This is a genomic window from Enterobacter sp. RCC_40 (assembly GCF_041360735.1).
Taxonomy (GTDB): Bacteria; Pseudomonadota; Gammaproteobacteria; order Enterobacterales; family Enterobacteriaceae; genus Enterobacter; species Enterobacter ludwigii.
This window is the reverse complement of the sequence record NZ_JBFUPR010000001.1, coordinates 172,701-230,371: the sequence shown is the minus strand read 5'-3', so window position 1 is coordinate 230,371 and position 57,671 is coordinate 172,701. Positions and strand designations below refer to the sequence as shown.

General features: G+C 55.2%; 50 protein-coding genes (2 of these 50 cut by a window edge). 18 read left to right on the top strand and 32 right to left on the bottom strand.

Going from position 1 to position 57,671, the window contains the following annotated elements; translation table 11 throughout:
• Positions 1–1,179, top strand: partial view of an aspartate aminotransferase family protein gene (locus AB6731_RS01025; RefSeq protein WP_371005768.1) — the 3' portion only. Its footprint begins 288 nt before the window's first position; the window shows 1,179 of its 1,467 coding nt (coding positions 289–1,467); the start codon falls outside the window, past its left edge; the stop codon is at positions 1,177–1,179.
• A 36-nt stretch (positions 1,180–1,215) separates the two neighbouring features.
• On the opposite strand, the gene AB6731_RS01020 is transcribed toward AB6731_RS01025, so the two are convergent.
• Together AB6731_RS01020 and AB6731_RS01015 are read right to left on the bottom strand one after the other, a co-directional pair.
• The gene (locus tag AB6731_RS01020; RefSeq protein ID WP_063215281.1) at positions 1,216–1,731 is read right to left on the bottom strand and encodes a protein disulfide oxidoreductase; all 516 of its coding nucleotides are present in this window, start codon (positions 1,729–1,731) and stop codon (positions 1,216–1,218) included.
• 70 nt (positions 1,732–1,801) lie between these two features.
• Entirely contained in the window at positions 1,802–2,722 is a 921-nt protein-coding gene (locus AB6731_RS01015) for a LysR family transcriptional regulator (protein ID WP_371006124.1), read from the bottom strand.
• 122 nt (positions 2,723–2,844) lie between these two features.
• Between AB6731_RS01015 and AB6731_RS01010 the strand changes: the two genes are divergently transcribed.
• The gene (locus AB6731_RS01010) at positions 2,845–4,623 is read left to right on the top strand and encodes an adenine deaminase (protein ID WP_371005767.1); all 1,779 of its coding nucleotides are present in this window, start codon (positions 2,845–2,847) and stop codon (positions 4,621–4,623) included.
• Between the two features lie 20 nt (positions 4,624–4,643).
• Complete coding sequence (locus AB6731_RS01005; protein WP_333178175.1) at positions 4,644–5,987, top strand: NCS2 family permease; 1,344 nt, start codon at positions 4,644–4,646, stop codon at positions 5,985–5,987.
• On the opposite strand, the gene AB6731_RS01000 is transcribed toward AB6731_RS01005, so the two are convergent.
• From AB6731_RS01000 to AB6731_RS00990, 3 genes are read right to left on the bottom strand one after another with little or no spacing between them, the layout of a single operon-like run.
• On the bottom strand, positions 5,984–8,182 hold the full coding sequence (locus AB6731_RS01000) for a polysaccharide biosynthesis tyrosine autokinase (protein ID WP_371005766.1): 2,199 nt from the start codon (positions 8,180–8,182) through the stop codon (positions 5,984–5,986). The two genes, AB6731_RS01005 and AB6731_RS01000, sit on opposite strands and share 4 nt — an antisense overlap.
• Positions 8,182–8,631, bottom strand: a complete 450-nt coding sequence (locus tag AB6731_RS00995) for a protein-tyrosine-phosphatase (protein WP_020883220.1) — start codon at positions 8,629–8,631, stop codon at positions 8,182–8,184. The genes AB6731_RS01000 and AB6731_RS00995 overlap by 1 nt, the downstream gene beginning before the upstream one ends.
• Positions 8,631–9,770, bottom strand: coding sequence for a polysaccharide export protein (locus tag AB6731_RS00990; protein WP_371005765.1), 1,140 nt, complete (start codon positions 9,768–9,770; stop codon positions 8,631–8,633). The genes AB6731_RS00995 and AB6731_RS00990 overlap by 1 nt, the downstream gene beginning before the upstream one ends.
• A gap of 488 nt (positions 9,771–10,258) precedes the next feature.
• Here AB6731_RS00990 and AB6731_RS00985 point away from each other — a divergent pair, with 488 nt between their 5' ends.
• A complete protein-coding gene (locus tag AB6731_RS00985; RefSeq protein ID WP_008500887.1) occupies positions 10,259–10,591 on the top strand; it encodes an RcnB family protein in 333 nt (110 codons plus the stop codon).
• A complete protein-coding gene (locus tag AB6731_RS00980; RefSeq protein ID WP_371005764.1) occupies positions 10,566–11,021 on the top strand; it encodes a GNAT family N-acetyltransferase in 456 nt (151 codons plus the stop codon). The genes AB6731_RS00985 and AB6731_RS00980 overlap by 26 nt, the downstream gene beginning before the upstream one ends.
• Positions 11,022–11,115: 94 nt before the next feature.
• Here AB6731_RS00980 and apbC read toward each other — a convergent pair whose 3' ends face one another.
• Positions 11,116–12,225 (bottom strand): iron-sulfur cluster carrier protein ApbC, encoded by a 1,110-nt coding sequence (apbC, locus tag AB6731_RS00975; protein ID WP_371005763.1) that lies wholly within the window; start codon positions 12,223–12,225, stop codon positions 11,116–11,118.
• A gap of 137 nt (positions 12,226–12,362) precedes the next feature.
• On the opposite strand from apbC, the gene metG reads away from it, so the two are divergent.
• A complete protein-coding gene (gene metG / locus AB6731_RS00970) occupies positions 12,363–14,396 on the top strand; it encodes a methionine--tRNA ligase (protein WP_020883217.1) in 2,034 nt (677 codons plus the stop codon).
• Positions 14,397–14,459: 63 nt separating this feature from the next.
• On the opposite strand, the gene AB6731_RS00965 is transcribed toward metG, so the two are convergent.
• Genes AB6731_RS00965 through AB6731_RS00955 form a run of 3 tightly spaced genes read right to left on the bottom strand, consistent with a single transcriptional unit; the run spans position 14,460 to position 17,381 of the window.
• A complete protein-coding gene (locus tag AB6731_RS00965; protein WP_014170878.1) occupies positions 14,460–14,930 on the bottom strand; it encodes a DUF1456 family protein in 471 nt (156 codons plus the stop codon).
• Between the two features lie 52 nt (positions 14,931–14,982).
• Positions 14,983–15,702 carry a two-component system response regulator BtsR gene (gene btsR, locus AB6731_RS00960; RefSeq protein WP_020883216.1) on the bottom strand — a complete coding sequence of 240 codons (720 nt, stop codon included), beginning with the start codon at positions 15,700–15,702 and terminating at the stop codon, positions 14,983–14,985.
• Positions 15,696–17,381: a sensor histidine kinase gene (locus tag AB6731_RS00955; RefSeq protein ID WP_047355766.1), complete on the bottom strand. Its 1,686-nt coding sequence runs from the start codon at positions 17,379–17,381 to the stop codon at positions 15,696–15,698. Before AB6731_RS00955 ends, btsR begins: the two co-directional genes overlap by 7 nt.
• Before the next feature lie 217 nt (positions 17,382–17,598).
• Here AB6731_RS00955 and mlrA point away from each other — a divergent pair, with 217 nt between their 5' ends.
• Together mlrA and AB6731_RS00945 are read left to right on the top strand one after the other, a co-directional pair.
• Positions 17,599–18,339, top strand: a complete 741-nt coding sequence (mlrA, locus tag AB6731_RS00950) for an HTH-type transcriptional regulator MlrA (protein ID WP_020883214.1) — start codon at positions 17,599–17,601, stop codon at positions 18,337–18,339.
• 69 nt (positions 18,340–18,408) lie between these two features.
• On the top strand, positions 18,409–18,522 hold the full coding sequence (locus AB6731_RS00945; protein WP_010433613.1) for a protein YohO: 114 nt from the start codon (positions 18,409–18,411) through the stop codon (positions 18,520–18,522).
• Here the strand turns inward: AB6731_RS00945 and AB6731_RS00940 are convergent.
• The 5 genes from AB6731_RS00940 to bglX all read right to left on the bottom strand — a co-directional run bounded on the left by AB6731_RS00940 (position 18,497) and on the right by bglX (position 24,692).
• Positions 18,497–19,234, bottom strand: a complete 738-nt coding sequence (locus AB6731_RS00940) for an ABC transporter permease (RefSeq protein WP_371005762.1) — start codon at positions 19,232–19,234, stop codon at positions 18,497–18,499. The two genes, AB6731_RS00945 and AB6731_RS00940, sit on opposite strands and share 26 nt — an antisense overlap.
• Positions 19,218–20,168 (bottom strand): ABC transporter ATP-binding protein, encoded by a 951-nt coding sequence (locus AB6731_RS00935; RefSeq protein WP_371005761.1) that lies wholly within the window; start codon positions 20,166–20,168, stop codon positions 19,218–19,220. Before AB6731_RS00935 ends, AB6731_RS00940 begins: the two co-directional genes overlap by 17 nt.
• A complete protein-coding gene (locus AB6731_RS00930) occupies positions 20,161–21,318 on the bottom strand; it encodes an ABC transporter permease (protein ID WP_063156638.1) in 1,158 nt (385 codons plus the stop codon). The genes AB6731_RS00935 and AB6731_RS00930 overlap by 8 nt, the downstream gene beginning before the upstream one ends.
• 12 nt (positions 21,319–21,330) lie before the next feature.
• Positions 21,331–22,248 carry an ABC transporter substrate-binding protein gene (locus tag AB6731_RS00925; protein ID WP_014170886.1) on the bottom strand — a complete coding sequence of 306 codons (918 nt, stop codon included), beginning with the start codon at positions 22,246–22,248 and terminating at the stop codon, positions 21,331–21,333.
• 146 nt (positions 22,249–22,394) lie between these two features.
• Positions 22,395–24,692 (bottom strand): beta-glucosidase BglX, encoded by a 2,298-nt coding sequence (gene bglX, locus AB6731_RS00920; protein WP_059306313.1) that lies wholly within the window; start codon positions 24,690–24,692, stop codon positions 22,395–22,397.
• A 189-nt stretch (positions 24,693–24,881) separates the two neighbouring features.
• Here bglX and dld point away from each other — a divergent pair, with 189 nt between their 5' ends.
• Positions 24,882–26,630 carry a D-lactate dehydrogenase gene (dld, locus tag AB6731_RS00915; RefSeq protein ID WP_020883209.1) on the top strand — a complete coding sequence of 583 codons (1,749 nt, stop codon included), beginning with the start codon at positions 24,882–24,884 and terminating at the stop codon, positions 26,628–26,630.
• A gap of 111 nt (positions 26,631–26,741) precedes the next feature.
• A complete protein-coding gene (locus tag AB6731_RS00910) occupies positions 26,742–27,296 on the top strand; it encodes a GNAT family N-acetyltransferase (protein WP_014170889.1) in 555 nt (184 codons plus the stop codon).
• A 66-nt stretch (positions 27,297–27,362) separates the two neighbouring features.
• Here the strand turns inward: AB6731_RS00910 and pbpG are convergent, their stop codons facing one another.
• Entirely contained in the window at positions 27,363–28,286 is a 924-nt protein-coding gene (pbpG, locus tag AB6731_RS00905) for a D-alanyl-D-alanine endopeptidase (protein ID WP_014170890.1), read from the bottom strand.
• Positions 28,287–28,453: 167 nt separating this feature from the next.
• A complete protein-coding gene (locus AB6731_RS00900; RefSeq protein WP_014170891.1) occupies positions 28,454–29,041 on the bottom strand; it encodes a Yip1 family protein in 588 nt (195 codons plus the stop codon).
• A gap of 157 nt (positions 29,042–29,198) precedes the next feature.
• Between AB6731_RS00900 and AB6731_RS00895 the strand changes: the two genes are divergently transcribed.
• Positions 29,199–29,771: a DedA family protein gene (locus tag AB6731_RS00895; protein ID WP_371005760.1), complete on the top strand. Its 573-nt coding sequence runs from the start codon at positions 29,199–29,201 to the stop codon at positions 29,769–29,771.
• A 42-nt stretch (positions 29,772–29,813) separates the two neighbouring features.
• Here the strand turns inward: AB6731_RS00895 and AB6731_RS00890 are convergent, their stop codons facing one another.
• The 7 genes from AB6731_RS00890 to dusC all read right to left on the bottom strand — a co-directional run bounded on the left by AB6731_RS00890 (position 29,814) and on the right by dusC (position 39,362).
• Positions 29,814–30,578 (bottom strand): SDR family oxidoreductase, encoded by a 765-nt coding sequence (locus tag AB6731_RS00890; RefSeq protein WP_020883205.1) that lies wholly within the window; start codon positions 30,576–30,578, stop codon positions 29,814–29,816.
• Between the two features lie 50 nt (positions 30,579–30,628).
• Positions 30,629–32,038, bottom strand: coding sequence for a multidrug resistance outer membrane protein MdtQ (gene mdtQ / locus AB6731_RS00885; protein ID WP_079231860.1), 1,410 nt, complete (start codon positions 32,036–32,038; stop codon positions 30,629–30,631).
• A 325-nt stretch (positions 32,039–32,363) separates the two neighbouring features.
• A complete protein-coding gene (locus AB6731_RS00880) occupies positions 32,364–33,758 on the bottom strand; it encodes a glycoside hydrolase family 1 protein (RefSeq protein ID WP_371005759.1) in 1,395 nt (464 codons plus the stop codon).
• A 12-nt stretch (positions 33,759–33,770) separates the two neighbouring features.
• Positions 33,771–35,624 (bottom strand): PTS beta-glucoside transporter subunit IIABC, encoded by a 1,854-nt coding sequence (gene bglF / locus AB6731_RS00875; protein WP_040017986.1) that lies wholly within the window; start codon positions 35,622–35,624, stop codon positions 33,771–33,773.
• 136 nt (positions 35,625–35,760) lie between these two features.
• On the bottom strand, positions 35,761–36,594 hold the full coding sequence (gene licT, locus AB6731_RS00870) for a BglG family transcription antiterminator LicT (RefSeq protein ID WP_014170897.1): 834 nt from the start codon (positions 36,592–36,594) through the stop codon (positions 35,761–35,763).
• A 166-nt stretch (positions 36,595–36,760) separates the two neighbouring features.
• The gene (locus tag AB6731_RS00865) at positions 36,761–38,116 is read right to left on the bottom strand and encodes a carbohydrate porin (protein WP_047366482.1); all 1,356 of its coding nucleotides are present in this window, start codon (positions 38,114–38,116) and stop codon (positions 36,761–36,763) included.
• Between the two features lie 313 nt (positions 38,117–38,429).
• On the bottom strand, positions 38,430–39,362 hold the full coding sequence (gene dusC / locus AB6731_RS00860; protein WP_371005758.1) for a tRNA dihydrouridine(16) synthase DusC: 933 nt from the start codon (positions 39,360–39,362) through the stop codon (positions 38,430–38,432).
• 194 nt (positions 39,363–39,556) lie between these two features.
• Here dusC and AB6731_RS00855 point away from each other — a divergent pair, with 194 nt between their 5' ends.
• The 5 genes from AB6731_RS00855 (at position 39,557) to AB6731_RS00835 (ending at position 44,018) form a co-directional block, all read left to right on the top strand.
• On the top strand, positions 39,557–39,955 hold the full coding sequence (locus tag AB6731_RS00855; protein ID WP_020883202.1) for a CidA/LrgA family protein: 399 nt from the start codon (positions 39,557–39,559) through the stop codon (positions 39,953–39,955).
• Positions 39,952–40,647: a CidB/LrgB family autolysis modulator gene (locus AB6731_RS00850; protein ID WP_014170901.1), complete on the top strand. Its 696-nt coding sequence runs from the start codon at positions 39,952–39,954 to the stop codon at positions 40,645–40,647. Before AB6731_RS00855 ends, AB6731_RS00850 begins: the two co-directional genes overlap by 4 nt.
• Positions 40,648–40,776: 129 nt before the next feature.
• Positions 40,777–41,661 (top strand): cytidine deaminase, encoded by an 885-nt coding sequence (cdd, locus tag AB6731_RS00845; RefSeq protein ID WP_371005757.1) that lies wholly within the window; start codon positions 40,777–40,779, stop codon positions 41,659–41,661.
• A gap of 127 nt (positions 41,662–41,788) precedes the next feature.
• Entirely contained in the window at positions 41,789–42,508 is a 720-nt protein-coding gene (gene sanA, locus AB6731_RS00840) for an outer membrane permeability protein SanA (protein WP_014170903.1), read from the top strand.
• 121 nt (positions 42,509–42,629) lie between these two features.
• Complete coding sequence (locus AB6731_RS00835) at positions 42,630–44,018, top strand: glutamine synthetase family protein (protein WP_371006123.1); 1,389 nt, start codon at positions 42,630–42,632, stop codon at positions 44,016–44,018.
• Positions 44,019–44,067: 49 nt separating this feature from the next.
• Here the strand turns inward: AB6731_RS00835 and mglC are convergent, their stop codons facing one another.
• From mglC to AB6731_RS00800, 7 genes are all read right to left on the bottom strand, one after another.
• Complete coding sequence (gene mglC / locus AB6731_RS00830; RefSeq protein ID WP_014170905.1) at positions 44,068–45,078, bottom strand: galactose/methyl galactoside ABC transporter permease MglC; 1,011 nt, start codon at positions 45,076–45,078, stop codon at positions 44,068–44,070.
• Between the two features lie 15 nt (positions 45,079–45,093).
• Entirely contained in the window at positions 45,094–46,614 is a 1,521-nt protein-coding gene (mglA, locus tag AB6731_RS00825) for a galactose/methyl galactoside ABC transporter ATP-binding protein MglA (RefSeq protein ID WP_020883197.1), read from the bottom strand.
• Positions 46,615–46,693: 79 nt separating this feature from the next.
• Positions 46,694–47,692 (bottom strand): galactose/glucose ABC transporter substrate-binding protein MglB, encoded by a 999-nt coding sequence (gene mglB, locus AB6731_RS00820; RefSeq protein WP_014170907.1) that lies wholly within the window; start codon positions 47,690–47,692, stop codon positions 46,694–46,696.
• Between the two features lie 295 nt (positions 47,693–47,987).
• Complete coding sequence (galS, locus tag AB6731_RS00815; protein ID WP_020883196.1) at positions 47,988–49,010, bottom strand: HTH-type transcriptional regulator GalS; 1,023 nt, start codon at positions 49,008–49,010, stop codon at positions 47,988–47,990.
• Between the two features lie 155 nt (positions 49,011–49,165).
• Positions 49,166–50,323: a DUF418 domain-containing protein YeiB gene (gene yeiB, locus AB6731_RS00810; protein WP_371005756.1), complete on the bottom strand. Its 1,158-nt coding sequence runs from the start codon at positions 50,321–50,323 to the stop codon at positions 49,166–49,168.
• An 18-nt stretch (positions 50,324–50,341) separates the two neighbouring features.
• Positions 50,342–51,010 carry a GTP cyclohydrolase I FolE gene (gene folE / locus AB6731_RS00805; protein WP_020883194.1) on the bottom strand — a complete coding sequence of 223 codons (669 nt, stop codon included), beginning with the start codon at positions 51,008–51,010 and terminating at the stop codon, positions 50,342–50,344.
• 102 nt (positions 51,011–51,112) lie between these two features.
• Complete coding sequence (locus AB6731_RS00800; protein WP_020883193.1) at positions 51,113–52,261, bottom strand: YbfB/YjiJ family MFS transporter; 1,149 nt, start codon at positions 52,259–52,261, stop codon at positions 51,113–51,115.
• Positions 52,262–52,399: 138 nt separating this feature from the next.
• On the opposite strand from AB6731_RS00800, the gene fghA reads away from it, so the two are divergent.
• Together fghA and AB6731_RS00790 are read left to right on the top strand one after the other, a co-directional pair.
• The gene (gene fghA / locus AB6731_RS00795; RefSeq protein ID WP_371005755.1) at positions 52,400–53,236 is read left to right on the top strand and encodes an S-formylglutathione hydrolase; all 837 of its coding nucleotides are present in this window, start codon (positions 52,400–52,402) and stop codon (positions 53,234–53,236) included.
• A 249-nt stretch (positions 53,237–53,485) separates the two neighbouring features.
• Positions 53,486–55,471 carry a ligand-gated channel protein gene (locus tag AB6731_RS00790; RefSeq protein WP_371005754.1) on the top strand — a complete coding sequence of 662 codons (1,986 nt, stop codon included), beginning with the start codon at positions 53,486–53,488 and terminating at the stop codon, positions 55,469–55,471.
• A gap of 53 nt (positions 55,472–55,524) precedes the next feature.
• Here the strand turns inward: AB6731_RS00790 and AB6731_RS00785 are convergent, their stop codons facing one another.
• Both AB6731_RS00785 and yieE read right to left on the bottom strand, forming a co-directional pair.
• The gene (locus AB6731_RS00785; RefSeq protein WP_020883191.1) at positions 55,525–56,994 is read right to left on the bottom strand and encodes an amino acid permease; all 1,470 of its coding nucleotides are present in this window, start codon (positions 56,992–56,994) and stop codon (positions 55,525–55,527) included.
• 171 nt (positions 56,995–57,165) lie between these two features.
• Positions 57,166–57,671 carry the 3' portion of a DNA-binding transcriptional regulator YeiE gene (gene yieE / locus AB6731_RS00780; RefSeq protein WP_014170915.1) on the bottom strand. It continues 361 nt past the right edge of the window, so only the last 506 of its 867 coding nucleotides appear in the window; its start codon lies beyond the right edge, outside the window; it ends in the stop codon at positions 57,166–57,168.

The window sequence follows — 57,671 nt, the reverse complement described above, 5'->3', positions numbered from 1 at the left end:
AGCCAGGCGGCGGAAGTGCTGATTAACGCCACTAACCAGAGCATGGACTCCTGGGATCAAAGCCCGTCCGCAACCATCATTGAGATCAAGCTGATCGAATGGCTGCGTACCCGCGTGGGTTATCAGGCTGGCGACGCCGGTGTGTTCACCAGCGGCGGCACGCAGAGCAACCTGATGGGTCTGATGCTGGCCCGTGATGCGTTCTTCGCGCGTCAGGGTCATTCCGTTCAGCAGGACGGCCTGGTTGGCGATCTGCGTAAAATCCGCGTGCTGTGCTCTGAAAACGCACACTTCTCCGTGCAGAAGAACATGGCGCTGATGGGTCTGGGCTACCAGTCCGTCGTGCAGGTGAAAACGGATGAATTCTCGCGCATGGATCTCAACGATCTGGCAGCGAAAATTGAGCAGTGCAATGCTAACGGCGAGCAGATCCTGGCGATTGTTGCCACTGCCGGTACTACCGATGCAGGTGCAATCGATCCGCTGCGTGCCATTGCTGAACTGGCGGCGAAACAGAATATCTGGGTACACGTTGATGCGGCCTGGGGCGGCGCGCTGCTGATGTCTGAGCAGTATCGTCACTACCTGGACGGTATCGAGCTGGTGGATTCCGTTACTCTGGACTTCCACAAGCAGTTCTTCCAGACCATCAGCTGCGGTGCGTTCCTGCTCAAAGAAGCGCGCCACTATGAGCTGATGCGCTATCAGGCGGCCTATCTGAACTCTGAGTTCGATGAAGAAGCTGGCGTGCCTAACCTGGTGTCCAAATCTCTGCAGACGACCCGTCGTTTCGACGCGCTGAAGCTGTGGATGAGCCTGGAAGCGCTGGGTCAGGAACAATACGCGGCGATCATCGATCACGGTGTTACGCTGGCACAGCAGGTTGCGGCTTACGTGAAAGAGCAGCCTGCTCTGGAACTGGTTATGCAGCCGCAGCTGGCAAGCGTACTGTTCCGCTTCCGTGAACAGGTACAGATGGACGACGCGGGTATCGCCCTGTTGAACCAGAAAATTGGTGATGCGCTGCTGGAATCCGGCCGTGCTAACGTCGGCGTGACCGAGCATAACGGCGTCACCTGCCTGAAGCTGACTCTGCTGAACCCAACCGTGACCCTGGAGGACATTAAAGTCCTGCTGTCGCTGGTTGAGCGTACCGCACAGGAAGTTCTGGCGAAGTAATATCCAGCCCCTCTTCCGCCGGAAGAGGGGCTCTCTTTACAGCCCTGCCCACCACAGTCTGAGCTTCATTCCCCAGTAACTTGTCCACCCCGTAGTGGTACTGACCACTTTCCCCTTCGACACGATCACTAGCGTCGGTGTTACGCTCACCTGCCACGCCTGTGACAGCGCACCGTTGGCATCGTTGACCACCGGCATGACCAGCTGTTTCTTGTCGACCCAGCGCGCCAGCTTTGCATCGTCGCCGGAACGCATGGCGATACTCACGACGTTGCCACCCTGTTCTGCCAGCGTATTGACCGAGGGCGTCGTAAACCGGCAGATGCTGCACCAGGTTGCCCATACGTATATCAGCAGCGGGTGTTCCTGGCTGAGTGCCGTTATATCGTGGCTCTTTCCGTCGATGCTGTGCATCGGTGCAGCGCTAAAGCTGGCGGGGAGTGTGGGCTTGCGGTATTGATCCACGCCCCACATGACGGCCAGCGCGAGCAGAAAGAAGATGATCCCTTCCCGCGCCCAGCGGCGCAGTCGACTGAATTTGCGGTTTTCCATTGTGACCTCTTGATGAATCGACGGTCATCTTAGCGAGCAATGCGCCATCACGCTGTAAAGAAGTGTCGGGTCATTTCGTTCGCAACGTGTCGGCCATCAGCGTAAAGCAGGATTCGATAAGCGGAGGAAGCGGCTGCGGGGCGCGCATTAACGCCACCGTGCGGGCCAGGGCCGGTTGTTGAAGATGTACCACCCTGAGCTGCGGGTCCTGGAGGTGCGTGGTATAGAGCTGCGGTAAAATCGCCACGGCGAGTTTCGAGCGCACCAGACCATACAACGTTTCGATGTAGTCCACCTGATAGCGTGTCGGCAACGACAAACGGTGGCTTTCCGCGAGCGCCGCAACCAGACGCTGAATATTACCTTTTGAGAACACGGCGATATCCCGCCCTGCCAGTTGCTTCCAGGGCAGGTGCGCCGACGCGGCCAGCGGATCGTCGCTGTGAATAACCGCGACAAACGGGTCATCCTGTAAGGGAAACACGTTCAGCTTGTCGGGAACAGAGTTATCGAGCGCACCAATGCCGAAATCAATCTGCCCTTTCAGCAGCTGGGCCACCAGCGCATCGTTGGTTTGATCGTGAAATTCCACCCTGAGGCGGGGAAAAGCCTGCGCGAGCGTCCGGGGCAACAAGGGGAACAGCAGCGAACTCACGGAAGGGATCAGCCCGATACGCACCGTTCCTTCGCCGCCCGCCTGAACAATTTGCTGCATGTCGTCAAACGCAAGCTGCGCCACGCTGAGCACCCGCTGCGCGTGCGGCAGGATGGCATTGCCAAGCTCCGTCAACGTCACGGCCGAGGCGGTCCGGTTAACCAGTTTACCCCCAAGCACCGTCTCGATTTGCCGCAACGCACTGCTGAGGGCCGGCTGGCTGATAGCCAGTTTGCTGGCGGTATCAGTAAAATGACGCAGTTGCGCCAGAGTGACAAAATACTGTAGCTGTCGAAGAGAGAGCGCGGGCAAGCGCTGCCAGGGTTCCGTCATGATTATCCATTACACGCGTCACAGAATAACCCGGGGTTATCGGGCGATAAATTTTATCAGCTGGGCAAACGTTTGCCGTGTGCATAGAGTAGCGTCATTATTTTGATGCTGGAACTGTTAATTGCATGACTGCTGAAACCCGACGCCGCGCCGTTCAGGCTGCACGAGGCGAAATGCCCTTTGACCTGCTGCTCACCGATACCCGTATTGTGGATATGGTCACCGGTGAGATCCGCGAAGCGGATGTTGGTATCGTGGGATCACTGATTGCCAGTGTACATCCGCGCGGCAGCCGCAACGACGCGCATGAGACCCACGCGCTGAACAACCAGTTTCTGTCGCCAGGGCTGATGGATACCCACGTCCACCTTGAAAGCTCCCATCTTATGCCCGCCCGCTACGCGGAGATTGTGCTTGCACAGGGCACCACGGCGGTCTTCTGGGATCCGCATGAACTGGCCAACGTGCTGGGCATTGACGGTGTCCGTTTTGCCATTGAGGCCAGCCGCAATCTGCCGCTGCAGGTGATGGTCGCCGCGCCTTCAAGCGTGCCCTCAACGCCCGGCCTGGAAATGTCCGGGGCGGATTTTGCCGGAGACGAGATGAACACCCTGCTCGGCTGGCCGGAAGTGCGCGGTGTGGCTGAAGTGATGGACATGCACGGGGTGCTTAATGGCAGCCAGCGTATGCTTGAAATTATGCAGGCCGGGCTCGACAGCGGAAAGCTGATTGAAGGCCATGCCCGCGGTCTCAGCGGTGCGGATTTACAGGCTTATCTGGCAGCAGGCGTGACTTCTGACCATGAGTTAACGTCAGCTGACGATGCGCTGGAAAAACTGCGTGCCGGGCTGACGCTGGAGATCCGCGGTTCGCACCCTTATCTGCTGCCCGATATTGTCAGCGCCCTGAAAACGCTCCCCCATCTTTCGTCTCACATCACGGTTTGCACCGATGATGTTCCGCCAGACATCCTCATGGAAAAAGGCGGGATCATCGCGCTGCTGAACCTGCTGATTGAACATGGATTAGCGGCCACCGACGCACTGCGTTTTGCAACGCTCAATGCGGCCATTCGCCTGCAGCGTAACGACCTTGGGCTGATTGCCGCCGGGCGTCGCGCGGATCTGGTGGTGTTTGACTCGCTGGATAAACTGACGGCGCGCCAGGTCTACGTCGCCGGAAAGCTGATTGCCCAGGACGGAGCAACGCTCGAACCTGTTGCTGATACGCCTCTTACATTGCCGCGTGATACCGTACGGTTGTCTGCCCTGACCGCTGATGATTTTTACATGCGCATTGGCAACGCGAACCATGGCGTGGCTCGCTTGCGCCACATCTGCGGCGCGCGCTTTACCCGCTGGGGTGAAACAGATGTGCAGGTGCGCAACGGGTGCGTGCAGATCCCGGACGGTTTTAGCCTGATCTGGGTTCAGCATCGCCATGCCCGTCATGCAGCAAAACCGCAAATTGCCCTGCTTGAAGGCTGGGGGGAACTGCGCGGGGCGATTGCCACCAGCTACTCGCACGACTCTCACAACCTGGTGGTTTTGGGCCGCGATCCGAACGATATGGCGCTGGCTGCCAATACGCTTATCAACAGCGGTGGTGGCATGGCGCTGGCGCAACAGGGTGACGTGATTGCCCACGTTGCCATGCCGATTGCGGGCATGCTGTCGGAACTGCCACCTGCCGAGCTGGCGCTGCAGTTCAGGACGCTGCGCGATCGCAGCAGTCTGATTGCCGACTGGGAACCGCCTTATCGGGTCTTTAAGGCCATCGAAGGAACCTGCCTTGCCTGTAATGCCGGGCCACATTTGACCGATCTTGGACTGACCGATGGCAGCACGCGCCAGATTGTCGATCCGCTGATTTCTTACCGGGAAACCCCGGACAACACACAATAATACCGAAGGAGAGCCGGATAATGGCCGACAATACCGTGAATTCGCCAGCACCAGGGCGCTGGCTTGAACGTCGTTTTGCACTCCATGCACGCGGGAGCACCGTGCGCACCGAGTGCCTGGCGGGTATCACCGGTTTTCTCGCCGCCGCCTATTTGCTGGTGGTGATCCCGGGGCTGCTGGCCGTGGGAGGAATGGACAAAGGCGCCGCGACCACGGGCACCATTCTGGTCTTCGTTGCCGGGACGCTGCTGATGGCGTTTTACGCCAACCTGCCGTTTATCGTCGGGCCAGGAATTGGTGGCTCGGTGCTGGTCGGGGTGACGCTTGCGGGCAGTGAAGGCATTGGCTGGCAAATTGGTCTGGGTATCGCCTGCTGGTCGGGGATTTTATTCTTCCTGCTGACCCGGTTTGGCCTGCGTGAAGTGGTGACCCGCTCGGTGCCGCAGTCCATCAAGCTGGGGCTGACGGCCTCCATCGGGCTGTTTGTCGCCGTACTCGGTTTCCGCAACGCCGGGCTGGTGCTGGCGAATGCCAAAACGAACGCACTGATGCTGGGAGATTTTTTATCACCCGGTGCGCTGGTGGCGTTGCTCGGCCTGTTCCTGGCTATCGGCCTGCAGGCTCGTCGTATTCCGGGTGCGATCCTGTGGGCTATCCTGCTCGCGACCCTCGTGGGTATTCCGATGGGCGTCACGAAATTACCCGCCAGTTTTATCGATGTGCCCCACGCCATCGCTCCCGTCCTCGGGCATGTCGATATGCTGGGCGCGCTGAATATTGCCTTTCTGCCGTTCCTGTTTGTCTTCTTCGCCTCCGAGTTTTTCTCCACCATGGGAACAACGCTGGCGGTGGGCGGGGAAGCAGGGCTGCTGGATGAAGAAGGCAATATGCCGAACATTAACCGCCCGTTTATGGTGGACTCCATTGCCGCCGCGATTGGCCCGTGGGTAGGCATTCCTGCCGCCACGGCGTTGATTGAATCGTCCGCAGCCGCGGAAGCCGGCGGCAAAACCGGCATGACCGCGCTGGCCGCGGCGGTAATGTTCCTGCTGATGCTGCTGTTTACCCCTGTGGCGCTGATGATCCCGAAAGAAGCCACGGCGCCCGCCCTGATCCTCATCGGGCTGAATATGTTTAGCGGTTTACGTAAGGTTGATCTGGCGAACTTCACCGACGGCTTGCCGGTGTTGATGATGGTGATGATTACGCTGATTGCCAACAGTTTCGGGACCGGTATTGCGGGCGGGCTGCTGTTTTATATCGTTATCAAAGCGATAGCCGGGAAATGGCGCGATATCCCCGTCGGTCTTTGGATCCTCGCCATTCCCCTGGTGTATTACTTCGCCACGCTGGTGAAGCACTAACCCTCACGCCTCTTTTCCTTCGGGGTATAGCCGTAGTCGAAATGGCTATACCCCGCGCTGTAATACAGCGCCGCAGATTTCACGATATCATTGAGAATGGCACCGTTCACCTGCACACCCATCTGCTGCAGACGCTTTACACAGTTTTCCGTCTCTTTCACGTTGGTTTTACCAAAGCGGGCAACCAGTAACGTGGTTGCGGCCACTCTGGCAATCAGCACCGCATCGGTCACGGCCAGCACCGGCGGTGTATCAACGATAACAACGTCATAGTGTGCGTTCATCCCCGACATCACCTCCTGGAAGCGTTCTCCCATGAGCAGCTCCGCGGGACGTAACGGCTGAGGACCGCAGGTCAGAACATCAAATCCCGCCTTATCAACGCGCTGGATCGCCTCCTGCCACGCCACATTTCCCTCAAGGACAGCGGATAATCCGTGATGGTTGTTCAGCTTAAAGAGATTATGCACATAGCCTTTACGCATATCCGCATCGATAAAGAGCACCCGTTTTCCGGCCTGAGCCGCTATTGATGCCAGTGACGTGCTGACCAGCGTTTTGCCGCAATTCTGCGTGGGGCCCGTAATCACAACGATCTGGTTTGAGGCGTCCATCATCGTGAAGTGCAGGCTGGTACGCAGTCCGCGCATCGCTTCAACAAACATATCCGCTGGCCGCTCTGTGGGCAGGAAGGGGATATCCGAAGTTTTGTGTTTCCCGTGGGGCGCCAAAAAGTGCTTTCGGCGCAAATGCGTTTTTTTCCACAGCCAGACCGAGCGCGGCAGCGTCGCCAGAACCGGCATCCCCTGCTCTTCTATTTGCTCTGACGAGGTGATCCCTCGCCGACAGGCAGTACGAACCAACACCCAGCCCATGGAGACCATCAGCCCTAGCAGCACGCCAGGCAGAATAATAAGCGCTTTACGGGGCTTTATTGGCTCAGGTTGCGTAACCGCGGTATCAATGATCCGCACGTTGCCGATGGCGCTGGAGCGTGAAATGTTCAGTTCCTGTTGGCGTGTCAGCAGCTGCAGGTAAATGGTACGCCCGGACTCGACATCACGGCTCAGGCGCAACACTTCCTGCTGGGTAGAAGGCATAGATGAAACCCGGCTGTTCAGGCGCGCGCGTCCCTCTTCGAGCGTTTGTCGCTTCTCCCGTAATGCGCGATAGGTCGGGTGATCCTTTTTGAAAAGCTGAGAAACCTCTGCCTCACGAAAGGTCAGTTCGTTGAGTTGATTTTCCACGTTAACGACCTGATCCAGTACGGACTTCGCCTCAAGGGATAAGTCGACGGAATCGCGCTGCGCCCGATAGGCATTCAGTCGTGCTTCGGCCTCATCCAGTTCGTGACGGACCTTAGGTAACTGCTCCTGCAAAAACGCCAGACTTCGGGAATCCTGTGCCTCCTGGCGCGCAATATTCTGGCTGAGATAATTTTCTGCAATCGTATTGAGCACCACCGCTATCCTGTCCGGGTCTTCACCCGTCAGCGTCAGGGTGATCATACCGCTCTGTTTACCGGATTCCGCGACAAAAAGTCTCTTCTGCAGCGCGTTAATTGCCTCAAGCCTGGTAAAGGCTTGAAGGGTAAATTGGGTCCCCGGCTCCGCGCTGAGCGAGGTCACCAGAAGCGTGATCCCGTCTTTCACCAGCCGTTTGCCAACCCTACCGTCAGCCTTAAGCGTCTCCCCTTCCAGACGATACCGGCCCTGCCCCAGCACGGTCAGGACAACCGCTTGCGGTTTCCCCTCCTGCTGGGGCAGGGTAAGCTCACCTATCGTCATGTTGCCCGGTTTGCTGCCGCGTAGACGTTCCCAGAGGCGCCCCACAACCGGGAGAACGCGCTGTTTTACCTGATATGTCAGCCCCAGATTATCAACGGTTCCCCCCAGGATCATGCGCGATTTAAGCAGCAACAGTTCAGGTTCAGCGTCGGGTGAAAGGTCAGACCCAAACTGGCTTAAGCTTTTAAGCAACGAGTTGTCCTGCTTTGCTTCTATTTGTACCAGGGCATCCGCCTGGTAGACCGGCGTGGCGCTAAACGCGTAGAGCCCCGCGCACACCGTAAACAGGAGCGTGACCAGCCCGATTAGCATGCGGTGATCAATCATCTCAGCAAGTAGCTGCATAAGATCGATTTCATTACTGTGCGGTGCGGCAGCACCGTATTTGTCTGATGTATGAGAAGACATTAACGCTTCATTCCTTTTTGACCCACACGACGAGCCCATTCCTGACTGGCTTTTACCAGCTGCCCGAAAACATATTCAAACGCTTCACGACTTTTGCGGTAAGGATCGGGAATGTCCCTGTTTTCCAGCCATTGGCCAAACAGCAGCGATTTTCCGCGACATTCGGGCGACACAGCGGCAATAAAACGCAGGTGCTCCGGCTCCATCACCAGAATCAAATCGGAGGTTTGCAACATGCTGCGCGTCATCTTGCGTGCCACGTGCCCCTCCAGCGAAACGCCGTAACACCGGGCCACCTCCCGTGCAGTTGCATCCGCCGGGCGTCCTTCAAATCCGTAAATCCCAGCCGATGTCACGAGTCTGCCGGGCAGCTGTTGTCGCAACAGCCGCTCCCCCATCGGCGAACGGCAAATATTGCCGGTGCAAACCACTAAGATTGAGTTGAACATTATTGCGGCCATGAACGGATGAAGCGGACGGTTTCGGTCAGGTCATGGACACCGCTGATGGTGGGTACCAGCTGTGTGATCACGCGATTCCAGCGTGACAACGGCGCGGTGGTGACGTAGACAATGTCATACGGTTCAAGCTGGAATTCCGTCCCCAGTACCATCGCGGAGGCATCCTTCGCATTGAGCTGATAGATATTGGCAATTTTGTCCGTCGCCCCTTTTTTCGCTACCGAGCGAATAACAAAAATCCCGGTTGCATCGGCCATATTCTGATCCAGCCCGCCTGCATTCCCCAGGGCTTCCGCCAGGGTCATTCCGCTACGATCCATCTTTAATGTGCTCTGCTTCACCACCTCGCCCATCACGAACACTTTTAAGGCATCGTTACGCGGAACAAAGAGGATATCGCCCGGATACAGCAGCTTATTCTGGCTTAAATCACCATGCTGCATCAGCGCATAGAGCGAAAGGCGCGCGTCCTGGCCATTATGCGTGAGGACCACGTTACGCCAGTCGGCATCCGCGGAAAGCCCACCTGCGGCGTTGACCGCGTCCATTACCGTCAACGGAATATTGGTTATCGGTTGCTGGCCTGATTTTGCCACCTCTCCCGTCACATAGGCTTTTTGTGAGCGGAAAGACGCCACGCTGACATCCACCTGCGGGCTCTCAATGACCTTCTCCAGTTGCTCGGTGATTGCTTCACGCACCTGCGCGACCGTTTTGCCTGCAACATGCAGTTTTCCGACGTAGGGATAGAAGAGCGTTCCATCCGCATTTACCCAGTTACCCGCGTCACTCGCGGTACGATACTGCCCTGCGGGCGTGGTTAATTCCGGATGATCCCAGACGGTGACCGTCAGGATGTCGCCGGTGCCTATGCGGTATTCCCAGTTTTTAACCTGCTCATCCAGAGTAGGATTTGCCTGAGATTTGAGGACAGGCGGTCGCAATCTTTCAATGAGCGCCGGGGTCAAGGGATAAATTTCCACGTGTTGATCGAGCTGATAATTTGTTTCTCCGTCAGTCATGACTTTTTTCCCGGTAATGCTGAGATCCTGACCTGGCGAAAATACGCAACCAGTTAACTGGCCGACTGAAAGAAATAAAAGTGAAAATAGCGTTGTATTTTTCATTTATATAAAAAGTTCTTTTATTGTTGTGTTTGTTGTTAAACAGATAAAAAATAAATTCATTTACATTAAAATTTCAACGGGTTATTGTTTTAGCGGACGTATTACAAAAAACAGACAACGTTTCCCTTCCTGGCGATAAAAAAGCAAAATCGTTCCCATTCTTTTGAAAAAAATGGAAAGAGATTGATGTCATACGGAGGCGATATTAAATGTTCTTACGTGGGAAAGCATGCGTTGAACAGTCCATTTGCGAAGTGAGAAGGTATTTTCAGAATTGATTAATGGAATAATAAATATTGGAAATATCAAATTCGTGAGATATTGACCGTAGTGATACTGCACGCGTCATTACGACTACACAAAACCGTCCACTTTTGTTACATTTTTTTTCAAACACACCATGCTTTGGTACTTAAAATGGACCGTCTGCCTCGCGTTCCATGAACCCGCAGACGAAAAGTATCTGTAACGATATCACTGGAGAAAAAATGGCTAAGCGTAAATTGCTGCTTCTGGGTGTATTACTGTCTCTGGCGGGTTCCGCGTTTTCTGCCCCGCAAACCGCCGCTGCGCCATCAGGCATTAAAGCCTATGAGGAACAAGAGTTCATCGCTGATTTCACCAAATTCAAGATTGGCGACACCGCACCGGCGCAGTATCAAACGCCTGAGTACACCATTAAACAGTACCAGCTGCGTAACCTGCCGGCCCCGGATGCGGGTACCCACTGGACCTATATGGGCGAGAACTACGTCCTGATTGGCGATGCAGATGGCAAAATCTACAAAGCCTACAATGGAGATATCTTCTATCACCGCTAATGACATTTTAATCCGGCCCTGGCAGGAGAGCGATCGCCCCTTTTTGCGAACACTCTATCTCCACGCGCGGCGCGAGGCCTGGCCATGGCTGGACGGTTCCGAGTGGCAGCTTGAAGACTTTGACGCGGCAACCCGCGACGAAGTGATTTGGGTGGCCGTTCAGGACGGGCATCGACTGGGTTTTGCGTCGGTGTGGACGAACGACAACTTCCTGCACAATCTGTTTGTCGATCCGCAGTATCAAGGTCTGGGCGTCGGTCATTTGCTCCTTGAACAGGTGCAAAACGCGTTCACCAGTACGGGTTCGCTGAAGTGTCTGCTAAAGAATGACCGGGCTGTTGCCTTTTACCAGCGCCATGGCTGGCATATTGAAGCGAAGGGTGACTCGCCGGAAGGCGAGTACTTTTTAATGCATTACGTACAGCGTTAAACGCGGGTGACGCTTCGCTGAGCCGGCCTACAACACGTTATCTCCGTAGGCCGGGTCAGGCGCAAACGCCGCCCGGCAATTCAGACTAAAGCACTCACACCGCGCGAAACGCAATTTCACTCGGGATGACTTCGCCCTGCCAGTAAAGCTGAGCCGCAACGCGCCCCGCCAGCTGTCGATACATCTCTGCAAATTCGCTGTCCGGACGGCTGACGACCGTCGGCTTCCCGCTGTCCAGATCTTCACGCAGCGAGATGTGCAGCGGCATCTGCCCAAGCAGTTGGGTGTGATACTGCGCAGCCAGTTTTTCTGCCCCACCGGTGCCAAAGATAGGCTCATGGTGTCCGCAGTTGCTGCAGATATGCATGCTCATGTTCTCGACAATACCCAGCACCGGCACGTCCACTTTCTCGAACATCACGATGCCTTTTTTGGCGTCGATCAGCGCGATATCCTGCGGGGTGGTCACCACGACCGCTCCCGTGACCGGAATGTTTTGCGCCAGCGTCAGCTGAATGTCACCGGTGCCCGGCGGCATATCCAGCACCAGATAATCCAGATCGGGCCACATTGTCTCCTGCAGCATCTGCATCAGCGCTTTGCTGGCCATCGGGCCACGCCACACCATGGCGTTATCGTCAGTCACCAGATAACCAATGGAGTTGGTTGCCAGACCGTGGGCCATGATCGGTGCCATGTGCGTGCCATCCGGCGAGGTTGGGCGCTGGTTTTCCGCGCCCAGCATGTTAGGCACAGACGGTCCGTAAATATCGGCGTCCAGAATACCGACTTTCGCCCCTTCGGCTGCCAGCGCGAGCGCCAGGTTTACCGCCGTGGAGGATTTACCCACCCCACCCTTGCCTGAACTGACGGCAATGATGTTTTTCACGCCGTTCACGCCCGGGTGGTTTTTCACACGCTTGAGGGTGGCGATGCTGTGGGTCAGCTTCCAGTCAATGGCTTTCGCGCCGGTAATGCGCAACAGCTCAGAGCTGGTTTGCTCTTTCAGCGCGTCAAACGCGCTGATCCAGACGAAGGGCATCTGCAGCTCAATGTGCAGCGTATCGTCCAGCCATGCGACATGGTGTAACGCTTTCAGCGTGGTGAGATTGTGCTTCAGGGTTGGATGCTGAAAGTTAGCCAGCGTCCCGGCGACCATTGCTCTTAAGGCTTCCGGTGATTTGGCCTGGGATTGAGAACTCATCCCGACTCCTTTGTTCTTGTGAATAAGACCTTAGATGAACAAGTTTACCTGAAAGGCCGTGGTTTGTGCTTACTTAATAATGCCCCTTTTGGTAATATCAAAAACCCTTTTCACAGTTAAAAGAAGTAATGCCTACTATGACTCAAGTCGCGAAGAAAATTCTGGTAACGTGCGCACTGCCGTACGCCAACGGCTCAATCCACCTCGGCCACATGCTGGAGCATATCCAGGCTGATGTCTGGGTCCGTTACCAGCGAATGCGCGGCCACGAGGTTAACTTCATCTGCGCGGACGATGCCCACGGCACGCCGATCATGCTGAAAGCGCAGCAGTTGGGGATTTCCCCAGAGCAGATGATTGCCGAAATGAGTCAGGAGCATCAGACCGATTTTGCGGGCTTTGACATCAGCTATGACAACTATCACTCCACGCACAGCGACGAAAACCGTGAGCTGTCGGAGCTGATCTACTCTCGCCTGAAAGAGAACGGTTTTATTAAAAACCGCACCATCTCTCAGCTGTACGATCCGGAAAAAGGAATGTTCCTGCCGGACCGCTTTGTCAAAGGTACCTGCCCGAAATGTAAATCACCGGATCAGTATGGCGATAACTGCGAAGTGTGCGGCGCAACCTACAGCCCGACCGAGCTTATCGATCCGAAATCAGTTGTTTCGGGTGCCACACCGGTAATGCGTGATTCCGAGCACTTCTTCTTCGACCTGCCGTCCTTCAGCGAAATGCTGCAGGCGTGGACCCGCAGCGGTGCGCTGCAGGAGCAGGTCGCGAATAAAATGCAGGAGTGGTTCGAATCCGGTCTGCAGCAGTGGGATATCTCCCGCGATGCACCGTACTTCGGTTTCGAAATTCCGAACGCACCGGGTAAATACTTCTACGTCTGGCTGGATGCGCCAATCGGATACATGGGTTCCTTCAAGAACCTGTGCGACAAGCGCGGCGACACCGTCAGCTTTGACGAATACTGGAAGAAAGATTCCGACGCCGAGCTGTATCACTTTATCGGCAAAGACATTGTTTACTTCCACAGCCTGTTCTGGCCGGCGATGCTGGAAGGCAGTAACTTCCGTAAACCAACCAACCTGTTTGTGCACGGCTATGTGACGGTCAACGGCGCGAAGATGTCCAAATCTCGCGGTACGTTCATCAAAGCCAGCACCTGGCTGAACCACTTCGACGCGGACAGCCTACGTTACTACTACACGGCGAAGCTCTCTTCCCGCATCGACGATATCGACCTGAACCTGGAAGATTTCGTGCAGCGCGTGAACGCCGACATCGTCAACAAAGTCGTCAACCTGGCTTCCCGTAACGCGGGCTTTATCGCCAAGCGTTTCGACGGCGTGCTGTCTGCCGAACTGGCCGATCCTGAGCTGTACAAAACCTTCACCGACGCCGCCGCGGCGGTTGGCGAAGCCTGGGAAAGCCGTGAGTTCGGTAAAGCGATTCGTGAAATCATGGCGCTGGCTGACGTGGCTAACCGCTACGTTGACGAGCAGGCACCGTGGGTTGTCGCGAAACAGGAAGGCCGCGACGCCGACCTGCAGGCGATCTGCACCATGGGCCTGAACATGTTCCGCGTGCTGATGACCTGGCTGAAGCCGGTACTGCCACAGCTGGCCTCCCGCGCTGAAGCGTTCCTCAACACCGAGCTGACCTGGGATGCTATCCAGCAGCCGCTGCTCGGCCACAAGGTGAATACCTTCAAGGCGCTGTACAACCGCATCGAGATGAAGCAGGTAGAATCCCTGGTGGAAGCGTCTAAAGAAGAGGTGAAGGCTGCTGCCGCGCCGGTGACTGGCCCGCTGGCAGACGATCCGATTCAGGAGACCATTACCTTTGATGATTTCGCCAAGGTCGATCTGCGTGTCGCACTGATTGAAAACGCGGAATTTGTCGAAGGCTCGGACAAACTGCTGCGCCTGACGCTGGATCTGGGCGGTGAGAAGCGTAACGTCTTCTCCGGTATCCGTTCTGCCTATCCTGATCCGCAGGTGCTGATTGGCCGTCAGACCGTGATGGTCGCCAACCTGGCACCGCGCAAAATGCGCTTTGGCATCTCGGAAGGCATGGTGATGGCGGCAGGTCCTGGCGGGAAAGATATCTTCCTGTTAAGCCCTGATGAAGGCGCCAAACCAGGTCAGCAGGTGAAATAATAAAAAAGCCGGAGATAATCTCCGGCTTTTTTTGCCTCTTCATCCTTCACGCCCCGGTACCACTCACGGCTTAGCGTGATGCACCCGGTGAGTCAGTCCGCGTAAAAAATAACGCAAAAACTGGTCGCCGCACTCGCGGTAGTTTTTATGGTCCGGCGCACGCATCATGGCGGTGATCTCCGGCATCGACACGCGGTGCTTCTGCTCTGTCATAATCGCCAGAATATCGTCTGTTTTCAGTGAAAACGCGATACGCAGCTTTTTCAGCACCGTGTTGTTATTCACCCGACGCTCAAGCGCCAGTTCTGGTGCTGAGTCATCTTTCCCGCGTTTGTCGTAGATGAGGCCGTTCAGGAAGCCAGACAGGATAATGTCAGGGCAGCGAACAAACCCCTCTTCATCCTCTTTTGTCATCCAGGTGTCGAAACCGGCAGAGGTGGACTCCATGCCAGCAAGCGCAAGAATGCGCACCATATCGTTATTGTTTGCTTTCAGGGTGTAGCGCAGGCTACGGAGAATATCATTACTGAGCATGGGTGCCTTTAACTTAACTGTCGATGATGCAATGGGGCGCAGTGTACCAGTTTTACAGGCCGATCGCCTCTTTCAAACTCTTAAGGTAGCGGCGACTGACGGGGACGGTTTGCCCGGCACGCAGCACCAGCTCTGCCTGTCCGTTGTCTTCCAGCCGGATCTCTTTCAGGTGCGCCATGTTCACCAGATACTGGCGATGGCAACGAACGAGCGGCGTTCGGCTCTCCAGCGTCCGCAGCGTCAGCTCGGTAAAGCCTTCGTTCCCCTCCGCGCTGGTAACAAATACGCCGCTCAAACGGCTGCTGACAAACGCCACATCGTCCATCTGCAGAAGGTAAATCCGACTGTGGCCGGTGCAGGGGATAAATTTCAGCGGCTGCTGGTTTTCCGGCAACAGCGTGACATCCTGCACGGTGCGCTCCTGGCGCAAACGGCTGAGGGTCTTTTCAAGACGCTTCTCTTCAATCGGTTTCAGTAAATAATCGAATGCGTGCTCCTCAAAGGCTTTGACGGCGTATTCATCGAAGGCGGTCAAAAACACAATGTAGGGGCGATGCTCCGGGTCGAGCATTCCGACCATCTCCAGGCCGCTAATTCGGGGCATCTGAATGTCGAGGAACAGCACGTCCGGGCGCAGTTTGTGCACGGCGCCAATGGCCTCAATGGCGTTTGCGCACTCCCCCACAATCTCAATGTCAGGCTGCTCCTGCAACAGAACGCGCAGGTTTTCCCGTGCTAACGGCTCATCATCCACAATCAGCACTCTTAGCATGCGTTTTCCTCCAGCGGCAGTCGTAACGTAATACGGGTGAATCGGTCAGGCTCACAGGCGACGGTAATGCCACAGTCATCACCAAAGTGCGCGCGCAGGCGTTTATCCACCAGGCTCATCCCTAATCCGCCTGAGGTGGAAGGCACGTAAAGCCCGGCGTTATCTTCAATATCCAGCACCAGATGATGGTTAAAGCGGCTGGCGGAAATGGTGATCTCCCCAATTCCCAACAGCTGTGACGTACCGTGTTTAATGGCGTTTTCCACAATAGGCTGCAGGGTAAAGGCCGGAAGATGCTGATACGCCAGCTCATCCGGGACGGACAACGACACCTGCAGACGAGTCTGGAAGCGGGCCTGCTCAATCTGCAGGTAGGCATTAACATGTTCTATTTCATCGGCCAGGGTCACAATCTCGGACGGACGTTTAAGGTTTTTGCGGAAAAACGTCGACAGGAACTGAACCAGCTGCGCGGCCTGATCGCTGTCACGGCGGATCACCGCTTTGAGCGTATTAAGCGCATTGAACAGGAAATGCGGATTCACCTGAGCGTGCAGGAGTTTAATTTCGGATTGCGTCAGCAACGCTTTCTGACGCTCATACTGCCCGGCGAGGATCTGCGCGGAGAGCAGCTGAGCGATGCCCTCTCCCAGCGTACGGTTGATAGAGCTGAACAGACGGTTTTTCGCTTCATAAAGCTTGATGGTGCCCATTACCCGCTGGTTTTCCCCGCGCAGCGGAATGACCAGCGTGGAGCCCAGTTTACACTGCGGGTGCAGCGAACAGCGGTAAGGAATTTCGTTGCCGTCGGCATACACCACTTCCCCGGTTTCAATGGCGCGCAGCGTATAGGCGGAGGAGATCGGTTTCCCGGGGAGATGGTGATCGTCGCCCGTGCCGGTAAAAGCCAGCAACCGTTCACGGTCAGTTATCGCCACCGCGCCGATATCCAGCTCCTTATAAAGCACCTGCGCCACCTTCATGCTGTTCTCTTCGTTAAAGCCCTGACGCAGGATCCCCTCCGTCGAAGCGGCGACCTTCAGGGCCGTTGCGGAAAACGCCGAGGTGTACTTCTCAAACATGGCGCGCTTGTCGAGCAGAATACGCATAAACAGCGCAGCACCCACGGTATTCGTCACCATCATCGGGGCGGCGATATTGCTCACCAGATGGAGCGCATCGTCAAACGGCCGGGCAATCAGCAAGATGATGGCCATTTGCGCCATTTCAGCGACAAAGGTGATCGCCCCGGCGGTGAGCGGGCTAAAGACTTTATCCGGACGGCCGCGCTTAATCATGTAGCTGTGAACCAGTCCGCCGAGCAGCCCTTCGACGATCGTTGAGATCATACAGCTCAGCGCCGTCATGCCGCCCATCGAATACCGATGCAGGCCACCGGTTAACCCGACCAGCCCACCGACCACAGGGCCGCCAAGCAGCCCGCCCATCACGGCACCGATGGCTCGCGTATTGGCAATGGAGTCTTCGATATGGAGACCAAAATAGGTTCCCATAATGCAGAAAATAGAGAAGGTCACGTAGCAGAGCAGCTTGTGCGGCAGGCGTACGGTAACTTGCATCAGCGGAATGAACAGACGCGTTTTACTCATCAACCAGGCGATGACAAGAAACACGCACATCTGCTGAAGCAACAGCAGCACCAGATTAAACTCGTACATACTCAAAACCGCACACCCTCAAAACGCGTAACATACACTGCTGGCGGTAAACTTTCTTTGAAGCGCGGCAAAAAAGCTGCAATTCGTGCCCGGCATCACACCTTTTGCCGAACCTAACGCCTGCTTCGCATTATTCGTGCAAAAAACAACCATTTCTTCCTGGTTCAGTAAACAGGGACTACAGTTAAGCTGGGGACGCGTAAGCCAGGGGGCGAATATGGCGCTTTACACAATCGGTGAAGTGGCACTCCTTTGTGATATCAATCCCGTCACGCTACGGGCATGGCAGCGACGGTATGGATTACTCAAACCGCAGAGAACGGACGGAGGCCATCGTCTCTTCAACGATGCCGATATCGACCGGATCCGCGAGATCAAAAGCTGGATCGATAACGGTGTGCAGGTTGGCAAAGTGAAATCCCTGCTCAGCCATGACGATCCTGACACGCAGCTTCTCTGGCGCGAACAACAGGAAACGTTGCTGCGCCTTCTGCAGGCGGGCAATCTGCAGCGCCTGCGCGCATGGATAAAAGAGCAAGGGCGCGATTATCCCGCGCAAACGCTGATCACGCATCTTTTCATCCCGCTCCGTCGACGCCTGCAGTGCCAGCAGACCACCCTGCAGGCGCTGCTGAGTATGCTCGACGGCGTCCTGATCAACTATATTGCCGTCTGCCTTGCCTCGGCGAAGAACAAGCACGGAAAAGACGCGCTGGTGGTCGGCTGGAACGTGCACGATACTACTCGTCTGTGGCTGGAGGCCTGGATTGCCACCCAGAATGGCTGGCGCGTTGATGTTCTTGTGCACTCGCTGGCGCAATTTCGCCCTGAATTGTTCGACGGACAGACCCTGCTGGTCTGGTGCGGGGAAGTGCCTTCCGCCTCACAGCAACAGCTGATGACGGAATGGCGTGAACATGGTTACCCGGTTTACTCGCTTGGCCCGGAAGAGCCGTAACGGCATTTAATGGTTCATTAACAGCTGCGCTTCACCGTATAATTGTTCCGTTAACAACAGGAGCACATGATGAAGGCAACCAAACTGGCCGTAATTACCCTTTTTGTTCTGATGGCCGTAAGCGGTATCGGCGGCGTGATGCTGGCCGGGTATTCGTTTATTGTTCGTGGCGGTGTCGGCTGAGATACTGCGCCAGACGCTCAAAAACGCGATCGACGACGATTGCCGCCAGCGCGACCAGCAACGCCCCCTGCACAATATAGGCCGTATTGAACCCGCTTAAGCCGATGATAATCGGCGTTCCCAGGGTGTTGGCCCCCACCGTCGACGCAATGGTCGCCGTCCCGATATTGATGCTCACCGACGTACGGATCCCCGCAAGGATGACCGGTGCCGCCAGGGGGAGTTCAACTTTGCGCAACCGCTCTGCGCGACTCATCCCCATCCCTTCAGCAACGCTCAGTACCGACGCAGGTACCGCCGCAATACCGGCCAGCGTACCATGCAGAATGGGCAACACACCGTATAAAATCAGCGCAATGATGGCCGGTTGCTGACCAAAGCCCATCACCGGCACTGCAATCGCCAGTACCGCCACCGGCGGAAACGTCTGGCCAATCGCCGCAATGGTCTCCACCAGCGGGCGAAACTCCCGTCCCGCGGGCCGCGTGACCGCGATGCCCGCCCCCACGCCCAGTACAATAGCGATGGCACTTGAGAGCACCACCAGCCAGAGATGGGCCAGGGCGAGATTAATAAAACTCTCCTGCTGATACACCGGGCGCGGCAGGTCGGGGAAGAGCGTGCTAAACAGCGCCGCGCTGTGCGGCATCAGAAACAGCAAAGCGACAAAGAGCACGACCAGCCAAAGCAGCGGATCACGAAGAGCCTTCACGTGTCACCTCCCCTGCCAGCAGATCGAGAAAATGCAGGGTGCCACTTGGCGCGCCCCGGGCATCCGCAACGGGCAACACTTCACACTGACGGGCAACGAACGCCGAAAGCGCATCCCGCAAGCTCATCTGTTCCTGCAGAGGCTCGCCACGCACCGTCGCGTCCTGTCGACGCATATAGTCGCTGACCGTACGCAGCGAGAGCAGCCTGACACCCAGCTCGCTGCGGCCAAAAAACTCACGCACAAAATCGTTTTTCGGCCAGGTCAGCAGCTCAAGCGGCGTCCCCTGCTGCACCACCTCACCATGGTCCATCAGCACCAGATGGTCGGCCAGACGCAGCGCCTCATCAATATCGTGCGTCACAAGAATGATTGTTCGCCCCAGAATGCGATGAATGCGGGTCATTTCCGCCTGCAGTGCGGCACGCGTGACCGGATCCAGCGCGCCGAAGGGTTCATCCATCAGTAACACCTGCGGATTGGCCGCCAGCGCACGCGCCACGCCCACCCGCTGCTGCTGGCCTCCGGAAAGCTGGTGCGGGTAGCGGTCACGTAGCGCAGGTTCTAACCCGAGCAGAGACATCAGTTCATCAACCCGGTCGGCAGTTTTTGCCCGCGACCATTTCTCCAGCTGCAGCACGGTGGCGATGTTCTGCGCGACCGTCCAGTGCGGGAACAGGCCGATAGACTGGATGGCATACCCCATACGACGACGCAGTTCCAGCACAGGCAGGCTGCGGATCTCCTCTCCGGCAAAGCGGATCAGACCGCTGTCATGTTCAACCAGGCGGTTAATCATCTTCAGGGTGGTGGATTTTCCCGACCCCGATGTGCCAATCAGCACGGAAAATGCGCCCTCGGCAAAATTCAGGTTGAGATGGCTTGCCGCCGGACGACCCGCAAAGGTTTTACTGACATCGTGAAATTCAATCATTGGCTCTTCTCCTGAGCAGCGCGAGCCATAAGGCAAACAGCGCGTCGATGACAACCGCCAGCGCAATCGTGGGCACCACGCCCAATAACACCAGGTCCAGGGCGCTACTCAACAGCCCCTGGAAAACCAGCGCGCCAAAGCCGCCCGCGCCAATCAGCGCCGCAATCACCGCCATGCCAACGGTTTGCACCGCCACCACCCGCAGGCTGCGCAGCAGCAGGGGCAAAGCCAGCGGCAGCTGGATCTTCCAGAAACATTGTCTCGCGCTCATCCCCATTGCATGGGCACTTTCCAGCACGTCCGGCGCGACCTGGCTCAGCCCGGCCACCACGCCGCGCACCAGCGGCAGCAGCGCATAGAGCACCAGCGCGATAAGGGCTGGCGTTAAACCGGTTCCGGCGATCCCCATCGTTCCCAGCACCGGGAACGACGTCACCAGCCCGGCCAGCGGAGCAATCAACAGGCCAAACAGAGCGACGGACGGGATGGTCTGAATCACATTCAGTACGGCAAACACCCCACCCTGACGTGAAGGATGGCGATAGCACCACATACCCAGCGGTATGCCGAGCAGTAAGGCCGGGATCAGGGTACCGAAGAGGATAGTGAGGTGTTGCGCCAGCGCGTCATTAAACACCTCCTGACGGTTGGCGTACTCTTTTAACAGCGAGAGATTATTCAGCTCACCGCTAAACAGCAGCAGCAATGGAATACACCATATCTGGGCATTGAGTATCCAGCGCCAGACGGATGTTGAGATAAGACGGCGAATAGCATCGCTGCAGGCCAGCAGACACAGCGCCAGCCAGAGCCACAAACCGCTACCCACAGAGGTTCTTGCCAGCGGACTTTCCGCCGAGGTCATGTGCGTTGCCGCAAGCCCGCCTCCCCAGAATAAGGCGATAAACAGCCCTTCACAAAGCAGCAGCGTCAGCCACTGAGCCGTGCGTCCTTGCCAGAGCGACAACGCAACCCATGCGCCCAGCGCCGCCACCAGCAACCACGGCGTAAATGACCAGACCTGCCAGAGCGAGCGACTCTCCCCCGACATCAGGCGATTCGGGGCCACATTCACAAACGGTAACGCGACCGCCGCTATGGCCACACAGGCCAACAGCAGCAGTACGCGGTTATGACATTTTATTGGCACAGCCCTGTCCTGTTACTTCACAAGCCCTTGTTGTTTCAGGAAATCGGCGGCCACTTTTTTGGCATCCAGTCCCTCAACGGCAATGCTGGCATTCAGCTGTTGCAGCGTTTTTGCATCCAGCTTTTCGAAGACCGGTTTGAGCCATTCAGCAATATCCGGGTACGCTTTAAGTACCGCTTCCCGTACGACAGGTGCCGGGGCGTAAATCGGCTGGACGCCTTTTGGATCGGTTAAGGTTTGCAGGCCAAGCGCCGCGACCGGGCCGTCGGTGCCGTAAGCCATCGCCGCATTAACGCCCGACGTTTGCTGCGCAGCGGCTTTGATGGTCACCGCGGTATCACCGCCCGCCAGAGAGAGCAGCTGGGCCTGATCCAGTTTGAAATCATAGGCTTTTTCAAACGCCGGCAGCGCATCCGGACGCTCAATAAACTCAGCGGAAGCCGCAAGCTTAAAGTCACCCTTCTCTTTCAGGTAGCGACTCAAATCCGCAAGCGAGGTCAGCTTTCCTTTCTCCGCCACGTCCTTGCGCACCGCGATGGTCCAGGTATTGTTGGCCGGCGCTGGCGTCAGCCAGACCAGCTTATTTTGCTCAGCGTCGAGTTTTTTGACTTTTTCATACCCGGCTTTGGCATTTTTCCACGCCGGATCGTTTTCATCTTTGAAGAAGAACGCGCCGTTGCCGGTGTATTCCGGGTAGATATCCAGCTCGCCGGAGGTAATCGCGCCGCGTACCACAGGCGTGGTTCCCAGCTGGACTTTATTGACGGTTTTAACACCGTGGCTTTCCAGTACCTGCAGAATAATGTTACCGAGCAACGCACCTTCGGTATCTATCTTGGAACCCACTTTTACCGGTTCTGCCGCCTGTAATGGCAGACTCAGCGCCGCCAGTAACACCGCTGAACCCAACATCCCCTTTGCAATCGTCATTCCACTGTCCTCATTTTTTTGCTGCCTTTTTCAGAGGCTTGAGAGAAAAGCGTAGCTTAAAACGGCGGAATTAACCGTCAAAATGCCTTTTTAACATAAGGTAAGACGCATCCCCCGCAAAGCGGGGGATGCAAGGGAGGGAAACGTCAGAGCAGCTCGAACTCGCCTTTATTAACGCGGGCGGAATCGACCCCGATAAAGACGTTAAACTTGCCTGGCTCCGCATCATATTTCATCTGCTGGTTCCAGAACTTCAGCGCATCCACGTCGATGGGGAAGCTGATGGTTTTGGTTTCGCCCGGCTTCAGGTTGACCTTCTCGAAGCCACGCAGCTGTTTCACCGGACGGCTCATGGAGGCGGTCACATCCTGGACGTACATCTGAATGACCGTTGCCCCTTCGCGTTTACCGGTGTTGCTCACCTCGACGCTTGCGGTAACTTTGCCGTCACGCTTCAGGGTCGGCGCAGACATTTTGACGTCAGAAACCTTGAAGGTGGTGTAGCTCAGACCGTAACCAAACGGATACAGCGGGCCGTTCGCTTCATCGAAGTAACGGGAGGTGTACTTATTCGGTTTGTCGGCGTTGTACGGACGGCCGGTATTCAGGTGGCTGTAGTAAACCGGGATCTGCCCGACCGAGCGCGGGAAGGACATTGGCAGCTTGCCTGACGGGTTGTAATCGCCAAACAGCACGTCGGCAATCGCGTTACCGCCTTCAGTACCGGCGAACCAGGTTTCCAGGATCGCGTCGGCCTGCTGGTCTTCTTTAACCAGCGCCAGCGGACGACCGTTCATCAGCACCAGCACCAGCGGCTTGCCGGTCGTCTTCAGGGCGGCAATCAGATCGCGCTGGCTTTGCGGAATGGTGATGTCGGTACGGCTGGAGGCCTCATGCGCCATCCCCTGCGCTTCACCCACTACCGCGACAACCACGTCAGATTGCTTAGCGGTGTTCACCGCTTCATCAATCATCTCTTTCGGCGAACGCGGATCGACCTTCACCGCCTCTTCGTACTGATTGAGGAAGGTGACAATGTCTTTATCATTGGTGACGTTCGCCCCTTTGGCGTAAACCACTTTCGCGTTCTCACCCACGGCGTTCTTGATACCGGTCAGCACCGTGACGGACTGATCGGCCACCCCCGCTGCAGACCAGCTCCCCATCACGTCGCGCTTGCTGTCAGCCAGCGGTCCCACCACGGCAATGGTGCCGGATTTCTTCAGCGGCAGCGTGTCGAGGCGGTTTTTCAGCAGCACCAGGCTTTCGCGTGCCACATCGCGAGCCTCTTTGCGGTGCAGACGGCTTTCCGCGTTGGTGTCTACCGGGTCAGAATCTTTCGGCCCCAGGTGGCTGTACGGGTCGTTAAACAGCCCCATATCATATTTCACGTTCAGCACGTGGCGCGTGGCGTCGTCCAGCTCCGCCATGGTCACCTTACCGCTCTTCACCAGCCCCGGCAGGTATTTGCTGTAGTACTCGTCGCTCATGCTCATGTTGATGCCGGACTTGAGCGCCACGCGTACCGCATCTTCCGGATCGGAGGCGGTACCGTGCTTAATGAGCTCTTTAATGGCGCCGTGGTCAGAGACGGTAATGCCCTTAAAGCCCCACTGGTCACGCAGAACGTCTTTCAGCAGCCACGAATCGGAGGTCGCCGGCGTGCCATTGAGGGAGTTCAGCGCCACCATCACCGCGCCGCTGCCGGCATCCAGCCCCGCTTTGTACGGTGGCATGTAGTCGTTGAACAGCCGCTGCGGGCTCATATCCACGGTGTTGTACTCTTTACCCCCTTCCACGGCGCCATAGGCCGCGAAGTGTTTGACGCTGGTCATCACCGCGTAGCGATCTGCCGGGCTCTTACCCTGCATCGCTTCCACCATGGTTTTCCCCATCGTGGCTGTTAAATAGGTATCTTCACCGAACCCTTCTGAGCCGCGGCCCCAGCGCGGATCGCGGGAGACGTCCACCATCGGTGCCCAGGTCATATTCAGGCCATCATCCGCCGCTTCATAGGCGGAAACGCGCCCCACGGTTTTCACCGCATCAAGGTTAAAGGACGATGCCAGACCAAGGCTAATCGGGAAGACGGTACGCTGACCGTGCACCACGTCATAGGCGAAGAACAGCGGAATTTTCAGGCGGCTGAGTTCCATCACCTGATCCTGCATTTTGCGGATATCCGGGCGGGTGACGGTGTTAAAAATAGCCCCGACCTGCCCGTCTTTGATCATCTCGCGGATGGCCTCTTTCGGGTTATCCGGGCCGACGCTGATAAGACGCAACTGGCCAATTTTCTCATCGACCGTCATTTTCTTGAGCAATTCCGTGACAAACGCGTCCCGGGCTTCAGGCGTGAGCGGGTGATTGCCAAACAAATCCTCTGCCAGCGCAGGTTGCAGCGCCAGGCTGACGGCGACACCTACAGAACATAGCCATTTCATGTCGTTTTACTCTCTCATCAATAACCGCCGGAAGAACTCGGCCAGACCGTGCGAAAAGCGCAGTGTGCCACAAACCCTCAGAACGTTGCAGGGTTATTCTCTGATTTTTCTCGTGAATACTCGACCGCTTAACAGTTAATCGCGCTATGCTTTACAGCGAGAAATTTGCCCCACCACAAGGAGTGGAAGATGTCTTCTGTTCGAACTCACGATAACACGACGTTTATTAACGAACTGTCGCGCCTGGTTGGCTCCTCTCACCTGCTTACCGACCCGGCAAAAACCGCCCGCTACCGTAAGGGCTTTCGTTCCGGTCAGGGCGAGGCGCTGGCGGTGGTGTTTCCCGGCACGCTGCTTGAACTCTGGCGCGTCCTGAGCGCCTGCGTGGCCGCCGACAAAATTATTCTCATGCAGGCGGCTAACACCGGCCTGACTGAAGGCTCAACGCCGAACGGCAACGATTACGATCGTGACATCGTGATCATCAGCACCCTTCGTCTCGACAAACTGCATCTGCTGGATAAAGGCGAGCAGGTGCTCGCGTTCCCTGGCACGACGCTCTACTCCCTTGAAAAAGCGCTTAAGCCGCTGGGACGCGAACCGCATTCGGTCATTGGCTCATCCTGTATTGGCGCCTCCGTGATCGGCGGGATCTGCAATAACTCCGGCGGTTCGCTGGTGCAGCGCGGCCCGGCTTACACCGAGATGTCACTTTTTGCCCGTATCGACGAAAACGGCAAGCTGACCCTGGTCAACCATCTGGGCATTGATCTTGGCGTTACGCCGGAGCAGATCCTGAGTAAGCTCGACGACGATCGGGTGAAAGATGAAGACGTCCAGCACGACGGTCGTCATGCTCACGACCACGATTACATCACCCGCGTACGGGATATCGAAGCGGATACCCCGGCACGTTACAACGCCGACCCTGACCGCCTGTTTGAATCTTCGGGCTGTGCGGGCAAGCTGGCTGTTTTTGCCGTGCGCCTCGACACCTTCCCGGCCGAGAAAAAACAGCAGGTGTTCTACATCGGCACCAATCAGCCGGACGTGCTGACCGAGATCCGTCGTCATATTCTGGGCGAGTTCGCTCACCTGCCGGTGGCGGGCGAGTACATGCACCGTGATATTTACGACATCGCGGAACGCTACGGCAAAGATACGTTCCTGATGATCGACAAGCTCGGCACCGATAAAATGCCGTTCTTCTTCACCATGAAGGGCCGTACCGACGCGATGCTGGAAAAAGTGCCGCTGTTTAAACCCCACTTTACCGACCGCTTTATGCAGAAACTGGGCAACGTCTTCCCGTCACATCTGCCGGAGCGGATGAAAACCTGGCGCGATAAGTACGAGCATCACCTGCTGCTGAAAATGGCCGGGGACGGAATTGCCGAAGCGCAAACCTGGCTCAGTGAATTCTTCAAAACTGCCGAAGGCGATTTCTTTGCCTGTACCCCTGAAGAGGGCAGCAAAGCCTTCCTGCACCGTTTCGCCGCCGCGGGTGCCGCCATTCGTTATCAGGCGGTGCATTCAGACGAGGTGGAAGACATTCTGGCGCTGGATATCGCCCTTCGCCGCAACGATACCGAGTGGTTTGAACACCTGCCGCCGGAAATCGACAGCAAGCTGGTCCACAAGCTCTATTACGGCCACTTTATGTGCTACGTCTTCCACCAGGATTACATCGTTAAGAAAGGGGTCGATGCGCACGCGCTGAAAGAGCAGATGCTCGCGCTGCTGCACGCGCGAGGCGCACAATATCCTGCGGAACATAACGTGGGGCATCTTTATAAGGCTCCTGACGCACTTAAGCAGTTTTATCGCGAGAATGACCCCACAAACAGCATGAACCCCGGCATTGGTAAAACAACGCGGAATAAATACTGGAAAGAGAGTCCTGACGCGGAGCAGCCCGTGACGCAAGCGTCTGATTAATTCCCACAGCCAAATTTGAGAGATTGTTAAGCGCGCCTTAATCGTACTAGAGTAGCGTTCTGTCGCCGGAGAAACGTTTCTCCGGCATCTGTTACGAGGAGCAGGCACATCATGTCGGCTGTTGATATTTTATCCGAAACCGAAGTGGAAGTGCGCGATGCCCTTCCCGACGATGTGCATGCTATCGCCGCTATCTACGCCTGGCATGTGCTTCACGGGCGCGCATCCTTTGAAGAAGTTCCCCCCACCGTTGATGAAATGCGTCAGCGAATGAAAAGCGTGGCCGAGAATGGCTTACCGTGGCTTGTCGCGCTGTATCGCGGCATCGTCGTAGGCTACTGCTACGCGACGCCTTACCGTCCGCGCCATGCCTATCGCTACACTCTGGAAGAGTCGATTTACGTGGATGCGAGTACTACCGGTCGTGGTTTTGGCTCCGTCCTGATGGATGCGCTGATCGCCCGCTGCGAGCAAGGACCGTGGCGGCAGATGATTGCCGTTGTGGGGGATGGCAACAACAATGCCGGCTCGTTACGGTTGCATAAGAAATACGGCTTCGAAATCGTCGGTCAGTTACGCAGCGTCGGGTATAAGAAAGGTGACTGGCGGGATACGGTGATCATGCAGCGCTCACTCAATGACGGAGACTGGACGCTGCCGGAGTAAGGCGCAGCGAGGTCTGTTGCCCTCTCCCGTGGGAGAGGGCGAAAACACAGTCATCAGCAATCCGGCTCAGTCGTTCTGGGCGGTTGCCATCTGCTCCGCTTTCTGCTTTTTGTAGGTCAACGCCGCGGCCGGTACCGGCTGCACTTTCCCCGTCTCAATCCAGGTACGCAGTCGGCTTGCATCCGCGAAGTGGGTGTATTTACCAAAGGCATCCATCACCACCAGCGCCACCGGTTTACCGTTGAATACGGTACGCATCACCAGGCAGTGTCCCGCCGCGTTAGTAAACCCGGTTTTCGTTAACTGAATATTCCAGTTATCCCGGTACACCAGATGGTTAGTATTACGGAACGGCAGCGAATAGGCCGGGTTCGCAAAGGTCGCCATCTCTTCACGGGTCGTACTGAGCTGACCAATCAGCGGGTACTGTTTGCTGGCAATCAGCAGTTTTGTCAGGTCGCGGGCCGTGGAGACGTTGTGAATCGACAGGCCAGTCGGCTCGACGTAACGGGTATTGGTCATCCCCAGCGATTTGGCTTTTGCGTTCATCGCACGAATAAATGCGTCATAGCCACCCGGATAGTGGTGGGCCAGGCTCGCCGCCGCGCGGTTTTCAGAAGACATCAGCGCCAGCAGCAGCATGTTTTTACGGCTGATTTCGCTGTTCAGTCGCACGCGAGAGTAGATCCCTTTCATCTCCGGCGTATGGCTGATATCCACTTTCAGTTTTTCGTCCAGCGGCAGATGTGCATCAAGCACTACCATCGCGGTCATTAATTTGGTAATCGAAGCGATCGGGCGTACCAGATCCGGATGGCTCGCGTAAATCACCTTATTGGTGTTGAGATCAACAATCATCGCACTGCCGGAAGCGATTTGCGGCTGGGCAGCAGCGGTGGTCACGGCGGGCGTTTTGGCGATCGCTGGCGCGGCAGCGGACGCTCCCAGCAACAGGGCCAGGCTAAGTAAAGAGACTCGGAATTTCAGCATGGTGAGACTTCTGATAATTATTCACGCACGTTATGACGTACACCGCCTGTGTCGATGGAGAAACGCAGGCTGGCTTCGGCATCATAGCGGTCACCGGGCTTTGTCGCCAGAGGATAATCGTGAACAGATGCTGCATTGCTGGCATTTACGCCAGCAATGCAGTGAGCCTAGAAGAGACGGTATCCATAACCCCACAGAATAACCGTCAGAGCCAGTAGCGCTTCCAGCACCAGCACGCCGATAGCGAGCGTTGAACTGGAGAAGCTCAGGCCCTCTTCTTTATTGATATTGAGGAAGGTTGGTACCCCCAGATACAGCAGATAACCGGTGTAAAAGAGGGCAATAGTACCGATCAGCGCGCACAACCAGACCAGTGGATACAACGCCACAATACCGCTTAAGAACAGCGGTGTCGCGACATACCCGGCGAAAACCATACAGTGTGCCAGCGATGGACGTTGCGGATAGTTACGCGCCATCCAGTGAATGACACGCCCCATGACAGCCACACCCGCCAGCATCAGGCCATAAAAGAGAATGGCCAGTGAAAGACCGGTAAACCAGGAAAGCTGAACCACGGTGCCATCACCAAAGTTCCAGCCGATTTGTGTTGTGCCAATAAACGCGCAGATTACAGGCACCGCTGCCATCAGCAGCACATGATGCGTGTAATGATGCGAGACCGTTTCGTTCTCCGTTTTGATGACATGCATTTCACGATCGGGATGGGAGAAAAGTCCCCAGACATGGTTCATAACGCCCCCTTGTTGTCGGCCCGTCAGCAATATCTTAAGTATAATGCAGGCCTGAGATTATTTTATGTACAGTGGGAAATTTCCGTTGATTGCCCCGTTATTGATTCATGGGGTATATGATTAACCGAGGCATAATAAGGGAGATGACATTGACGTAATGGATATCAACAGTCTTATTGAACAATATGGATACGCTGCACTGGTCGTTGGCAGCGTGGCGGAAGGAGAAACCATCACGCTGCTCGGCGGGGTGGCCGCGCATCAGGGGTTACTCAAATTCCCGCTTGTTGTTGCCGCAGTCGCACTCGGCGGGATGATTGGCGATCAGCTGCTCTACTTTCTGGGACTGCGCTTTGGCCCCATGCTTTTGAAGCGCTTTTCAAAGCACCGCAAGAAAATTCACCGTGCCCAACGGCTTATCCAGCGTCACCCTTACCTGTTCGTGATTGGCACCCGTTTTATGTACGGCTTTCGGATTATCGGCCCAATACTGATTGGCGCCAGCCATTTACCGCCGAAAATTTTCCTGCCGCTGAACATTCTTGGCGCGATTGCCTGGGCCCTGATCTTTACCACGCTCGGTTATGTGGGTGGAGAAGTGATTGGTCCGTGGCTGCATAATGTTGACCAGCATCTGAAGCACTGGGCATGGGTTATCCTGATTGTCGTGGCGGTAATTGCGGTCCGGCTGTGGCTGAAGCATCGGGAAAAGACGCGGGATGAAGAGTAAGTGCAATGGCGCCCTCTCGCACAAAGAGAGGGCGAAAAGTTTCTACCCGGCGGGCTTAAATTGCGGATTCGCCAGCATAAAACCGCCGTCGACAATAAATGATTGCCCGGTAGCATAGCTGGCGTCACCGTCACACAGCCACGCCACCAGGCTGGCAATCTCTTTGGTATGCCCCGGCCGCGCGAGCGGGATCGCGGGCATCGAACCGGCCTTCACTTCACTGTCGTCCATGTCATTCATTGGCGTGGCAATGGCACCTGGCGCAACGGCATTCACCAGGATGTTATGCTCGACCAGCTCCAGCGCCATGGATTTGGTTAATCCGCCCAGGGCATGCTTGGCCGCCGTATACGCACTGGCATCCGGTAAAGGCGTGTGTTCATGCACCGAGGTAATGTTCACAATTCTCCCCCCCTCTCCCTGCTTCACCATCTGACGCGCAGCGATCTGCGAACAGAGAAACGCGCCATCCACGTCAACGGTAAAAATCCCCCGCCACTCCTCAAACGGCATGTCGAGAAACGGCGCTTTGGTCATCGCCCCGGCATTGTTGACCAGCACGTCCAGCCGACCAAAGCGCGTAATTAACGTTTCAATGGCCTGCGCGCCCTGCGGGAGAGTGCTTAAATCAAGTTGAACCGCCTCTGCACGCCGCCCCTTCGCCTCGACTTCGCGGCAGGTTTCCAGCGCACCTTTTTCGTCAGAATGCCAGGTGACGCCGATATCAAACCCTCGTTCAGCCAGCATCAGGGCCGTGGTTTTCCCAATTCCGGAATCCGATGCGGTAACAATCGCGACTTTGGTCATACTCACCTCCAGAAAAGCTGCAAAGAGGTAAGTATAGATAATCGCGCTTTTTAGCCCTGATGATAGCCGCCCCCCAGCGCCGAGGTCAGCTGCAGCGTGGCGTCAACGTACTGGCCTTTGAGCATCACCCCGGTGAGCTGCTCCCTGAGGGCCGGTATTCTGGCCTCACTCACGCGGGAGCCGGCGATAATGCCGGCGCGAAAGCGGGCCTGAGCCAGTGCAACAACGCGGGCAGCCTCTTTTTCGACACGCTGCTGGTGCTGGTTTTTGGCGGTCAGTGTTTCGACTTCGCTGGCCGTGCGCGCCACCTGATTCACCGCATCCACCACCGCTTTGTTATAACGCGCGACGGAGAGATTGTTCTGCGCCTGGGCAATATCCAGCTCGGCGTTTAGCCTGCCGCTGTCGAAAATGGGCAACGTCAGCCCGGCGGTGACGCCCATCTGCTGCGCAGAAGAGCGGAACAAATCGCTCAGGTGCAGGGCATCCTGCTGTAAGAAAGCCATCAGATTCACATCGGGATAGAAGGCTGCTCTGGCGGCCTCAACGTCACTCATGGAGGCCTCGATATACCAGCGAGCCTCCTGCAAATCCGGTCGACGTGCCAGCAGTTCATACCCCAGCGTGGCCGGGAGCGAGGCTTCTACTGTGGGTAAGGCGTGGCGTGTAAGCGTCACTGAGGAGGTGTTCGTCAGGGCGCTCAGACGCGCCTCAACGGCTTTCATTTTTCCGTTCACCTCTGCCAGCTGCTCGTCAGTTTTGCTGGCGTTGATGTCGGTCTCGACGCCCTCAACGGAAGAGGTGATCCCATGCTGATACAGTTCGCGGTCGGCTGCAATAATCGTGTCCTGCTGGTGTTTAATCTCCGTGAGGACATCCCCCACCGCGGCCTGGGTTTGCCACGCCCAGTAAAGACGTGCGACGCTGCTGGCAAGCAGTTGCCGGGTTTGCTCAAGCTCCGCTTTTTGCGCGTTTACCCGGCCAATTCGGGCTTCAACCCGTGCACGATTTTTCCCCCACAAATCGAGATCCCAGCCCGCGCTCAGACCAAAAGTACCGTTGGTGTACCACGGTCCGGTGGTTCCCGCCGCCGGATCGGTTATCGCAAAGGGCCCCATCAGCCCCTCGGCCGACATTTTTTGCCGTTCAGCATCCGCTGAGAAATCAATTTCCGGCCCTCCGGCGGCCAGGGTGGCTTTTGCCTGCGCTTCCGCCAGCGTGATGCGCTGACGGGCAATTTGCATATCCGGCGCATCGTTCAGCGCCTTCGCAATCAGCGAATTGAGTTCAGGATCGTTATACGTTTTCCACCATGCATCTTTCGGCCACGCGGTATGGCTCAGCGTAGTATTCACCGCAGCCGTTGTTGATTGCATATTTACAGGGGAAACCGAGGCATGTTCCGGCGCGCAGGCCACCAGAATAAAAACCAGGGGAATACTCAGAGATAAAGGTTTCATTACGCCATTCACGCGAAAAATAAAGGCGCAACTTACGCCAGACGTCGCTCTTTTTTTTAGTAACGCGTGGCAACCCGCAATTTGTCATACATTTTCATACTCAGAAAATTATTCATCATAAGAATGAATTAAATGAGTGAATTCATCTTCATTATAAATTCACTGCTACACTTACTTTCGACAAACAGACGCGGGAGAAGCGAATGAAAATATTACTGTGGGTTATTTTAATTATATTTCTGATAGGGCTGCTGGTGGTAACCGGTGTATTCAAGATGATTTTCTGATTTCATTGCCCGGCTCAGCGCCGGGCAAATTCACATCATTATGCTTTCAGGGAAGCGCCTTTTGTGGCAATAACCTCTTTATACCAGTAGAAGCTTTTCTTACGACTGCGCGCTAACGTCCCTTTTCCACTGTCATCACGATCGACATAAATAAAGCCATAGCGTTTTGAGAGTTCTGCTTTAGACGCACTGACCAGATCGATCGGCCCCCAACTGGTGTAACCCATTACCTCCACACCATCTTCAATGGCTTCACGCACCTGTACCAGGTGGTCGTTAAGGTAGCTAATGCGGTAATCATCCTGCACTACGCCGTCAGCATCCGGCGTGTCTTTCGCGCCCAGACCGTTTTCCACGATAAACAGCGGCTTTTGATAGCGATCCCAGAGCACGTTCAGCAGGGTACGCAGGCCGACAGGGTCAATCTGCCAGCCCCACTCGGAACTAGCCAGATGCGGGTTAGGTACCATGCTAAGGATATTGCCCCGAGCCTGCTCATTAAGCGCCTCATCCGCGGTGACACATCCCGTCATGTAGTAACTGAACGAGATAAAATCGACGGTCGATTTCAGCGCCTCACGATCGGCATCGGTGATATCAATCTGGATATCGTTATCGCGGAAGAAGCGCTGCATATACCCCGGATAAACACCACGGCACTGCACATCGCCAAAAAATTGCCAGGCGCGGTTTTCCTGCAGTGTTTCCAGGACATCTTCCGGCTTGCAGGTCAGCGGATACATCAGACCGCCCAGCAACATGTTGCCAATCCGGGCGTCTGCAATGATCTCATGGCAGGCTTTCACTGCCAGCGCGCTAGCCACCAGTTGATGATGGATAGCCTGATACACCTCACCTTTGCTGCTGGTTTCCGGCAGGCCGACGCCGGTCATCGGTGCATGCAGAGACATATTGATCTCATTGAACGTCAGCCACAGCTTTACCTTCGTTTTGTAGCGCGTAAATACGGTACGGGCATAGCGCTCAAAGAACCCAATGGTCTGACGACTGGCCCAGCCTCCGTACTGCTTCACCAACCCCCACGGCATTTCGTAATGCGACAGTGTGACAAGCGGCGTGATGTTGTGCGCGGCCAGTTCGTCAAACAGTTTGTCGTAAAAAGCCAGCCCCGCTTCGTTAGGGTGCTGCTCGTCGCCGTTCGGGAAAATGCGTGTCCAGGCAATGGAAACGCGCAGGCAGCTAAAGCCCATCTCGGCGAACAGTTTGATGTCCTCGGGGTATCGATGATAGAAATCAATCGCGATATCCTTGATGCCGCTGTCGCCCTCGACGCGCTCAACCACCGGGCCAAAAACTCCCTGCGGCTGGACGTCAGAGGTGGACAACCCTTTACCGTCTTCCCGATAAGCGCCTTCTACCTGATTCGCGGCAACCGCACCGCCCCATAAAAAATCATCCGGGAAAGTCTTCATTCCATTCTCCTGTTATTGATGGTTTACGCTGAGTAACGGTGCTCCCGCATTCACGGAGGTTGCCGCCACGGTCACCACTTCGCGGTACTCGTCGCTATTACTGATAATAATCGGGGTCGCCAGGTCGTATCCGGCATCGATAATCGCCTGACGATCAAACTCCAGCAGCAGATCCCCCGGCTGTACCTTGTCCCCCACCTTCACATGAGCGGTAAATGGCTTGCCGTCGAGCTTCACGGTGTCGATACCTACGTGGATTAACACTTCAATACCGTTGTCACTGAGCAGGCCGATGGCGTGTTTGGTCTGGAAAAGCGAAGCTACAACGCCAGCAAAAGGGGAAACCACTTTGTTATCTGAAGGAATAATGGCAACCCCGCTGCCCAGCAGGCCGCTGGCAAAGGTGGTATCCGGCACGTGATCGAGCGCCAGAACGGTACCGGTCATCGGGGATAACACGTCGTTTTCCCCGACCGACACTGCAGAATCAGGCATTGTGCGCCCCGGCATACCGGCCACCAGCGTCAGGCCACAGCTCAGTACCAGCGCAACCACCGTACCAATAACGCCGCCCCACAGCGTGGCATTCACCCCACCCGGCGGGATCATTTGTGCGATGGTAAAGATATTCGCGAAGCCGAAGGAATAAACGTGGGTATCGCTGAAGCCGACAATCGCCCCGCCGATAGCACCAGCGACACAACCAAAGATAAACGGACGGCGCAGCGGCAGGTTTACGCCATACACGGCTGGCTCGGTGATGCCAAAGATCCCGGCCGTGACGGATGAGCCTGCCAGCATTTTCTGGCGGGCATCGTGGGTACGCAGGAAAATGCCCAGCGCCGCACCCACCTGACCAAATACTGCTGGCAGCAACATGGGCAGCATCGAGTCATGCCCCAGTACCGCCAGGTTATTAATCATCAGCGGCACCAGCCCCCAGTGCAGGCCAAAAATTACGCATACCTGCCACAGTGCCCCCATTGCCGCCCCCGCCAGCCACGGTGCCAGCACATAGATCCCCTGATAGCTGTTCGCCAGTATCTGACTCAGCCAGGTCGCCAGCGGACCAATGACCAGGAACGTCAGTGGAACAGTAACGCCTAAACAGATCAGCGGAGCGAAGAAGTTTTTCATCGATGATGGCAGCCACCTGGTGCTCTGCTTTTCCAGCCAGCAGCTTACCCACGAAGCGAGAATAATCGGGATCACCGATGTGCTGTAGTTGAACCAGGTAACCGGAATACCAAGAAAGGCTTCCGATACCGCCCCCGGCTGTTGGCTCGCATTAAAGGCGGCGATCATCATCGGATGGGTAAGCGCCCCGCCGATCACCATGGTAATAAACGGGTTGCCGCCGAATTTTTTCCCGGCCGTATAGCCCAGCACCAGCGGGAAGAAGAAGAACAGCGCGTCGCTTGCGGCAAACCAGATTTTATAGGTGCCACTTTCAGTCGTGAGCCAGCCGCAAACCACGGCCAGCGCAAGCAGCCCTTTTAAAATACCGGACGCAGCAAGGATGCCAATAAACGGCGTGAAGATCCCGGAAACGATGTCGATCAGACGGCCCAGCAGGTTGCCTTTTTCCATCTTATCGTCCACCACAGGGGTATCATCTGTCAGCCCTGCTTCCTTGCGTACCGCCAGCCACACATCATGCACATGGTTACCAATCACGACCTGAAACTGACCGCCGCTTTCGACTACCATGATCACCCCCGGGTTTTTCTTTAACCCTTCCGCATCCGCTTTTTGATTCTCTTTCAGTTTGAAGCGAAGCCGGGTGGCGCAGTGAACAAGGCTGACGATGTTCGCTTTCCCGCCAACGTGCCCGAGAATATCCTGTGCTAAAGCCTGGTATTCCATCTCGATTTCCTTACATCCGATGCCCGAAGGCACCTGTTGACTGAGTACAAAATAAAAAAACCCGAGAACGGTCTTTTTTCAAAGACCGCACCCGGGTTTTGCCTGCATTATGCAGTAACAATCCCATTGTTGAGGCTTAGCGCCCCTCTTTTCTTACCCGCTCAATATGAATCGCGAGGAACATAATTTCTTCGGTTGTCAGCTCACGCTGATAGCTCTTATTCAGATGCTGCGCGATTTTCTCTGCGCATTTCCAGGCTTTAGCGTAATTGTCCTTTACCGCCGTATGCAACGAAACATCATCATCTTCTACCACGGTGCGGGTAAGCATCCGCTGAGCAAAAAATTTCAGATGGGTGACAAAACGCTGATAACTGAGCGACTCTTCGTCATACTCAAGCTGTAGCTGATACTTCACCAGTTGCAGGATCTCCTGCATCACCCGCGTCACGTGCATCACTTCCGGCATTTCGCTATTCAGTTGCGCCGTCACCAGATGCAGCGCGATAAACCCGGCTTCATCCTCCTCGAGTTCAACATTCAGGCGTTTGGCGATAATGGCCCGCGCCTCCTGCCCTAATTCGAACTCCTTCGGATAGAGACGTTTAATATCCCACAGCAGCACATTTTTGATTGCCAGCCCTTTCTTTTGGCGTTCAATCGCAAAGTAGCAGTGGTCCGTTAAGGTGATATACAAACTGTCCTGCAGTTTCCCCAGCCGCTGCGCTGCCTGCCCAATAATGCAGTCACAGGTGGTCATCACCTCAAGCGGGATCTGGCTGAGCAGCTCTCCGAGTCGACGCATCAACTCATCGCTTTGTAATGCAAACACCTTTTCAATAAGCGCGGTATCCAGTTCATCACCGACGCGTTTCTGGAACCCCAGCCCACGCCCCATCACGACCTGTTCACATCCGCGTTCATCCTGAACAACCACCACATTATTATTAAGAATTTTGGCGATTTTCATCGGAACCCCAGAAACAAAAAAACCTGACCTCCGGCAGATGCCAGAAAATCAGGTTTTGCCTGCCTAAGCAGTAACAATCCAGTTCTGGCACTCTATCAGTTTCATTCGTAGCCTCAATATGTCACGAGTTAGAAACGTGACGCAGATCGAACTTGCTACGGTGATCTCAGAAGGTCACCACCGTTTTCAGCTCAGTTACCCAGGCATCCTGCGTGTGGGAAACCCCACCAGGATGGTGCCAGTATTGAATGCCCGGCTGTAGCTCCAGCCATGACAGCGGACGAAAGCGATAGTAGAACTCACCGTTCAGCGAATGGTCCGGCACAGGATGGTATGCCGGATCGTTATAATCGGAAGCCCCGCTCAGGCTATTCAGGTAGCGTTGGTTGCGTGCGTACTGGCTGCTCATATCAATCCAGGTCAGACCGAAGCCAATCCAGTCTTGTGGACGCGCATTAAACAACCCACGGTATCGCAGAGAGGCTGCGTATACCTGGTGCATAGAGTTCGTGCGTTGATCGGCAAGACTCATGCTGAAAGAGGCGCTCAACCCACGATTCGGATCATTTTGATGTTGGGTCAGTTGCTGGTTTAGCCCGGCATACATAAACCAGGTGCGGTTGTGCTTATCAAATCCATCCGGGTCGCTCGCACCCGCCCCACCGGATTTACCCCGGTAAAAATCGGTTTGCGGCGCATTGGTAAACACTACGCCCAGATTGTACGCGCCCGGCAGACCGTTGATATGCGGACGCGCTTCGATTTCAACCGGGAGTAATATTCCTTTGCTGCCCTTTGTTGACCAGCTCCAGGCATGGCTGCGGCTTGACGCGTCCGGGTTTTGCTCCATCACACCGCCTTTTATGGTCAGCGTGGGCGTTACTTTATACGCTAGCGTGGAGCCCCAGGTATGTACGTTCCAGTTGTTCCAGGTCAGTGAGTTGGCAGATTTCCCGCCGCACTGCGAGAGCAACTGGAAGTCACACGGAATGATTTGATCAAAGGTTTGCACTTTGTTCATCATCCCGATGCGCCAGGTAAGACGCCGATCGTCAAAACTGCGGGCAAAGGTGAGCCAGCCCAGGCGGGTAATCGACTGCCCTCCCCAGCTTTCCTGGGTCAGGTCGTTAAAGTTAACGCGCGGATCCTGAACACGCCTGGTGGTGAGATCGTCATTGTGATTACGGTTGACGATATTTCCTTCGATCCGCGCATCCGGCACGCCTGTCCAGCGCTCCAGATCCTGATTAAAGGTCAGCGCAAACTGATCAATATACGCCACGTGAGAATCGTGGTTATAGCCGCCACCTCCGTTCCAGGCGATTTCGTTCAGATAGCCCAGATTATAAGTAAACCCGTTATCGTTAATGATCTTGCGGATGCCGCCCATATCGCCCAGGAGAGGGTCCGGTGGCGCTTCAAAACCTAACACCGTTCCATTCCATTCCTGTGCCCCTGATAAAGGGGGGAATGTTATTAAGGCGAGCGCGCACAGTGTAGTGTGTATATTTTTATATGCCATCATAACAACCTGTGAGTGAGTATTGAGTGCGTAAGCCGTCGCAGGAAAATTCTCTTTTCCTGTCGCGATTTAATTATTCATTTCAGTGAAAGACGTCAGTAAAAATTGTTACGCCAAATTTCTCTCCTGCGTAAATGACAGGCAAAAAAAAACCTAAGCGCTCCACAGCGATACGTGCTGTGAAACGCTTAGGTTTTGCCTGTTAACCAGTAACAATCCTGCGTTGAATACAGTGGCACCTTAACATCGTGGCGTCACGTTGAAAACCTGCTTTGTTTTATATTTTAAAAAAGTGTGAGCAAATTAACGCTTATTATTTGAACTGAATCACCCGTGCAATATCAGCGGAAGTCTGCAGCGTGCGGATCTCCTGAAATAACCCCAGCGCTTCACTGTACTCTTTGCGTAAATAACTGAGCCACTGCTTAATTCGCGCGACGTGATATAACCCGGTATCACCCTGTTTTTCGAGGCGACTGTATTTTTTCAGCAGCGCGACCACATCAGCCCACGGCATACGTGGTTCGTTATATTTAATCACCCGGCTGAGGTTTGGTACGTTAAGCGCGCCGCGGCCAATCATCACCGCATCGCAGCCAGTCTCTTTCAGGCACGCCTGCGCGCTTTCGTAATCCCAGATTTCCCCGTTGGCAATAACGGGAATGGTGAGTCTTTTGCGGATCTCGCCAATCGCCTGCCAGTTAATACGTTCGGCTTTATAGCCATCTTCTTTGGTGCGGCCATGCACCACCAGCTCAGTGGACCCGGCCTGCTGCACGGCATCGGCAATCTCAAATTGCCGCGCGTCGCTGTCCCATCCAAGACGCACCTTTACCGTCACCGGCAGATGCGACGGTACAGCCTCACGCATGGCTTTTGCGCCACGGTAAATCAGCTCCGGATCTTTCAGCAAGGTGGCACCGCCACCGCTGCCATTCACCAGTTTGGATGGGCAACCGCAGTTGAGATCAACCCCAAAGGAACCAAGCTCTACGGCACGAGCCGCGTTCTCCGCCAGCCATTCGGGATACTGACCCAGTAGCTGAATGCGCACCAGCGTGCCGGAAGAGGTGCGGCTCTGATGATGCAGTTCCGGGCAAAGGCGATAGAATGATTTTACTGGCAACAACATATCGACCACGCGCAAAAACTCCGTCACGCAGAGATCGTAGTCGTTCACCTCGGTCAGAAGCTCGCGCACGAGAGAGTCGAGCACGCCTTCCATTGGGGCCAGTAAAACACGCATAGCAGTACCTGTGAAAAAAGACGCGCTATAGTAGCCGCTCTCCCGGCGTGAGGAAAGCCCGGCGGTTAACCCGGTGAGGTTATACCAGACGTTCCATTTCGGAATGTCTGGTATGCTCAAAATTCATGATGTGATCCGTGGCACATTTTTAGGTTTAATTGTATGATGAATGCGTTTCATCAAGGACTTTCACCATGAGAAAATCATTGAACATTATCTGGCAATATCTTCGCGCATTCGTCCTGATTTACGCCTGCCTGTATGCCGGAATCTTTATCGCATCCCTGCTTCCCATCACCATTCCCGGCAGCATCATCGGAATGTTGATCCTCTTTGTTTTGCTGGCATTGCAAATTCTGCCTGCCAGATGGGTTAACCCTGGCTGCTTTGTCCTTATTCGCTATATGGCGCTGCTGTTCGTGCCTATCGGCGTCGGGGTTATGCAGTATTTTGATTTGCTCCAGGCGCAGTTCGGACCCATTGTGGTCTCCTGCGCGGTCAGTACGCTGGTGGTTTTCCTGGTAGTAAGCTGGAGTTCGCATCTGGTGCATGGCGAACGTAAAGTGGTTGGGCAGAAAGGAACAAAACAATGATGGCCAATATCTGGTGGTCGCTGCCGTTAACGCTGGCAGTGTTCTTCGCCGCACGCAAACTCGCCGCACGTTTCAAAATGCCGTTACTTAATCCGCTGCTGGTGGCGATGGTGGTGATTATCCCGTTCCTGCTTCTCACCGGCATTCCTTATGAACGCTACTTTGCCGGCAGCAAAATTTTGAACGACCTTCTGCAGCCGGCCGTGGTGGCGCTCGCCTTTCCTTTATATGAGCAATTGCACCAGATCCGCGCCCGCTGGAAATCCATCATTACCATCTGTTTTGTCGGGAGCCTGGTGGCGATGATCACCGGCACCTCGGTGGCGCTGTTGATGGGCGCGTCTCCGCAAATTGCGGCCTCTATTCTGCCTAAGTCGGTCACCACGCCTATCGCGATGGCCGTGGGCGGCAGCCTGGGGGGGATTCCGGCCATCAGCGCCATGTGTGTGATATTCGTGGGGATCCTCGGCGCGGTCTTTGGACATACCCTGCTGAATGCGATGCGTATCCATACCAAAGCGGCACGAGGTCTGGCGATGGGTACCGCGTCGCACGCCCTGGGCACCGCGCGCTGCGCTGAACTGGATTATCAGGAAGGGGCGTTTAGCTCACTCGCACTGGTGATCTGCGGGATTATCACCTCCCTGCTCGCACCGTTTATTTTCCCGCTGATTGTGGCGGTCATGGGTTAAAATTTGCGATGCGTCGCGCAAATTTCATTTTGTTTTCATAAGTTGCATACATAATGAGAAGTGGATCACATATAAAGCCCCAGCGGCTCCGTAAACTACCGATCCATTAACCTTTATGAGGCAAACGCCATGCATCCACGTTTTCAAGCTGCTTTCGCCCAGCTTGCAGAGAATGTGCAATCAGCTCTGGCCCCGATTCTGGCGGATGAGCATTTCCCGGCCCTGCTGACGGCTGAACACGTCACGGCACTGAAAGAAGCCACAGGGCTGGACGACGACGCGCTGGCCTTCGCGCTGCTGCCGCTGGCGGCAGCCTGCGCCCGCGCCGATCTCTCTCATTTCAACGTCGGTGCGATTGCACGCGGCGTAAGCGGAACCTGGTACTTCGGTGGCAACATGGAGTTCCTCGGCGCGACCATGCAGCAGACCGTTCACGCGGAACAAAGCGCCATCAGCCACGCCTGGCTGCGCGGTGAACAAGCGCTGAGCGCCATTACCGTTAACTACACCCCTTGCGGCCACTGCCGCCAGTTCATGAACGAGCTGAACAGCGGGCTGGAGTTACGCATCAATCTGCCAGGCCGTGCGCCGCATACCCTCGGGGATTACCTGCCTGACGCGTTTGGTCCGAAAGATCTCGACATCAAAACGCTGCTGATGGATGAACAGGATCACGGTTTTGCCCTTTCCGGTGATGCGCTGAGCGAAGCCGCGATTCGTGCGGCGAACAAGAGCCACACGCCATACAGTCACTCCCCAAGCGGTGTGGCGCTGCAGTGTCGTGATGGTCGCATCTTCACCGGAAGCTATGCCGAAAACGCCGCCTTTAACCCGACGCTGCCACCGCTTCAGGGCGCCCTGAATTTGCTGAGCCTCAATGGCTATGACTACCCGGACATTCAGCGCGCTATTCTGGCAGAGAAAGCCGACGCGCCGTTGATCCAGTGGGATGCCACCGCCGCAACGCTGAAAGCGCTCGGCTGCTCAACTATTGACCGTTTTTTGCTTGCGTAATGCCTCCGGCGGGCAGAAATGCCCGCCGCTTTGCTGAAAAACCCCTCAGTTGATTCGCTGTTTCTTGCGCTAACCAGGCGGGTAAAGTAGCCTGAGTTAAATTTCACCTTCGGTACGAGCCATCTGCATGTTAAAGCGCGCTTTTTACAGCCTGTCTGTCCTGGTCGGCATACTGCTGTTGATCGTGCTGGGTCTTGATCGCTGGATGAGCTGGAAAACGGCTCCGTATATCTTTGACGACCTGCAGGACCTGCCCTATCGTCAGGTCGGCGTTGTGCTGGGTACCGCCAAGTATTACCGCACCGGGGTGATTAATCAGTATTACCGTTACCGCATTCAGGGCGCGCTGAACGCGTATAACAGCGGCAAAGTGAATTACCTGCTGCTGAGCGGCGATAATGCGCTGCAAAGCTATAACGAACCGGTCACCATGCGCAAAGACCTGATTGCCGCTGGCGTCGATCCGGCCGATATCGTGCTCGACTACGCCGGGTTCCGTACTCTGGATTCCATTGTGCGTACGCGCAAGGTGTTCGATACCAACGATTTCATCATCATCACCCAACGCTTCCACTGCGAACGGGCGCTGTTTATCGCGCTGCATATGGGTATCCAGGCGCAGTGCTACGCCGTGCCGTCGCCTAAAGATATGCTGAGCGTCCGCGTACGTGAGTTTGGCGCGCGTTTTGGCGCTCTGGCCGATCTGTACATCTTCAAACGTGAACCGCGCTTTTTAGGTCCGCTGGTACCCATTCCGGCGATGCATGAAGTGCCGGAAGATGCGCAGGGCTACCCGGCCGTCACGCCAGAACAACTGCTTGATATGCAGAAAAAAGAGAAAAAATAGCCTCGCCTTTATACTTTCTTTATACCGGGCGTAACGCTTTTTATCCCGCCTTTACGCCGCCCCTTTTAAGCTGAGTTCACTGCCGCTACGGCTTCATTGAAGAATGACTATGAACTCAATAATGAATGCGTTTTTCCTGAAAAATATCCGCCCCTATTTTAACTTCCCGGGTTTATCACTCCCGACGGCGCTCAACGCTGGCCTCTGGCTTGATGACAAACTTGATGCCATGCAGCACAACCTCTCGCTGGAAGTGGCGGATTACCTGGAACGTTACCCGCAGACAAAACATATTGACGTTTACCTGAACGATATCAATGGCATTATGCGCGGCAAGCGGCTCTCGGTGGAAAGCATGCTGAATCTGGAAAAAGGCTGTTACTTCCCCCTCTCCGTCTACTCCATGGACCATAAAGGCAAAATAGCCGCCCCGCTTGATGATGAGCCCGACCGGCTCTGCGTTCCCGTCGGCGGTTCCCTGCGCCCCTGTTCGCAAGACCCTCAGCATAACGCGCAGATCCTGCTGACCATGAAAGAGAGCGACGGCAAACCGTGCCCGCTTGAGCCAAGGGTGATATTGCAAAACGTTCTGGCTCGTTTCCATCAGCACGGGCTCTTCCCGGTGATTGCCCCGGAAATTGAGTTTTATCTGACCGGACGCGGCACGCAGGATCCACAAAATCAGGGCTGCTTTCATATGGATACCTCAACGGCACACGCGGCGCTGTTTGACGAGCTGGAACAGTTGGCGCACCTGCAGCGTATCCCCCTGACCGGGATCGTGGCCGAGGCCGAATCCGGCCAGTTTGAGTTAAACCTGAAGCATAGCCATCGCGTCGTTGAAGTCTGCGATAATGTGCTGGCCCTGCGACGTCTGACCCGCTACGTTGCGGAGAAACAGGGTCTGCAGGCCAGCTTTATGGCCAAACCGTTCAGCCAGCAGTCCGGCAGCGGTTTGCACTTCCATTTCAGCCTGAACGATATTCATGGCGAAAACGTATTCGCGTCTCCGGTGGAAGCGCTGAACAGCATGATGCGCCTCTGCATCGCTGGCCAGCTGGCGCTGATGCCCGCCTCCATCGCCATTCTCGCCCCTGGCGTTAACGCATTCCGCCGCCTGCGTAAAAACCTCACGGAACCGCTATTTAACTCCTGGGGCTATAACACCCGCTCCGCCGCGCTGCGTATTCCCTGCTCTGATGACCATAACCGGCGTATTGAGTACCGGCTGGCCGGGGCTGATGCTAACCCGTATCTGGTGGCGGCAACGCTTCTGAGCGGAATGCTGTACGGGCTGGAAAATTTTGACGAGCAGGATTTACCTGAACCTCAGCAGGACGGGCCGGATCTGCCGCTGTTTCAGCAGGAGGCGATCGAGACATTTGCACGCTGTCAGTATCTTACCGACAGCCTTGGAGAGGCTTTTTCTCAACAGTGGGTTGCCTGCAAACTCTCCGAGCTCGACTGGTTCGAGAGCATCGTCACCCGGGAGGAGTCGAGTCTGGCATGAAGCACAAAAAAGCCCGCTCGATGAGCGGGCCAGGTAATGCCAGAGGCGATTATTTTTTACGCGCGTATTTGAGTGAATCCAGGGCGACCGCAAAGATGATGATGCCGCCTTTGATGATGTACTGCCAGTACGGGTTCACGCCGATGTAGGTCAGACCGTAGTTGATTACGGTAAAGATGATGACACCGGTCACCACGCCGAACACGGTACCCACGCCGCCGCTAAAGGAGACGCCGCCGACCACACAGGCTGCGATCGCATCCAGTTCGTACATGAAGCCCAGGTTGTTCGTTGCAGAGCCGATACGGCCCGCTTCCAGCATCCCACCAAAGGCGTAGAACACACCTGACAGGGCATAGATCATCAGCAGGTTCAGGGCAACGTTGACGCCGGATACTTTCGCCGCTTCCGGGTTACCGCCGATAGCGAAAATGTTTTTACCGAAGCGGGTTTTGTTCCACAGGATCCAGACAAAAGCGACGGCAATCAGGGCGTAGAAGGTAATGTACGACAGGCGGAAACTGCCCAGCGCGATAAACCCTTGCGTAAAGGTCGAGAACCCGCTGTCGAAGCCAGAGATTGGCGACGCCCCCACGAAGTCGTAGTACAGGGAGTTGATACCGTAAACGATGATCATCGTACCTAAGGTGGTGATAAATGGCGTCACGTTCAGGTAAGCGATAATGATGCCGTTAATCAGACCAATCACTGCGCCGATCGCACAGACAATCAGGATCACCACGAAAATGGGCATGGTCGCCATTTCCGGGAACACCTTGTTGGCGTTTTCCATCGACTGCAGCAGCGTTGCCGCGATAACCGCCGCGAGGCCAACCTGACGTCCCGCTGACAGGTCAGTCCCCTGCGTCACGATAAGTCCCGCCACGCCCAGCGCGATAATAATACGCACGGAGGACTGGGTCAGGATGTTACTGAGGTTCAACAGGCTTAAGAACGTAGGGTCCTGGAAAATGATGATAGCCAGCAGTACTAAAAGAACAACGTAAATACCGCCTTCTTTCAGGTAAGTGAGAAAACTTTTTTTATTTAACGCACTCATGAGGAGCCCCTGATCTTAAAGGTGCAAAGACGCAAGACGCAAAATTTCGTTTTGCGTTGTCGTTTTGGTGTCAACAATACCGGCAACGAGACCATTGCTCATAACCAGAATACGATCTGTGATCCCTAACAATTCCGGCATTTCGGAAGAAATAATAATGATCCCTTTATTCTTTTTCGCCAGCTCGGCAATCAGTTGATAAATCTCAAACTTCGCGCCGACGTCAATACCGCGGGTCGGTTCATCCAGCATCAGGATTTCTGGCTGGGTTAATAACCAACGGCCAATAATGACCTTCTGCTGGTTACCGCCTGACAGCGAACCAATTTGCGTGCGGTGACCTGGCGTTTTGACGCGCATGGAGTCAATCACCCACTGGGTATCGCTCTTCATGCGGGAGTTATCCAGCAGCCCGACTTTGTTTTTATAGTTGCGAATATTGGAAATTAACGAGTTAAAGTTAATATCCAGATACGCATAAATACCGGTCGAACGACGCTCTTCCGTGACCAGCGCAAAACCATTATTAATGGCTTCGTTAGCGCTGTGGTTATTGATTTTCTTACCGTGCAGCGTGATGGTGCCCGCGGCTTTCTCACGAATACCGAACAGGGTTTCGACAATATCAGTACGTTTTGCCCCGACCAGACCTGCGATACCGAGAATTTCGCCTTTATGCAGGTCAAAAGAGACGTCGCGAATAGACGGCTGACGCAGCGAGGTGAGATTGCGAACCTCAAGGATCACTTCACCCGGCTTGTTCTCTTTGTCCGGGAAGCGCTGGTTCAGAGAGCGCCCCACCATCATGGCGATGATCTTGTCCATATCCAGCCCTTCGAGAGGCTGGGTGGCAATCCACTGGCCATCGCGCAGGATGGTAATCTCATCACACAGCTGGAAGATCTCTTCCATTTTGTGAGAGATATAAACAATGCCGCAGCCGCGGTCTTTGAGCTTACGAATAATGGTAAAAAGGTGGTTAACCTCTTTTTCCGTTAATGACGATGTCGGTTCGTCCATGATGACGATTTTCGCATCATAGGAGAACGCTTTGGCAATTTCGATCATCTGCATTTGGGACACGGATAACGTTCCCACGCGGGCGCGCGGATCGATATCAATATCCAGTTCATCGAAAATCGCTTTGGTGTCACGATACATTTTATCCTGATCGACAAAGACACCTTTGGTCGGATAACGGCCCAACCACATGTTATCCATAACAGAACGCTGCAGCACCAGGTTTAATTCCTGGTGAACCATTGAGATACCGTTTTCCAGTGCTTCTTTTGCTGAATGGAAATCGATCTCTTTCCCCTGAAAAAGAATGCTGCCAGAATCTTTTTGATAGATCCCAAAAAGACATTTTAATAATGTTGATTTACCTGCGCCGTTCTCCCCCATTAATGCATGAATAGAGTGAGGACGAACTTTTAAATTAACATTATCGAGTGCCTTAACCCCGGGAAATGACTTGTTGATAGCGCTCATTTCCAACAAGTATTCACCAGATGACTGAGTATTTGTGCTGACCATAATTATACCTTGTTGGCCTCGCATATCGCGTTATAAAAGGGCGCAACAAGTTGCGCCCAGTGAAGACAATTCAAATAACTTATTTACCGATAAACTCAGCCAGGTTGGACTGGTCTACGCCGACGTAAGGTACGCGAACGATTTTGTTTTCAATTTTCCAGGTCGTACCGTCTGCCGCACCTTTGCCATCGGCCAGGTTTTTCGCCAGATCGAAGGTTGCTTTCGCCTGGTTGTTGGCATCGTTCAGCACGGTCCCGGCCATTGCACCGGATTTCACCAGGGCCAGAGCTTCTGGCAGCGCATCCACACCGAACACAGGAATGGCTGATTTGTTGTGCGCTTTCAGCGCTTCTACCGCACCCATAGCCATCGCATCGTTGTTGGCAATTACCACTTCGATTTTGTTAGCGTTCGGGCCGGACAGCCACGCGTCCATCTTATCTTTCGCCTGAGCGGTATCCCACATCGCGGTATCTAATGCCAGCTGCTGGGTTTTCAGGCCCTTATCATTCAGCTCTTTGATAACGTAAGTGGTACGGGCTTCAGCATCCGGATGGCCTGGTTCGCCTTTCAGCAGCACGAACTGGATCTGGCCGTCTTTGTTCAGGTCCCAGTTCGGGTTCGCCGCCCAGTGTTTAGCGATCAGATCGCCCTGAATAATGCCGGACTCTTTGGAGTCAGTACCGACGTAAAACGCTTTGTCATAGCTGTCCAGCGCTTTACGGGAAGGTTCTTTGTTGAAGAAGACAATCGGCACATTCTGGCCGCGCGCTTTTTCAATGACCGTGCCTGCCGCAGCGGGGTCAACCAGGTTGATGGCCAGTGCCTTCACGCCTTTTGCCAGCAGAACGTCGATCTGGTCGTTCTGTTTGGACTGGTCGTTCTGGGAGTCATTCATCAGCAGCTGAACATCTGGCGCTGCTTTAGCATCTTTCTCGATAGCTTTACGGACAACAGACATGAAGTTGTCGTCGTATTTATAGATGGTCACACCAATACGGGTATCCGCAGCGTGCGCTGCTGCACCAAAAAGCATGCTTGCCATTACAGCAGACAGGGTCAACACCTTCTTATTCATGGTATCTCCGGTTTTTTTTATGCAGGGTAGTTCTTGTGAATAACGATCGGCAGGCAGGTGTTAATGAAACGTTACTGACAGCCGAAGTTCACTTATAAAATTTCTATCTTCCGTGTTCGGTAACGCTCCAGAAATGCGTTTTATTCGTTGTTTGCGGCACATTGGCTATGGTGAAAGTGATTAATCACTGTTACATAGCGTTTCAGCCCCTAAAACGCTGACATCATAGTCAGCGCCTTGTTAAGATACTGTGAATTTACTCACAGATTGAAAACGGTTACATCAGCTGATGTAATCAGTTAGTGATCGGAACCACAATTTGCCGGGCAGCGACAGAATGTCGACGCACTAAAGTCGGCATGAAACAGTGTGTTGCGCCCGGATCCAGCAGCCCTGCCGCCCCCTGTAACGCCAGCTCAGTGGCCAGTTTGGCCATAGAGGCAATGGGGTAACGCACGGTGGTCAGCTGCGGGTCGGTGTAACGGGCAATGGGAATATCATCAAAACCAATCAACGATAAATGCTGTGGCACCGCAATGCCGTTATCCTTCAGCGCAGTCAGCGCCCCGGCCGCCATGTTATCGTTATAGGCAAACACGGCAGACAGCTGCAGATTACGGCCCAGTAACTCCACCATCGCCGCCTCCCCGCCCTGCATATCCGGCGTTCCGGTTCCGACCCAGCTTTCAGACGGCGTAATACCCTGTTCTTTAAGGGCGTTTTGCCAGCCTTCGCGCCGCAGCTCATCATCTTCAATATGATGGCTGGAGGCCAAAAAACCGATCCGCTGATGCCCGTTGTTGATGAGCATTTTGGTGGCCATCATCGCCCCGCTGACGTTATCCAGCCCGACGCAGCGGTGGGCATACCCTGGCACAATACGGTTGATCAGCACCATGCCCGGGATTTGCTCCATAAACCCGGAAATTTCGTCATCGCTTAAGGCTTTTGAGTGCACAATCAGTGCGTTACAACGCTGGCGGATCAGCACTTCAATCGCATGACGCTCTTTTTCTGCCTCGTGATAGCTGTTGCCAATCAGCACGTATTTCTGATGCTGCTGAGCGACAACGTCTACCGCTTTAACCAGCGCACCGAAAAAGGCATCAGAGACATCCATCACCACCACGCCAATGGTATCGCTGACCTGCGTGGCAAGCGCCTGCGCATTGGCATTAGGGCGATAACCCAGCTGGGTCACGGCTTTCATTACGGTTTCGCGGGTGTCAGGGCTGACCAGCGCGCTGTTGTTCAGCACGCGTGAGACGGTAGCCACGGAAACACCCGCCTGACGGGCGACGTCACGAATGGTGATCATATTCACCATCCTTCAAAGGATTGCAGCAACTCACAGACACCCCCTGTGTTTAGCAAGGTGGCTATTTTGGCAGCGAGAGAAAGGGGACTACGTGAAGAAGCTCACACAGATGAAAACGTTTACATCCGTTTTGTTAATGATTGTGATCCAGATCGTTATCTGGATGTATTTCTCAATGATACCCCTGAAGCATGTGCGGTTAACTGACGCCACACCCACTCCAGCGGCCCCTGGCGGAAATAACGCAGCCAGAGAACAGAAAACGCCAGGTTAACCATCCAGACCGGGATAATAAACGCCAGCAGCGAAAGCCGGTCGAATTTAATAAACAGGCCAAACCGATAGAAAAGCGTGGTGCATATCAGCGTCTGCAGAATGTAATTGCTGAGGGCCATACGGCCTACGCAGGCAATGGCACTGACAATCCATGCGCGACACATTTGTGGCCAGAAGCCGTAAATGAGTGCCGCATAGCCAATCGTCTGGAAGGGCGCGCTCAGCTCGCGCGGGACCTGAAGCAGAAACGCACACCAGCGGTAGTTCCAGTGCAGATGCCACTGCATGATCACGGCCGGCAGATTAATCAGCACGCCGAGAAGAATTAACCCGGCTCCCGTCAGGCGATAGTGGCGAAGGGAAAACTCCCCTTTCAGCCAGCCGGTACGCATCAGTGATGCCCCCATCAGCATCATCCCTGCCAGCTGCCAGCCATACTGCGCCCCCAGCGCCAGCAGGTTATCGCCAAGCATATCCGCACGGTTGCTTATCGCTTCCGTGCCTCCTTTCAGCTTCCAGTACTGCTCGTACTGAAGGTTGGCAGCATCGGGGATCCATGAACGGTTTGCCGCATCACCGGAGATTATCCCCAGCAGTAACAGCACGCCAAGGCCCATGACGTATAGCATCACGCCCGTGTTAAACAGGCTTTTTACGCTGTGCGCATCGCGAATGAGCCGCCAGCAAATCAGCCCGACTAAGCCATAGGCGAGAAGAATGTCGCCATCCCAGAAGAACAGCCCGTGAATAAAGCCGAGGATCACCAGCAACGTCAGACGCGACTGGATCCAGCGCGTGCCGCGCCTGAGCAGTAGCTGCAGGCCCGCGCCAAACAGCAGGGCAAACAGAGTGAGGAATTTGACCTGGGCAAAGAGATCGAGGATGGCCCACGTCCAGGCATCGCTGCGGGTGATGTCGCCATACCACGCAGGATTGAGATACGCCGCCTTCGGCAAGCCGAAGGCGCTGATGTTAAGCAGCAGGATACCGAGAATGGCGACGCCTCGAACAAAATCGAGCGTGACGTTTCGCTCCATGTAGCCTGCCCTGTCAGATTAGTTGTGGTGACGCACGGCGCGCAGAAACTCCTGGCGGGTGTTCTGGCTGGATTTAAACAGACCGCCCAGCGACGTCGTGGTGGTCGCACTGGTGGCATCACGCACGCCGCGCGCTTTCACACAGTAGTGAACGGCGTCGATAGATACTGCCACGTTATTGGTGCCCAGCAGCGTTTGCAGCGCGGTCAGGATCTGCTGCGTCAGACGCTCCTGCACCTGTGGACGCTGAGCAAAGAACTGCACGATGCGGTTGATCTTCGACAGACCAATCACCGTATCTTTAGGAATATAAGCCACGGTCGCTTTACCGTCGATGGTCACGAAGTGGTGTTCGCAGGTACTGGTTAACGTGATATCACGTACCGTTACCATCTCATCCACCTTCATCTTGTTTTCAATGACGGTGATTTTCGGGAAATTGGCGTAATCCAGGCCGGAGAAAATTTCGTCAACGTACATTTTTGCGATACGGTGCGGCGTCTCCATCAGACTGTCGTCGCTCAGATCGAGATTCAGCAGTTGCATGATCTCGGTCATATGCCCAGCAATCAGATGCTTACGGGTTTCATTGTCCAGTTCCTGAACGGGTGGACGCAGTGGCGTTTCAAGACCACGCGCAACCAGAGCTTCGTGAACCAGGGCTGCTTCTTTACTGAGTGATGGCATTCTTTTCTCCTGCAGGTGTGGCGTCTTTTGCCCTCGTTGTGGCAAAAGTGTGCGCTCATTGTGCGTGAGGCGGCGCACATAATCCAGTATTCACGACGATAATTATTGCAATTGCTGTTGCCTTTCGGCCTGACGATCCCAGACCAGTGCGCCGCCGATGAACAGCGCGACGCCCGCCAGCCCCAGCGCAGGCTCCAGTCGGTGCGTGAGCCACGTCGATAACGCCGACGTTACCGGGCCAATCAACTGACCGATGGCATAACCGGTAGTAAGCAGTCCCGCCATGTAGCGCGTGTGATCTGGTGCCAGCTCGCGTCCATAAAGTAAAGAGAGCTGAACGGCACACAAGAACCCGCCCCCAACGAGCAAGCCGCCGGTCAGTAACCCGCCAATCCCCGGCAACAGCCAGGCTGCCAGTACGCCGGCCCCCTGCAACCACAATACGATAGCCAGCCTGCGGTTTGAGGTTGAGGTGTGGCGTAAAACGATGCTGAGCGCAATGCCCGCCACGGCGGCAATACCGAATATCGGCCAGACAAACTGGGCAAACAGACTGCCGGGAAAACGCACGGCCGCCATTTGCGATAAAAAGGTCGCCGGAAGGATATAGCCAAACCCGGCCAGGCTGTAGCTCCAGACCAGGCGCTTTAAATTCTTCGTCAGGACGAGCGGTTCCGGTGCGCTGCCCGGCCGGTGAAGTTGACCCACCCGCGGCAGATACCGGGCCACCAGTGCGATAAGCACCAGTGCCAGCACGCCGTAGATTTGCCATGCTGCACCGGCGGAAAGCGCCTTGGCCTGGATATAGACGGCAAGCAGCCCGCTGAGCGCAATACCTGCACCTGGCCCGGCAAATACCGCGGCGCTGAGACCCGGTTTCCCCAGTTGTCCCAGCCGCTCGTTGGTCCAGGCGGCAATCAGCACCATCGACCAGCCGCTCATGCAGCCAATCACAAAGCGCAGCAGGCCATGTACCACGGCGTTATCGGCCGCAGCGGAAAGCAGCGTCAGCGCAACTGCACCAAAAATACCCAACCAGAGGCGTGTTTCAACGAAGCGGTGCGCACGCATTGCATCCCATGCTCCCACCAGATAGCCCAGATAGTTCATCGCCGCCACCAGGCCCGCGCTGGTGAGCGTGAGTTGCCCGGCGGCAATCATTAGCGGCACCTGAGGGGTAAAAGCAAAGCGCCCTATCCCCATCGCTACCACCAGAACCACAAACCCACTGAGCGCGATACGCAGCGCCATGACCGCTCCAATTGTTAAAGAAAAGTTAATTTATGATGCCGCATCTTACCGCCCTGCGAAAGTGAAAGTTACTCACAGGTAAATGAAAACTCTGTATTATGGGCCGAGTAAATAGCAATTCGTATTAAGGAGCCCTGCATGGAACTGCTCGAAGAGCATCGTTGTTTTGAAGGTCGACAGCAGCGCTGGCGGCACGACTCCAGCGTACTGAACTGTGCCATGACGTTCAGCATTTTTTTGCCGCCAACTGAAACGGGCGTAAAGCCACCCGTGCTGTTCTGGCTGTCCGGCTTAACCTGTACCGACGAAAACTTCACCACGAAAGCGGGCGCGCAGCATATTGCGGCTGAACTGGGGATTGCGCTGGTCATGCCTGATACCAGCCCGCGTGGCGATGATGTCGCCGATGATGCCGGGTACGATCTGGGCAAAGGCGCCGGATTCTACCTGAACGCGACAGAGCAGCCCTGGGCACGTCATTACCGCATGTATGATTACATTCGTGACGAACTGCCTGCGCTGGTTCAGGCCGAATTTGAGGTAAGCGACCGCTGCGCCATTAGCGGACACTCCATGGGTGGACACGGCGCGTTGATCATGGCGCTGAAAAACCCGGGAAAATACACCAGCGTGTCGGCATTTGCTCCGATTGTGAACCCCACCCAGGTGCCATGGGGTCAGAAAGCCTTCACCCATTATCTGGGCAGTGACACGGATAAATGGCAGGCGTGGGACAGCTGTGCGCTGATGCTGGCCAGCAACACGGGGGACGCCATCCCGACGCTGATCGATCAGGGCGATGCGGATCAGTTCCTCGCCGGTCAGCTACAACCTGCGGTTCTGGCCGAAGCGGCACGCCAGAAGGACTGGCCGCTGACGCTGCGTATCCAGCCAGGGTATGACCACAGCTATTACTTTATGGCGTCATTTATTGAAGATCATCTCCGCTTCCATGCGGCGCATCTGTTTAAGTAAGTTCCTCCCTTCTTGCCCGGTGGCGCTCCGTCTGCCGGGCCTCAAAACCCTATCCCTTTGAATAAAAGCCAGTTTCACCAATCGATATAAAAACACAAATGATTTCGATTATCATTTGTGTTTACAATTTCACATTCTTTTGTACAATTCCAGGCTCTTCTCCATCACAAAGAGTTCTTACAAGACAAATACATACAGTTCTCAGGGTTACCCGATGGAGTGTTTTTCTTTTTGATATGGAATGTTCAAATGACAATACCACGCGTTACGTTACTGGCTGTTGCCATCAGCGCCGCCATGCTCTCCCCTCTTGCTCACGCAGCCGACCCAGATACCGTGGTGGTGACCGCCACGGGTTTTGAGCAAAAAATCCAGAATGCCCCGGCCTCTATCTCCGTCATTTCAAAGCAGCAGATTGAAGACAAGGCTTACCGCGATGTGACCGATGCGCTAAAAGATGTCCCGGGCGTCGTCGTCACGGGCGGCGGAAGCAGCAGCGATATCAGCATTCGCGGCATGGCGTCCCAGTACACCTTGTTCCTGGTCAATGGCAAGCGCGTCAGCACACGCAGCACGCGCCCGAACAGCGATAACTCGGGCATTGAGCAAGGCTGGCTACCGCCGCTGGAGTCTATCGAGCGCATCGAAGTGATCCGCGGGCCCATGTCATCGCTCTATGGCTCAGATGCAATGGGCGGCGTAATCAACATCATTACCAAAAAAGTCTCGAATACCAAAGCCTGGACCGGATCGTTACACGGCGATGCCACGTTCCAGGAGAACCATGATTCCGGGGATATCTTCCAGACCAACGCCTACGCTTCCGGCCCGTTAATTGACGGACTGCTCGGTGCAAAAGTGACAGGCCTGCTCTCACGTCGCGCGGAAGATCAGATCCTGAACGGTTTCAATGAGCAGAAAATGCGTAACGGCGGGATCACGCTGAACTTTACCCCGGACGAGCAGAACGATTTTGACCTCGATTTTGCCCGCGAACTTCAGGACCGGAACAGCACGCCGGGCAAGTCGAAAGCGACTGAAACCTGCCGCGGGACAACCTGCACGCCAAACAGCAAAAGCGAAACCCGCTACGAACATACGACCTATTCCCTTACCCACAGCGGTTACTACAGCGACTTCAACACTACCAGCTACATCCAGCAGGAAAAGACCAATAACCCGGTTCGCAAAATGCGTTCGTATAACACCACTTTCAACAACCAGAACCAGATCTTCCTCGGCGACCATACCCTGACCCTCGGCGGTCAATATCGCTATGAGAAGCTGCGTGACAACGGTAACCAGCTTGAGGCGGCGGACGGGCTCAACAAACTGACGCGCTGGAGCTGGGCGCTGTTTGCTGAAGATGAGTGGGCGATGACCGATAGCTTCACGGCGACCGGTGGTCTGCGTATGGATAAAGACCAGAACTATGGCACCAACTGGACGCCTCGCGGTTATGGGGTGTGGCACCTTGCAGAACAGTGGACGTTAAAAGGGGGCGTTTCTGCCGGCTACCGTGCACCGGATCTGCGTCAGTCCTCCGCCAACTGGGGTCAGGCAACGGGCGGCGGTCGGCTGGATGGCATGATCGTGGGTAACCCGGACCTCAAGCCGGAGAAGAGCCTGAGCGAAGAGATCGCCCTGCTCTGGGATAACAATGACAATCTTAACGCCGGCGTTACGCTGTTCAATACCGACTTCAAAAACAAAATCACTGAAGTACGTCGCTGTAACAGCAGTGCCGACCCTGCCTGTACGATTGGCGGCCATGCCTACGATTTTGTCAGCGACCGGGTCAACGTCGATAAAGCCAACATGCGCGGTGTGGAATCCACTTTCGGCTGGAAAATCACCCGTGATGTTAACTGGACGGCTAACTACACCTATACCGAATCCGAGCAGAAGAGCGGTCAGTTCTCCGGTAAGCCACTGAATAAAATGCCTAAGCATATGTTCAACACCACGCTGGACTGGCAGGCCACGCAGGATGTGGGCTTCTGGAGCCGCCTGAACTTCCGCGGCAAATCTTCTGAGTATCTCAGCCGGACCTCAATGTCACAGGGCACACCGTCTTACACGCAGGTTGATGTGGGTCTGCGTTATAACGCCAATAAGAACCTGCTGGTAACCGCAGGCGTGTATAACGTGCTGGATAAACAGATTGATTACGAGACTTACGATACCGTACTTGATGGCCGCCGTTACACTGTCGGCATGACCTACAGCTTCTGATCGCCAATAAAAAAGCCCGCTCAACCGAGCGGGCTAAAAGAGAGGAAGTGCGGTTATTGTTTTACGCGTCCCGGGAATTCCATTTCACTGTAGCGAACAAAGCGCGTCCCCTTCGTCAGTTTGTAACCAAACCAGATTATCAGGAACAGCGGAATACCGATGTAGGTCGCCGTTACACCACCCCAGTCAATACGGTCCGCAAGGAACGCTTCATAGTTCTGTCCCAGCGTAATAATCAGGCACAGAATGAAGGCGAAAATAGGCCCCAGAGGGAAGAACCCTGAGCGATACGGCAGGTCATTAATGTCATGACCTTGCATAACGTAACCGCGACGGAAGCGATAGTGGCTGATAGCAATCCCGAGCCAGGCGATAAAGCCCGTCATACCGGACGTATTGAGCAGCCACAGGTACACCGTCTGGTTGCCAAACATGGAGGTCAGGAAGCACAGACCGGCAATCACCGTTGTGGCATACAGGGCGTTACGCGGTACGCCGCCACGGGACAGCTTAGAAAAGATGCGTGGCGCTTTGCCGTCGCATGCCAGGGTATAGAGCATACGGGTAGACGCGTACATGCCGGAGTTACCCGCTGAGAGCACGGCGGTCAGGATAACGGCGTTCATCACCGCCGCGGCGGAGAGCAGACCGGCATGCTGGAAGACCAGCGTGAACGGGCTAACGCTGATGTCTTTCACATCATTGCGCAGCAGGCTTGGATCGGTGTAAGGAATGATCAGGCTGATAATCAAAATCGCAAACACATAGAACAGCAGGATACGCCAGAATACCTGACGCACCGCGCGTGGAATGTTCTTCTCCGGGTTCTCGGATTCACCGGCAGCAATACCGATCAGCTCGGTTCCCTGGAAGGAGAAGCCGACAATCATCGCCACGCCAATCATGGCCGAGAATCCACCCGCAAATGGCGCATCGCCAATGCTCCAGTTACTCCATCCTGCAGGTTGAGCGCCTTTGAAAATACCAACGATCATCGCCACACCGACGACGATAAAGATGATGACGGTTGCCACTTTGATCAAAGAGAACCAGTATTCCGCTTCGCCAAAACCACGCACGGAGATGTAGTTGAGCAGGAAGATCACCGCCAGGAACAGCGCACTCCAGATCCAGCCTGGCGTGTCCGGGAACCACCAGTTCATCACCAATTGTGCGGCGACCAGGTCAACGGCGATAGTAACGGCCCAGTTGTACCAGTAGTTCCAGCCCAGCGCGAAGCCGAAGCCTTCTTCAACGTATTTTTGACCGTAGGTCGAAAACGAACCGGATACCGGCATGTACGCCGCCAGTTCGCCCAGACTGGTCATCAGGAAGTACACCATCAGGCCAATCAGGATATAAGAGAAAAGTGCCCCACCCGGGCCGGCTGCCGAAATTGTTGCGCCAGAGGCAACAAAAAGACCTGTACCGATTGAACCGCCGATAGCGATCATCGTCAGGTGACGCGCCTTAAGTTCGCGACGTAGCGCGGGCGCTTCTGTGGTTTTAATTTCTGAAACCATGTGAAAATGCTGTCCCTTCAACAAATGAGGCGCGATTGTAGCAGACGATACGCGTTCCTTCCGGCAGAAATGCTCAGTTATAAGAGAGCTTCATGACTCGGCCAGGATTATAAGTAAAGCACGCATCTGCATCTCCCCTCTCCCAACGGAGAGAGGATCCGCATTGCGGGTTTACATGTCGCAATAGCGCAGAAAACGCTGCAGCGAGCTGGAAAGGTGTTTCTGACGATGATGAATGCACCACAACGTGCGCACCAGTTTAGGTAACGGGAGCGGTATTTCGACCAGCGTGCCGGCCTCAAGCTGTTCAGCAATCACCCGCCGGGAGAGACAGCTGATGCCCAGCCCATGACGGACCGCGTGTTTGATGGCTTCCGAGTTGCCCAGCTCCATACTCAGCCGGAAATGCGGCAGGTGGGAGAGCAGCAGGTAATCGACAATTTCACGCGTACCGGAGCCCTGTTCCCGGAGGATCCACTGCGCCTGAGCCAGCCGTTCCAGCGTCACTTCACCCTGTAATAAAGAAGAGGCTGGCGAGGCGAACACCACCAGCTCATCTTCCAGCCAGGGTTCAGCAATGATATCGACGTTGTGACACGGCCCTTCAATCAGACCGATATCCACTCGGAAATCGATCACCGCATTGATGACATCCTGGCTATTGCCAACGCTCATCT

Coding starts and splice junctions, on each gene's coding strand:
- AB6731_RS01020 (WP_063215281.1), bottom strand. CDS start 1,731: ATGGAAAACCGCAAATTCAGTCGACTGCGCCGCTGGGCGCGGGAAGGG.
- AB6731_RS01010 (WP_371005767.1), top strand. CDS start 2,845: ATGACTGCTGAAACCCGACGCCGCGCCGTTCAGGCTGCACGAGGCGAA.
- AB6731_RS01005 (WP_333178175.1), top strand. CDS start 4,644: ATGGCCGACAATACCGTGAATTCGCCAGCACCAGGGCGCTGGCTTGAA.
- AB6731_RS01000 (WP_371005766.1), bottom strand. CDS start 8,182: ATGTCTTCTCATACATCAGACAAATACGGTGCTGCCGCACCGCACAGT.
- AB6731_RS00995 (WP_020883220.1), bottom strand. CDS start 8,631: ATGTTCAACTCAATCTTAGTGGTTTGCACCGGCAATATTTGCCGTTCG.
- AB6731_RS00990 (WP_371005765.1), bottom strand. CDS start 9,770: ATGAAAAATACAACGCTATTTTCACTTTTATTTCTTTCAGTCGGCCAG.
- AB6731_RS00985 (WP_008500887.1), top strand. CDS start 10,259: ATGGCTAAGCGTAAATTGCTGCTTCTGGGTGTATTACTGTCTCTGGCG.
- AB6731_RS00980 (WP_371005764.1), top strand. CDS start 10,566: ATGGAGATATCTTCTATCACCGCTAATGACATTTTAATCCGGCCCTGG.
- apbC (WP_371005763.1), bottom strand. CDS start 12,225: ATGAGTTCTCAATCCCAGGCCAAATCACCGGAAGCCTTAAGAGCAATG.
- metG (WP_020883217.1), top strand. CDS start 12,363: ATGACTCAAGTCGCGAAGAAAATTCTGGTAACGTGCGCACTGCCGTAC.
- AB6731_RS00965 (WP_014170878.1), bottom strand. CDS start 14,930: ATGCTCAGTAATGATATTCTCCGTAGCCTGCGCTACACCCTGAAAGCA.
- btsR (WP_020883216.1), bottom strand. CDS start 15,702: ATGCTAAGAGTGCTGATTGTGGATGATGAGCCGTTAGCACGGGAAAAC.
- AB6731_RS00955 (WP_047355766.1), bottom strand. CDS start 17,381: ATGTACGAGTTTAATCTGGTGCTGCTGTTGCTTCAGCAGATGTGCGTG.
- mlrA (WP_020883214.1), top strand. CDS start 17,599: ATGGCGCTTTACACAATCGGTGAAGTGGCACTCCTTTGTGATATCAAT.
- AB6731_RS00945 (WP_010433613.1), top strand. CDS start 18,409: ATGAAGGCAACCAAACTGGCCGTAATTACCCTTTTTGTTCTGATGGCC.
- AB6731_RS00935 (WP_371005761.1), bottom strand. CDS start 20,168: ATGATTGAATTTCACGATGTCAGTAAAACCTTTGCGGGTCGTCCGGCG.
- AB6731_RS00925 (WP_014170886.1), bottom strand. CDS start 22,248: ATGACGATTGCAAAGGGGATGTTGGGTTCAGCGGTGTTACTGGCGGCG.
- bglX (WP_059306313.1), bottom strand. CDS start 24,692: ATGAAATGGCTATGTTCTGTAGGTGTCGCCGTCAGCCTGGCGCTGCAA.
- dld (WP_020883209.1), top strand. CDS start 24,882: ATGTCTTCTGTTCGAACTCACGATAACACGACGTTTATTAACGAACTG.
- AB6731_RS00910 (WP_014170889.1), top strand. CDS start 26,742: ATGTCGGCTGTTGATATTTTATCCGAAACCGAAGTGGAAGTGCGCGAT.
- pbpG (WP_014170890.1), bottom strand. CDS start 28,286: ATGCTGAAATTCCGAGTCTCTTTACTTAGCCTGGCCCTGTTGCTGGGA.
- AB6731_RS00900 (WP_014170891.1), bottom strand. CDS start 29,041: ATGAACCATGTCTGGGGACTTTTCTCCCATCCCGATCGTGAAATGCAT.
- AB6731_RS00895 (WP_371005760.1), top strand. CDS start 29,199: ATGGATATCAACAGTCTTATTGAACAATATGGATACGCTGCACTGGTC.
- AB6731_RS00890 (WP_020883205.1), bottom strand. CDS start 30,578: ATGACCAAAGTCGCGATTGTTACCGCATCGGATTCCGGAATTGGGAAA.
- mdtQ (WP_079231860.1), bottom strand. CDS start 32,038: ATGAAACCTTTATCTCTGAGTATTCCCCTGGTTTTTATTCTGGTGGCC.
- AB6731_RS00880 (WP_371005759.1), bottom strand. CDS start 33,758: ATGAAGACTTTCCCGGATGATTTTTTATGGGGCGGTGCGGTTGCCGCG.
- bglF (WP_040017986.1), bottom strand. CDS start 35,624: ATGGAATACCAGGCTTTAGCACAGGATATTCTCGGGCACGTTGGCGGG.
- licT (WP_014170897.1), bottom strand. CDS start 36,594: ATGAAAATCGCCAAAATTCTTAATAATAATGTGGTGGTTGTTCAGGAT.
- AB6731_RS00865 (WP_047366482.1), bottom strand. CDS start 38,116: ATGGCATATAAAAATATACACACTACACTGTGCGCGCTCGCCTTAATA.
- dusC (WP_371005758.1), bottom strand. CDS start 39,362: ATGCGTGTTTTACTGGCCCCAATGGAAGGCGTGCTCGACTCTCTCGTG.
- AB6731_RS00855 (WP_020883202.1), top strand. CDS start 39,557: ATGAGAAAATCATTGAACATTATCTGGCAATATCTTCGCGCATTCGTC.
- AB6731_RS00850 (WP_014170901.1), top strand. CDS start 39,952: ATGATGGCCAATATCTGGTGGTCGCTGCCGTTAACGCTGGCAGTGTTC.
- cdd (WP_371005757.1), top strand. CDS start 40,777: ATGCATCCACGTTTTCAAGCTGCTTTCGCCCAGCTTGCAGAGAATGTG.
- sanA (WP_014170903.1), top strand. CDS start 41,789: ATGTTAAAGCGCGCTTTTTACAGCCTGTCTGTCCTGGTCGGCATACTG.
- AB6731_RS00835 (WP_371006123.1), top strand. CDS start 42,630: ATGAATGCGTTTTTCCTGAAAAATATCCGCCCCTATTTTAACTTCCCG.
- mglC (WP_014170905.1), bottom strand. CDS start 45,078: ATGAGTGCGTTAAATAAAAAAAGTTTTCTCACTTACCTGAAAGAAGGC.
- mglA (WP_020883197.1), bottom strand. CDS start 46,614: ATGGTCAGCACAAATACTCAGTCATCTGGTGAATACTTGTTGGAAATG.
- mglB (WP_014170907.1), bottom strand. CDS start 47,692: ATGAATAAGAAGGTGTTGACCCTGTCTGCTGTAATGGCAAGCATGCTT.
- galS (WP_020883196.1), bottom strand. CDS start 49,010: ATGATCACCATTCGTGACGTCGCCCGTCAGGCGGGTGTTTCCGTGGCT.
- yeiB (WP_371005756.1), bottom strand. CDS start 50,323: ATGGAGCGAAACGTCACGCTCGATTTTGTTCGAGGCGTCGCCATTCTC.
- folE (WP_020883194.1), bottom strand. CDS start 51,010: ATGCCATCACTCAGTAAAGAAGCAGCCCTGGTTCACGAAGCTCTGGTT.
- AB6731_RS00800 (WP_020883193.1), bottom strand. CDS start 52,261: ATGGCGCTGCGTATCGCGCTCAGTGGGTTTGTGGTTCTGGTGGTAGCG.
- fghA (WP_371005755.1), top strand. CDS start 52,400: ATGGAACTGCTCGAAGAGCATCGTTGTTTTGAAGGTCGACAGCAGCGC.
- AB6731_RS00790 (WP_371005754.1), top strand. CDS start 53,486: ATGACAATACCACGCGTTACGTTACTGGCTGTTGCCATCAGCGCCGCC.
- AB6731_RS00785 (WP_020883191.1), bottom strand. CDS start 56,994: ATGGTTTCAGAAATTAAAACCACAGAAGCGCCCGCGCTACGTCGCGAA.